A 52,744-nucleotide genomic window follows, 5' to 3' on the forward strand; every position below is an offset into this window, starting at 1 on the left:
CGCGATGACGGCTTCGAGCAGGTGCGCATCGCGCGGCAGCTCCACCCGGATCGCGCCGGGGTCGCCGGCGACGACACCCACCTCGAGCCCCGCACGCAGGGCCGCCTCGAACTCGTCGAGACCCTCGAGTGCGGTGGGCTCGACTTCGGTGACCAGCTGCCACAGCGTCACGGCGGTGAAGCCCCGCGGGTATTGCACCGTCCGCAGCGAGGCACGGTCGACCGTGCTCAGCACCGAGCCCAGCTCGTCGACGGTCTTGACCGTGTCGGTGACCGCCAGGACGGGCACCACCACCTCACCGCCGCCGGCAAGCGCGGTGAGCACCGCGTCCGCGACCACGCCCGAGGACAGCGGATACCGGTGATCGCAGATCAACACCGACGCCGACGCGTGCGGCGCGACGTCGAGATACTCCAGACCGGCCCGGATCACGTGACGGCGCGACCCCGGCCCGCGGGTGACGGCGACCCCCGTCGCCAGGTCCGCCACTCGTAGGCACTCCTCGACGGCCGTCACCAGCGCGGGTGACGTCGCCACCACCACGTCTTCCTGGGCCACCGCGTGGTGCACCGACCGGACGACCCGCGCCAGTGGCGCCTCCCCCGCCACCGGCGTCGTGGCGGCGGCGACGTCCTCGGCCTGGACCAGCGGCACCAGTGCGTACTGCTTCGTCGTCGAGCTCATCGTCGAGACAGTAGCGACGATCAGCGGAAGCGACGCAGATACGCCGCCCAGTCCCAGGTGGCGAGGAAGTCCTCCGCCGCCGCGTAACCCTTGAGGTACTGGGCCTCCACCTCGTTGTCGGTGATGTCGAAGTCGAGGAAGCCGACGTCGGTCGAATCGACGCGAATGGCGCGCGCGTTGACCCACGGTTGGTTCAGGTAGGCCTGGTCGCGGCCGACGAGCATGGTGGTGATGACCTCCTCCAGCAGGTGCGGCGCGTTCAGCACCCGCAGCGCGGCCAGCGCCGGGATGGCCTTGTCGTTGCCCATGGGCAGGTTGGGCAGGAGCGTGACGCCGAAGCTCGGCCATCGCGGCGCCAAGCCGTCGGTGCGGTCCAGCGAGTCGAGCGGGAAGTTCGACAGCAGGCCGCCGTCCACCAGTGTCGAGGTCAGTCCCGACGCGGCGGTCAACTCCACGGCGCGGAAGAAGAACGGGATGGACATCGACGCCCGGACGGCGTCGGCCACCGACTGCTCGTCGGGATCGAGGCCGTAGACCCTGCGGTAGTCCCACGGCAGACGCACCAACTGCCCGGTGGTGACGTCGGCGACGGTCACCACGAGGCGGTACCGCTGTTCCGGGGGCAACTCGGCGTCGTCGACGGCCAGATCGCCGAAGGTTCGCACGCCAAGGTCGGCCAGGTGGGCGCGAATCCAGTCGTGGATGTAGTCGCCCCGGTAGATTCCCGACCCGCGCAGCAAGGCCAGGGACGGCCCGAGAAGGGGCACCCGTTCCACCGGACCCGGGTCGAGGAACTTCGAGTAGTCGATCTGTAGCGCAAGCTCTTTGACTTGGGTTCCGGTCATCGCCCCGGTGTGGGTGGCGGCGGCCACCACGGCCCCGACGATGGATCCCGCCGACGTGCCGGAGATGCGCTGCGGGCGGTATCCGGCGTCGAGGAGTCCGACGACGGCGCCCACCAGCCCGACGCCCTTGACGCCGCCACCGGAGAGCACCAGGTCGGCGCGCTTGGCTTCAGTCATGCCGCCGACGGTACGGGCACCGCCTGACAGCGCACCCGGCTACGGCCGGAAGCGGCCGGCGAATCCCCGCAGCGGCAGGTCGGCGCTGGTGAGCAATCCCGGTGGGGCGGCGACCACCGACGCGATGGCGTTGAGCGCGGGCAGCCCGGTGACGGTCATGCCGATCGAGGCGAAGCTGTCGGGGTCCGACAGGTCCACGCCGGGCTTCGGGAAGATCATGTGCTTGTTGTAGATGCAGGGGTCACCCTTGATCTGAGTGATGTAGCAGCCCTTGATGTCCCAACTGGGATCGGTGTGCGGTGTCATCTGCCACTCCAGGTGGGTCTCGACCCTGGGGACGCCGTCGACCATGCCCTGGTACTTGAGGTAGTTGCCGCCGAGCGATCCCTTGGGCAGGGTGTACCAGCCGAGGTCGACGTCCTTGGTGCACGCACCCAGTTCGTAGCTGAAGGTCACCTCGTCGAGTTCCAGGCCGAAGCAGTCGGCCATCATCAGCACGCTGTCGGCGAAGACGCGGGTGTACTTCTCGAGTTTCGCCGGGATCGACGGATCGTCCACCGGCAGGCCGTAGCCGACCTCGATCCAGGTGTCCTTGGAGTGGTGGCACGACACGTCCACGGACTCGATCGTGGTGACGTTCTCGATGTCGGCGACGTCGGCCGAACAGGCAACGCCCAGAATCTGATTCACGCCGGGATTCATGCCGGTGCCGTAGAACGTCGAACCACCGCGTTCGCACGCCTCGGCCAGCAGTTGCGACACCAGCCGGCCGGACGGGTGGGGATGGTTGTGGTCGCGGTGCCAGCCGGTGATCCAGTCGGCGGTGGTGACGACGTCGATGCCGGCCTCGAGGACCGCGAGGTAGAGCTCCTCGTCGGGGAACACCCCGTGGAAGGTCAGCACGTCGGGCTTGGCGGCGATGATGTCGTCGACGCTGCCGGTGGCGGTGACCCCGACGGGCCCGATGCCAACGAGCTCGCCGACGTCACGACCGATCTTGTCGGGCGAATAGCAATGCACGCCAACGAGCTTCAGGTCGTCGCGGGTCTGGATGCGTTTGATCATCTCGCTGCCCACGTTGCCGGTGGCCACCTGGAAGACGGTAATGGGAGTGGTCATGACGTGTGCCTTTCGTCTGCGGCCGCCAATGCTGCGTTCAACTCGGCGGCGCTGCCGCCCCTGCCGTCGGGGTAGAACTGCTTGGCCCACGTGCGGATCGCCGTGAACCCCTGCTGTTCGGAGTTCGCCAGCGCCGGCGGGTCCGAATACCGCTGATGAGCCCAGATGTGGACGTCCTGGCTGAACTGGCGGATCACCTCGTCGCCGAACTCCTGGGCCTTCACGCGGGCCCGGTCAGGATCGCGAACGACCTTGGTGGGCCGGCCGATGTAGACCATGAACCGCACGTCGGAGGTGAACTCGTCGACCGGCGTGATCGCCGAGATGGTGCGGTTGTCGATCATCCCCCAGCTCTTGGTGACCGCGATTCCGAGCCCGCCGTTGACGGCCTCGACACCACTGTCGACGTCTTCGATCCGTTGTCCGTCGTCCCCTTCGAAGGTGATCGTGAAGTCGACGTAGGACACCGCGTCGGCGAAGTCGTGCCGGGTGAACACCGGGACGATCGGCGTGCCGTGGACGTACTTGAAGTGCGCGAAGTCGACGCCGTTCTCCAGCACGTACTGCGGATGCAGCTCCAGGCCCGGCCGGAACAGCCGTTGCTGGGGGTAGTAGTGGTCCTGCGTGGCGCCACCGCCGAAGCTGGCGAACACGTCGGGCGCCTCGAAGAACGGGGCACGACCCTCGACGTCGTGCCAGACGTAGACGGATTGGTTGCGTTCGGTGACCGGATAGGAGGTGATCCGGCGGCCGCGATTGGGTCGATCCTCATAGGGGATGCAGACGTTGCGTCCCTCCTGGCTCCATTGCCAGCCGTGGAACGGGCACTGCAGCACCTCGCCGACGACGGTGCCGCCGAAACCGAGATGGGCGCCCAGGTGTTCGCAGTAGGCGTTCATCACGGTGAGCCGGCCGGACTCGGCCCGCCAGGCGACCAATTCCTGGTCGAAGTACTTCATGGTCCGCACCTCGCCGACGGCGATCTCGTCGGACCAGGCCACCTGGAACCAGCCGGTTGGCTTCATCGACAGCGGCGGCTTCGCCATGGCGCCTCCTTCGACGCAGAATGATAGATGGCTCTATCAAAGATTAATAGAGGGTTCTATGATTTCCGGGTGACCGACGCGGGCAGTCTGGGGCGGCGCACCAACCGCCGCGGCCTCGCCACCCGCGAGAACATCCTCGAGGCCGCGCTGACGTCGCTGGCCTCCGGCCAACCCGGGTCGGTGTCGGCCAACCGCATCGCCAAGGACGTCGGCGCCACCTGGGGCACCGTGAAGTACCAGTTCGGTGACGTCGACGGCTTTTGGGCCGCGGTCCTGCACCGCACCGCCGAACGACGGGCCGGCCTGCTCGGCGGGCCGGTGGAGCCCGACACGTCGCTGCGCGTCCGTGTCGGCCACATCGTCGACGTGCTGTATCGCGGTCTGTCGTCCACGGATTCGCGTGCCATCGAGAACCTGCGGGCCGCGCTCCCCCGGGAGCCCGCCGAACTCGAGCGGCTCTACCCGCTCACCGCCGCGGAACTCGCCTCGTGGGAGAAGAGCTGGCTCGAGACGTGTCAGCGCGCGTTCGCCGATCTCGAACTCGCACCCGACCGCGTGCGCGGCGTGGCCACCCTGATCCCGGGCGCGATGCGCGGGCTGGCGTCGGAACGCCGCCTGGGGTCCTACGCCGATCTCGACGTGGCCCGCGAGACCCTGACCTCGGCCCTGGTCGCCTATCTGTCCCAACCCGAGGACGGCTAACGGCGCTCGCCCGGCCAGCGGGGACCTCCGCGCGAGACCGCCACCGCCAGCACGGTGACGCCCACCGCGGCCGCGAACAGCCCCAGCACGAGGTGCCGCGGCGAGCCGCCGGCCGCGAACGCCCACAGCTGCAACCCGCCGGCACACAGCGCCAACAGACCGAAGGCCAGGGCGGCGGCGCGGCGTCCGGTCATGGCTCCAGTGTGCCGCCCGGCGCTATGCTCGCCCCTGGTTCGACCACCCCAATCCAAGATGGGCGAGGTGACCCCGTGTGGGACTTCGAGACTGACCCGCAATACCAGGAATCGCTCGACTGGGCAGACGCGTTCGTCCGCGACGAGGTCGAACCCTTGGACCTGATCTGGCCGCATCTGCAGTACACCCCACTCGACGAGACGCGCCGCAAGGTCGTCGACCCGCTCAAGGAGCAGGTGCGTCGACGAGGCCTGTGGGCCACCCACCTCGGACCTGAGTACGGCGGCCAAGGCCACGGTCAGCTCAAGCTCGCCCTGCTCAACGAGATCCTCGGCCGGTCGCAATGGGCGCCGGTCATCTTCGGTTGCCAAGCGCCCGACACCGGCAACGCCGAGATCATCGCGCAGTTCGGCACACCCGAGCAGAAGGAGCGCTACCTGCGGCCACTGCTGGACGGCGAACTGTTCTCGAGCTACTCGATGACCGAACCGCAGGGCGGCGCCGACCCGACCCGATTCACCACCCGCGCCGTGCGCGACGGCGACGACTGGGTCATCAACGGCTGGAAGTACTTCTCCTCCAACGCAAGTACCGCTGCCTTCCTGATCGTGATGGTCGTGACCAACCCCGACGTCAGCCCGTACGAAGGCATGTCGATGTTCCTGCTGCCGACCGACACCCCCGGCGTGAAGATCGTGCGCAACGCCGGCCTGCACGGCGAACCCGAGGGTGAGGGCTCACACGCCCTGATTCACTACGACGACGTGCGGGTGCCGGGTTCGGCGCTCCTCGGCGGCGAGGGACAGGCCTTCGCCATCGCGCAAACCCGCCTGGGCGGGGGCCGAATCCACCACGCCATGCGCACGATTGGCCTGGCGCAACGGGCTCTCGACATGATGTGCGAGCGCGCCCTGAGCCGTGAGACGGCGGGCAGCCTGCTGGCCGACAAGCAGGCCGTCCAGGGCTACGTCGCCGACTCCTATGCCCAGCTGCTGCAATTCCGACTGATGGTCCTCTACACCGCGTGGCGGATCGACAGGTTCGACGACTACAAGGTGGTGCGCAAGGACATCGCCGCAGTCAAGGTGGTGATGCCGACGGTGCTGCACGACATCGCTTGGCGCGCAATGCAAGTCCACGGTGCCCTCGGTGTCACCAACGAGATGCCGTTCCTCGCCATGGTGACCGCCGCGGGCGTGATGGGGCTGGCCGACGGCCCCACCGAGGTGCACCGCACCACCGTCGCCAAGCAGGTGCTGCGCGACTACCGCGCCAGCGACGACGTCTGGCCGACGCAGTGGATCCCGCGCAGGCGCGACGCCGCGCGCGCCAAGTACGCCGAGTTCATCGAACTGGAGGTCGGCAACGGGTGACGCTCAGCCGATGAGTTCGACGAGGGTGGCGTTGGCCGTACCGCCGCCCTCGCACATGGTCTGCAACCCGTAGCGAATTCCGTTGTCGCGCATGTGGTGGATCATCCGCGTCATCAGCACCGCCCCCGAGGCGCCGAGCGGGTGACCCAGGGCGATCGCGCCCCCGAGCGGGTTGAGGCGGGCCTCGTCGGCCCCGGTCTCGGCCAGCCACGCCAGAGGCACCGGCGCGAACGCCTCGTTGACCTCGAACACGCCGACCTCGTCGACGCCGACGCCCGCCTTGTGCAGCACCTTCGCCGTCGCCGGGATCGGACCGGTCAGCATCAGCACCGGGTCGGCCCCCGTCACCGCGCCCGCCCGGTAGCGCACCAGCGGGGTGAGGCCCAGGGCGACGGCGTTCTCCGCGGTGGTCACCAGCAAGGCGGCTGCGCCGTCGGAGATCTGCGAGGAGTTGCCCGCGTGGATGACGCCGTCGTCTTGAAAGGCGGGTGTCAGCCCGGCCAGCGTCTCCACCGTGGTGCCGCGGCGGATGCCCTCGTCGGCGGTGATGACGTCGCCGTCGACGAACACCGGCACGATCTGATCGGTGAACGCGCCCGCGTCCTGCGCGGCGGCGGCGCGTTCGTGCGACCGTGCGGAGTACTCGTCCAGACGGGCGCGGGACAGGTCCCACTTGGCCGCGATCAGCTCTGCCGAGATGCCCTGGTTGAAGGCGAAGTCGTCATAGCGGGCAAGCACTTTCGGCCCATAGGGCTGGCCGGTGGCCCGTGCCGATCCCAACGGTACGCGGCTCATCACCTCCACGCCGCCTGCGACGACGACGTCCTGCTGACCCGACATCACCGCGTGCACCGCGAAGTCGAGGGCCTGCTGGCTGGATCCGCAGGCCCGGTTCACCGTGGTGCCCGGGATGTGTTCCGGCCAGCCCGCGGCCAGCACCGACCAGCGGCCGATGTTGCTCGACTGGTCGCCGACCTGGGAGACGCAGCCCCAGATCACGTCGTCGACCACCGACGGGTCGACGCCGGTGCGTTCGGCGAGTTCGGTGAGCACAACGGCCGACAGGTCGGCGGCGTGCTGGGCGGACAGGCCGCCGTTGCGCTTGCCCACCGGCGTGCGGACGGCTCCGACGACGACGGTCTCACGCACGGTCTCACGCATCGATCTGCTCGGTTCCCTCGTAGCGCACCTGGTCCTTGACCGAGGGCACCACCGGCGGCGCCGCCCGCCAGTTGGGAACGCCGTCGGACTCGTTGGCCACGGGGAAGCCGCCGCCGTGCAGCTGGGTCCAGTGACTGTGGTTGAGCTGGTGCATCGTGAAGCACGCGTTCAGCGAGTTGTAGAAGCCCTGGTTGTCCTGGGTCTGGTTGACCGACTCCTTGACCAGCAGCGCCGCCATCGTCGGCACCTTCGCGATGCGCCTGGCGAAGTCCAGCGTGCGGTCGGCGAGCTGGTCCTGGGGGAAGACCTTGGACACCATGCCGAGCGCGTAGGCCTCGTCGACCGAGAGGGTGTCCCCGGTCAGCATCAGCTCCTTGGTCTTGCGGGCCCCGAATTCCCAAGGGTGGGCGAAGTATTCGACACCGCACATGCCCAGCCGGGTGCCGACGACGTCGGCGAATCTGGTGTTCTCGGCGGCGACGATGAGGTCGCAGGACCACATCAGCATCAGCGCCGCGGCGTAGACGTCACCGTGCACCTGCGCCACGGTGATCTTGCGAAGGTTCCGCCACCGCAGGGTGTTCTGGAAGAAGTGGTGCCACTCCTGCAGCATCAGCTTCTCCGCGCCCTGGCGGGTGGCGCCGCCGGAGCCGAAGCTGGGGTGCTGCTCTGGTCCCGGCGCGTACTCGGCGAGCGCCTGCTTGGAGCCGAGGTCGTGACCGGAGGAGAACATGGGTCCGTGACCGCCGAGGATCACCACGCGGACGTCGTCGTCGGCCTCGGCCGCCAGGAACGCCTCGTTCAGTTCGACGAGCAGGCCGCGCTGCTGGGCGTTGCGCTGGTCGGGTCGGTTCAGCATGATCCGGGCGATGGTGCCCTCGTCGAAGGTCTCGTACGTCACGAAGCGGTAGTCGGCCATGCCTCGCGACTCTATTCGCCCCGCGATCGTCCCTCCCCCCGCATCGCGGTAGGGCATCCTAGGCGCGTGAGCGTCGACGCCCTGCTGGAAACCATCCCGCCGATCGCGGTGTACCTCGTCGTCGGATTCGTGATCGGCCTGGAGAGTCTCGGCATCCCGCTGCCCGGCGAGATCGCCCTCGTCAGCGCGGCGTTGCTGGCCTCGCGGCACACCCTGGACGTCAACCCCGTCGGCGTCGCGGCGGCCGCCACCATCGGTGCCATCGTCGGCGACACCATCGGCTATTCGATCGGGCACCGCTACGGCATGGGCCTGTTCGAGCGGCTGGGCCGTCGGTTTCCCAAGCACTTCGGCCCCGGCCACGTCGCCTTGGCCAAGCAACTCTTCACCCGGTGGGGCGTCTGGGCGGTGTTCTTCGGTCGCTTCATCGCGCTACTGCGCATCTTCGCCGGACCGCTGGCCGGGGCGCTGAAGATGCCGTACCGAAAGTTCCTGGCGGCCAACGCCACCGGGGCGGTGGTCTGGGCGGGCGGCACGACGGCGGTCGTCTACTACCTCGGCTTGGCCGCCGAGAAGTGGCTGGCCCGGTTCTCCTGGGTCGCGCTATTGCTCGCCGTGGTGATCGGCGTGGTCTTCACCCTCGTGATGAAGGAGCGCACCGGCAAGGCCATCGCCGCGCTGGAGGACGAGCACGACTGGGACACGCTGCGCCGAACGTGAGCCACGACTACAGGTCGAGCACCAGCTCACCGTCGGGCGTCGAACAGCAGATCAGCACGTTGCCCTCGGCGGGCGGTTCGAGTGGTTCGGGGTCGTAGCGCACCGAACCCGACATCACGGCCGTCTCGCAGTTGTGGCAGACGCCCGTCCGGCACGACCACCGGGTCGGCACGTCGCACGCCTCGGCGAAGTCCAGCAGGCTTGGGTAGTCGGGCCCCCAGGGCACGGTGAGACCGCTGCGCGCGAAGCCGACGTCGGGTCCCGGGCCCGGTTCGCCCGCCGGCGGATGCGGCGGCACCGACGGGCCAGAGGCGATGCCCGGCGTGAGAGCCGCCGTGGCACCGAAGGTTTCGCTGTGGATGCGGCTCGGCGCCAGTCCGTAGGCGGCCAGCGCGGCCGTCAGCGTGGTCATGAAGTCGACCGGACCGCACAGGTAGGCCTCGGCGCCCCTGGGCGGTCCGAGGGTCTCGACCGCCTCGGCCGAGATCCGGCCGGCGCCGGTGTAGTCGACGCCGATCCGGTCGGCGTCGGTCGGCCGGCTGTAGAACACGTGTGACCGGCCACCGGGCAGCGTGCCGATCAGCTCGCGGCATTCCGCGGCGAACGCGTCGGCCGCGCCGTCCCGCGCGCCGTGCAACCACCACACCTCGCGGGTCGAGCGTGCCGCGACGAGCGCGTGCAGCATCGAGAGCACCGGGGTGATGCCGACGCCCGCGGAGACCAGAAGTACCGGCGGCCCGTCGGGATCCTCGGCCGGGGGCAGTGCGAACGTGCCGCGCGGGGCGGCGACGTCGACGAGGTCGCCCACCCGCACCCCGGTGTGCAGGAACCCGCTGCCGCGGCCCTGCGGTTCCCGCTTGACCCCGATCCGGTAGCTCCCCGCACCGGGCGGGTTGGACAGCGAGTAGTTGCGCAGGACCGCCCCGCCCGTGGGATCGGGGTACAGACGCACGGTGATCGACTGCCCGGGCGCCCACGCCGGCAACCGGCCGCCGTCGGGGTCGGCGAGTGTCAGGGAGCGGACGTCGGTGCTCTCCTCGCGCATCGCCGTCACGCGCAGCGGCCGAAAGCCCGTCCACGCCGGCGGCGGGGCACTGGCCACCGCGCTCAGCCCGGTGTTGCCCGCCGCCCCGTCGGTCTGTGCGGCCAGGCTCTGCAGCGAGGTCTTCCACCCCGGGCTCAGCGCGGGCACCCGCAGCGCGCGGTCGAGGCCGTCCCGGGGATGTCCGGGCAGGTACAGCAGGGCGTCGATCTCGGCGACGGTCACCTCCTGCGGACCCGAGGCGATCTTCTCGACCTCCTGGCCGGCGCACACCTCGCCCTCGGTAAGCACGCGCAGGTAGAAACCGGGCCGACGGTGCGACACCAACAGCGCGGCCATGCTCGGCACGCCCACCCGCATGCCGACGCGGTAGCAGGTGACTCGCGGCTGGGTGACCTCGAACTCCGCGTCGCCAATGCGGTAGCGGTCGCCGATGCAGACTTCGTCGTCGGGCAGACCGTCGACGGTGAAGTTCTCGCCGAAGTGGCCGGGCCTCAGGTCGTCGCGACCGAATTCGGCGTTCCAGTGCCGGTAGGAGTCCAGCTGATACACCAGCACGGCCCGGTTCTCGCCGCCGTGTCCGCCGAGGTCGCCCTGGCCGTCACCGTCGACGTTGAGCCGCCGCACCATTCGGGGTCCGTCGACGGGGGCCTTCCAGGCGCCGGTGTGGACCACCCGGCCGTGCCAGTCGACGTCGGCGGGAAGACCGACGTTCAGCGAGATCAGCTCGGCCATCGCCGTCACCCTTCCGTCGCCTTCGTCAGGAAGATAGCCCGGCCCGGCCCGGCGTACTGTCGAATACGTGGCCCTGCCTGGATTGACGACGGTGCGCGACGGTCTCGGTCAGCGTTTGTTCGGCATGGTCGCGGGCCCCGAGGGTCCGCAAAACCGGGCGCGCATCCACGACACCCCCGGCCCGCGGTGGTTCGGCGACGACCGTCCCATCAGACGGGTGCACGGTGACGCGTCGATGTTCGTCGGCGGTCTGCGCGCCCTGCTGCTGCAGTCGCTGCACCCCCTGGCGATGGCGGGTGTCGCCGAACACTCCGACTATCGCGGCGATCCATGGGGCCGGCTGCAGCGCACCAGTACCTTCCTGGCGGTCACGACGTTCGGCCCGGCCGACGACGCCCAGCGCGCGGTCGACAAGGTCCGCGGGATCCACCGTCGCGTGCACGGCGTCGCCGCAGACGGGCGCCCCTACGAGGCGTCGGATCCCCACCTGCTGGAGTGGGTGCACGTCGCCGAGGTCGACAGCTTCCTTCGCGCGCACCAGCTCTACGGTGCCGAGCCATTGGACCAGGACGGCCGCGACGGCTACGTCGCCGACACCGCCAGGGTCGCCTCCGCGCTCGGCGTCATCGACCCACCACGCACCGAAGAACAACTGCGACAACGCATCTCGGACTATCGTCCGGAGCTCGCGGGGACGGCCGCCGCCCGCGAGGCCGCCAAGTTCCTGCTGTTGACGCCCCCGCTGCCGCTGCTGGCCAAACCGCCGTACGCGGTGCTCGCCGCCACCTCGGTGGCGATGCTGCCGGCGTGGGCCCGACTCCCTCTGCGACTGCCGTACCTGCCGCCGCTGGAGGCCACGGCCGTCCGGGTGGCGGGCCGCACCCTGGTGGGCGGGATCCGCTGGGCGCTCGCCCGCGGGTGACCGCTCACACGGGAATCGACGTGCCCGTCTCGCCCTCGGCGAAGGCCGTCAGCCGGGCGGCCACCTCGTAGTCGCACGCCTGCGCCGAGCGGCCGCTGAGCGTCGGGGCGCCCTTGAGCCCCAGCCGGCTGTCGATGCCGACGTAGCTGCCGGGCGGGATGGGTTCGCTGATGCAGTACAGCGTCGGCGCCGCGCCCGCGTCGGTGTCGTTGGCCAGCACGGAGGCCGCCGTCTTGGCCACCGAGTGGAACACGGCCATCACCCCGGTGTCGGAGAGGTTCGTCAGATTCGACGCGACCCAGCCAGGATGGGTCAGCTGGCTGGTCACCGGCGAGCCCGCCTGCCGGAGTCGCCGGTCGAGTTCGAGGCCCCAGAGCATCACCGCCAACTTCGACCGGGCGTAGGCCGGGAAGGCCGACCACTTCCGGGTGCGCAGGTGCGGATCGTCGAGAGCGATCTTGCCGGTCTTGTGCGCGTCGGAGGCGACGTTGACGATCAGGGAACGCACCCGCGGAAGCAGCAGATTCGTCAGCGCGAACGGCCCGAGGAAGTTGGTACCCAGGGTCATCTCGAAACCGTCGACGGTGTCGGAGCGGCTCTGGGCGACCACGCCCGCGTTGTTGACCAGCACGTCGACCTCACCGTCGAGCCGGTCGGGAAAGGCCCGCACCGACGACAGATCCGCGAGGTCGAGCTCGACCACGGCCGTGTCACCGCCCATCTCGGCGGCCCGCTGGGCGCCCAACTCGACGTTGCGAACCGCCAGGATGACGTGGGCGCCGGCCCGGGTCAGCGCACCGGCCGTCGCGAGGCCGACGCCGTTGGTGGCCCCGGTGACGATGATGCGCTTGCCGGTCAGATTGCCGAGTCGGTTCGCCGACCAATGAGATGTCACGGTCGTCAGGTTAACCAGCTGCGCTGAACCGGTGACCAATTCGGCTCGACGACCGTAATGTCGGCCGTGATGGACAGCGCCCGGCACGTCGAGAACCTGGTCTACGCCTACGCGGAACTCTTCGACGCCGGCGATCTGGACGCCGTGGCCGGCCTGTTCGCCCACGGGCGCATCTGCGGCGTCGACGGCGGCGGGCCGGAGACGGTCTTCACCGGCAGCGCAGGCGTACGACGCATGTACGAGATGGCGGTCCGCTTCCACGCCGACGGCACGCCGCTGACCAAGCACCTCACCACCAACGTGCGGGTCGAGGTCGACGACGACGCCGGGACCGCGCGCTCGAGCGCCTACTACTGCGTGACGCAGGCGACCCCCGAGCTGCCGCTGCAGGTGATCGTGACGGGCCGCTACCGCGACACGTTCCATCTGGTCGACGGCACCTGGTGGTTCGACACGCGCACCATGTTCGTCGACCAGATCGGCGACGTCAGCCGGCATCTGAAGTTCTGATGGACACCATGGCCGACAGGGCCGCCCTCGTCACCGGCGCCGCCCGTGGGATGGGCCGCGCCCACGCCGTCACCCTGGCCAGCCGCGGGGCCGACGTGATCGCCCTCGACCTCTGCGCCGAGGTCGAGGTCACCGACTACCCCGGCTCCACGCCGGAGGACCTGGCGGAGACGGCACGGCTGGTGCGGTCCCACGGGCGACGAATCCTGGCCCGGCAGGCCGACGTTCGCGATCCGGAGGCGGTCGCCGCCGTGGTCGCCGACGGTCTCGACGAGTTCGGCCGCCTCGACGTCGTCGTCGCCAACGCGGGCATCATCCGGGTCAGCGACACCGATCGGCGCGCCCGCACGTTCCGCGACGTCGTCGAGGTCAACCTGATCGGGGCGTGGAACACCGTGGACGCCGCCATTCCGGCGATGGTCGCCGGCGGGCGCGGCGGCTCCGTCGTGCTGGTCAGCTCGACCCAGGGCGTCAGGGCCGCCGGCACCGGACGGGCCGGCATCCAGGGGTACGCCGCCTCCAAGCGGGCGCTGGTGGCGCTGATGCAGGTGTGGGCCGACCAACTTGCCGAGCACTCGATCCGGGTGAACGCGATCCACCCCGGCGGCGTCGCGACCGACATGATCCTCAACGAGACCACCGCGAAGCTGGCCGCCGAGGGCGACCCCTGGCTGCTCGCCCAGCGCAACGCGCTGCCCATCGCACTGCTTCGACCCGAACAGATCGCAGCCGCGGTGGCGTGGCTGGTGTCCGACGAAGCGTCGTTCATCACCGGCACCTCGTGGCCGTTAGACGCCGGATTCACCCTTCGCAGTTGAGGATTGGCCATGACCGATGAACCTGAGCACTGGGACGAGACCGTCGACGTGGTGGTCGTCGGCTCGGGCGGCGGTATCACCGGCGCCTACACCGCCGCCCGCGAGGGCCTCTCCGTCGTGCTGGTCGAGGCCGCCGACAAGTTCGGGGGCACGACGGCGTTCTCCGGGGGCGGCGGAATGTGGTTTCCGTGCAACCCCGTGCTGCGCCGGGCCGGGGTCGACGACACGATCGCCGACGCCCTGACCTACTTCCACGCGGTGGTCGGCGATCGCACGCCGCAGGACCTGCAGAAGACCTACGTCGAGGGTGGCAGCCGCCTGATCGACTACCTCGAGCAGGACGAGTCGTTCGCGTTCAAGGTGCTGCCGTGGCCCGACTACTTCGGGTCGGCGCCGAGCGCGCGCCTGGACGGCATGCGCCACATCGTCTCGCGGGCAGTGCATTCCGAGGTCCTCGGACCGTACGCCGACCGGATCCGCGGACCGCTGGACAACGAGCGACTCGGCGTGCCCGCACCCGAAGTGCTCACCGGCGGCCGCGCTCTCGTCGGACGCCTCCTGGCCGGACTGTTGCGCCACCCGCACGCCTCGGTCCACCTCGAGTCACCGCTGAGCGACCTCGTCGTCTCCGACGGTGCCGTCACGGGGGTCGTCGTCCAGCGAGCCGGCGGCGCGGCACGGATTCGGGCACGCCGAGGCGTGCTGCTGTCCGCCGGCGGATTCGAGCACGACGACGAGATGCGCGAAACCCACGGCGTGCCGGGACGTTCGGCCGATTCGATGGGCGCGGCGGAGAACACCGGCGCCGCCCACCGGGCGGCCATCCGGATAGGGGCGGCCACCGATTTGATGGACCAGGCCTGGTGGTCCCCGGGTCTCGTGCACCCCGACGGGCGGTCGACGTTCTCGCTCGGCGCCACGGGTGGCATCTTCGTCGACTCCCGGGGCCGGCGCTTCGTCAACGAGTCCGCCCCGTACGACCGGCTGGGCCGCGACGTGGTGGCGCACCACGCCGACGGTGCCGTCGGACTGCCGTTCTGGATGGTCTACGACGACGCCACCGGTGAGGTTCCGCCGCTGCTGTCGGCGAGCGTGTCGCTCGTCGAACCCGAGCGCTATCGCGAGGCGGGGTGGTGGCACACCGCCGACACCCTCGACGGTCTCGCGGCGGCCATCGGCGTGCCGCCGGCGGAGCTCGCCGAAACGGTCTCGCGCTTCAACGAATTGGCCGCCGAGGGCGTCGACCGCGACTTCGGCCGGGGCGACGAGGCGTATGACCGCGCGTTCACCGGTGGTGCGTCACCCCTGGTGCCGCTGACCCGGCCGCCGTACCACGCGGCCGCCTTCGGCCTGTCCGACCTCGGCACCAAGGGCGGTCTGCGCACCGACTGCGACGCACGGGTCCTGGACGTGACGGGCCGGCCGATCCCCGGGCTCTACGCCGCAGGCAACACGATGGCCGCAGTCAGCGGAACCGTCTATCCGGGCGGCGGCAACCCGATCGGCGCGTCGATGTTGTTCAGCCATCTCGCGGCGCTGCACATGGCCGATCGCGCGACTGCCTGACACGGGCGTCGGCGACGGGCATCATTGGCGCCCATGCCGACGTCACTGCAGCGTTACGCCGACCGTCGGGTCCTGATCACCGGGGGCGGCTCGGGCATCGGACAGGCCACCGTGTTGCGCATCCTCGACGAGGGCGGAACCGTGGTCGCCGCCGACGTCAGCGCCGCCGGCCTGCAGGACACCGTGGCCAAGGCCGACATCCCCCTCGACCGGCTGTCGACCGTGCTGATGGACGTCGGCGACGAGGCGTCGGTCCGGGCCGGGGTGGCCGGGGCCGTCGCGACGCTCGGCGGTCTGGACACGTTGGTCAACGCCGCGGGCATCCTGCGCTCGGCGCACTTCGCCGACATGACCCTCGCCGACTTCGAGAAGGTGGTGCGGGTCAACCTGTTCGGCACGTTCCTCGTCACGCGCGAGGCAATACCCGCGCTACGAGGCGGCACCGCGGCCGCCGTCGTCAACTTCAGCTCGACGTCGGCGAACTTCGCACACCCCTACATGGCGGCATACGCCGCATCCAAGGGCGGCGTGCAAGCCATGACGCATGCGCTTGCGCTGGAGTACAGCAAGGAACGCATCCGCTTCAACTGCGTGCAGCCCGGCTCGGTCTCCTCGGGCATGACGGACGGCGTCGGCGAGTCGAAGCAGAGCGTGGGCCCGGGTCTGCCGGACGACATGGACTTCGGGCTGATGGGCAAGATCATGTCCGTGCTGCCGCTCGACGGAGGCGCGATGTTCGCCAGGCCGGACGCGGTGGCCAGCGTCGTGGCGATGCTCGGCTCCCCCGATGCGTACTGGGTGACCGGCACCGAGGTGCGGGTCGACGGCGGCACCCACATGTAGCGCGGGCCCGCGAATCCAGGGAACCGGATGCTGGCTGGGATAGGTTGGCCGCGGGCCGCCGATCAGGCGGCACGACGTTCGATTGGAAGACACTCTTCAGGCATGCGAGTTGACGGGCGGGACGTCGCCGTTTCCGGCGAGTTGCTGCAGCCTCTCGTTCGTCGCACCAACGACATCTTCCGGCTGGCGCTGGCGGCGCTGTTCCTAGTCGTGGTCATCACCGGTTCGCTCATCACCCGCCGGGATTGGGTGGCGCTGGAACGGTCCATCTCGGGGATCGTCGCGCTGCTGACCCCGACGCAGTCGAATCTGGTCTACCTGGCCTACGGCGTCGCCATCCTCGCGTTGCCGTTCGCGATCCTGATCGGGCTCGTCACCGCCCGGCGATGGCGGTTGCTCGGTGCCTACGCCACGGCCGCGGCGATCGCCGTGGTCGCGCTGTCGGTCAACTCCAGCGGCTTTGCGGCACCACGCTGGCACTTCGACCTCGACGACCGGCTACAGACCCTGCTGTCACAGTTCCTCGACGACCCCCGCTGGATCGCCATGCTCGCCGCGATGCTGACGGTGTCGGGCCCGTGGCTGGAGGCCCGGTGGCGCCGCTGGTGGTGGACGCTGCTGCTCGCCTTCGTGCCCATTCACCTCGTCGTCAGCGCCGTGGTGCCCGCCCGGTCGCTGCTGGGGCTGGCGGTGGGGTGGTTCGTCGGTGCGTTGACGGTGCTCGTCGTCGGAACTCCCGCGCTCGAGGTGCCGCTGGACGGCGCAGTGCGCGCACTGGTCCGCCGGGGGTTCCCCGTGACCGGGCTGACGGTGATCAGGCCCGCCGGTCCCGGACCGCTGGTGCTCTGGGCGGCGACCGAGGACCCCGAGGACGAGCCGGGTTCGCGCGCGCTCGTCGAGATGTACGGGCCCAACCAACGCAGCGGCGGCATCATGAGCCAGATCTGGCGCCGAGCGAGGTTGCGCAACAGCGAGACCGCTCCCCTGCACGCCTCGATGCGACGCGCCGTCGAGCACCGCGGTCTGATGGCCATCGCGATCGGCGACCTCGGCGTCGCCAACAGCACGACGGTCGCGCTGTCGGCTCTCGACCGCGGCTGGACGCTCTACGCGCACACTCCAACCCGGGGCGTGGCACTCGACGAGACCTCCGCCGAGGAGTCCCTCGTCGCACCGGTCTGGAGGTCGTTGGCCAAGCTGCACGCCCACCAAATCTCCCATGGCGATCTGCGGGGCAAAGAGATCACCGTCGACGTCGCCGACGGTGAGCCCATGGCGCTCTTCGGCGGCTTCGGCAGCGCCGAGTACGGCGCGACCGACGTGCTGCTGCAGGCCGACATCGCCGCCCTGCTGATGACGACGACGGCGATCTTCGGCGCGAAGGCGGCGGTCCGCGCCGCCATCGACGAGTTCGACCGGGACACCGTGCTCAACGCATCCCGCCGGCTCACCAAAGCCGCTCTGCCCAAGCATATTCGGGCGTCGGTGCTCGACCCGGACACCGCCATGTCGGAAGCCCGGGACGAGGTGATGCACCAGACCGGCGCCGACCAGATCAAGGCCGAGACCATCACCCGCTTCACCAGGATTCAAGTGATTCAGCTGGTGCTGCTGGTTGCGCTGGTCTACGTCGCCTATCCCTTCATCAGCACGGTCCCCGCGTTCTTCTCCGAGCTGAGGACCGCGAACTGGTGGTGGGCTCTGCTCGGTCTCGCGGTGTCGGCGTTGACCTACGTGGGTGCGGCCGCGGCCCTGTGGGCGTGCGCCTCGGGCGCGGTCAGCTTCGTCAACCTCACGATCATGCAGGTGGCCAACACCTTTGCCGCCACCACGACCCCCGCGGGTGTCGGCGGTCTCGCGTTGAGCACCAGGTTCCTCCAGAAGGGCGGGCTCGGCGCGCTGCGCGCCACCGCCGCGGTGGCGCTTCAGCAGTCGGTGCAGGTGATCACCCACGTCGGGCTGCTCATCTTCTTCAGCGTCATCGCCGGCACGTCGGCCAACCTGTCCCACTTCGTCCCCAAGACCACGGTGCTGTATCTGCTCGGCGGCGTGGCCCTCGGCATCGTCGGAGTGTTCACCTTCGTGCCCAAGCTGCGGCGGTGGTTGGGCACCGAACTGCGGCCCCGGATCAAGGAACTCGGCGGTGAACTCGCCGAACTGGCCCGCGAACCGAAGCGCCTGGCGATCATCGTGGCCGGTTGCGCGGCGACGACTCTCGGTGCGGCACTCGCACTGTGGGCCAGCGTCGGGGCATTCGGCGGCGGCACCACCTTCGTCACCGTCACCGTCGTCACGATGATCGGCGGCACGCTGGCCTCGGCCGCACCCACCCCGGGCGGTGTCGGCGCCGTCGAGGCCGCGCTGATCGGTGGGCTCACCGCGTTCGGGGTGCCCGCCGCGGTCGCCGTTCCCTCGGTCCTGCTCTACCGGGTGCTCACGTGCTGGCTGCCCGTGTTCGTCGGCTGGCCGGTGATGCGGTGGCTGACCCGCCGCGACATGATCTAACGGCCCGGTTCGACGAGGAGTCGCTCTCCGGTGGTGGAGGTAGTTGATTCGGGTTTGGCCGACGTCGAGTTGCGGGGGTGGGATCCACTGCACCACCCCATCCGAACCTCTGGGTCCACCCAGGTCGGCAGCCGGTCCAGGAACCCCGTGATGACGGTGGACGTGTTCGGGTCCCACCGCTCCGCGGGCTTGCGCGTCGGCGGTAGGTGCCAACGTCGGTTCCAGGGGTGCTCCGGTGAAAGTGGTGCGGGGTCCGAGGTCCTCGGCCTCGGCGAGCCGGCGCCGGACTTCGCGACCGGAGATCCGCAACCGTTGGGTGAGCACCGACCCCAACGACTTCGCGCCCAGTTCCACCGGGGAGGCTTCGCGTTGCAGCCGGGCGATCACCCGGTGCCCCACCGCGGGCAGCTGCCAAGCCGCGGTCTCGAGTTCACCGAGCAGCTGCACCAACTCGTGGTGGGTGAACTGGTCGCACTCCAGGGCGGCGAGGTCGGCGACGGCGGCCACCAGCGAGGCGACCGCCGCGATGACCCGAGCCGAACTCATACTCGAACACTAGTACGGCCCACGGACAAGAATTCCGACCTGAAACCAATGTGACACATGCTATTTCGACGACACAGCCCCGTGGATGGTTTCAGCGCGCCAACGCGAATTCTGGTAACGGGGCGGGCCCGTCGTCGATGGTGTTTGATGACGGGGTGGCAGACATCCGCCGCAGTCGCACGATGACGGCCCCGCCGCAGTCGATCTGGGACGTCCTCGCCGACTTCGGCTCCCTCAGTGCGTGGGTGGACGACGTCGACCACTCCTGCATCCTCGGCCACGGGCCGCACGGCATGGGCGTCGGCACCACGCGCCGGGTCCAGGTCGGCCGCAACGTACTGGTGGAGCGCATCACCGAGTTCACCCCGACCGCGGCGCTCGGCTACGACGTCGAGGGCCTGCCTCGCCGCCTGCGCCACGTCGCCAACCACTGGACGTTGCGGCCCATCGGTGACGCGACGGAGGTAACCCTGACCAGCACCGTCGAGATCGGGGCCGGCCCGGTCGCAGGCGCCGCCGAGTGGGCGGTGTGCCGCGGCATGGCGAAACTGTCCGAGTCGATGCTCACCGGCTTGGCCCGACGAACGGAGAAGTCCCATGTCTGAGCGACCCGACGTCGTGATCCTGATGACCGACGAGGAACGTGCCATCCCACCGTACGAAGCGCCCGAACTGCTGGCCTGGCGTCGCCGTGCCCTCGCGGGACGGCGGTGGTTCGACGAGCACGGAGTCAGTTTCGAGCGGCACTACACCGGGTCACTGGCGTGCGTGCCGAGCCGCCCGACGATCTTCACGGGTCAGTTTCCGGACCTGCACGGGGTGACCCAAACAGACGGCATCGGAAAGCGTTTCGACGACTCGCGGCTGAGGTGGCTGCGACCCGGCGAGGTGCCGACGCTCGGCAATTGGTTCCGCGCCGCGGGATACGACACCCACTACGACGGCAAGTGGCACATCTCGCACGCCGATATCGAGGACATCGCCACCGGCGAACCACTGGCCACCAACGACGACGAGGGCACCGTCGACGAGGCCGCCGTGCAGCGCTACCTCGACGCCGACCCGTTGGGCCCGTTCGGATTCTCCGGCTGGGTTGGCCCCGAGCCGCACGGTGCGGCGTTGTCCAACAGCGGTTTTCGTCGCGACCCGCTGTTCGCCGACCGGATCGTCGCCTGGCTGACCGATCGCTACGAGCGCCGCCGCGCCGGCGACGAGGCCGCGCTACGCCCGTTCCTCCTGGTGGCCAGCTTCGTCAACCCGCACGACATCGTGTTGTTCCCAGCCTGGCAACGCCGGAGCCCGTTGTCGCCGTCGCCGTCGCTGGACCCACCGCACGTGCCGGCCGCACCGACGGCCGAGGAGGACCTGCGCACCAAACCCGCCGCGCAGATTGCGTTTCGCGAGGCGTACTACTCCGGGTACGGGCCCGCCCCGGCGATCGGCCGCGGTTACGAGCGCAATGCCCAGCAGTACCGCGACCTCTACTACCGTCTGCACGCCCAGGTCGACGAACCGCTCGACCGGGTGCGCCGCGCGGTCACCGAGGGCGGCTCGGACAACGCGGTGCTGGTCCGCACGTCGGATCACGGCGATCTGCTCGGCGCGCACGGTGGCCTGCACCAGAAGTGGTTCAACCTCTATGACGAGGCCACCCGGGTGCCGTTCGTCGTCGCCCGAATCGGCGAGAAGGCAACCGAACCGCGGATCGTCTCGGCGCCGACGTCGCACGTCGACCTGGTACCCACCCTGCTCGGTGCGGCGGGGGTCGACGTCGACGTGCTCGCCGACGCACTCTCGGAATCCTTCTCCGAGGTCCATCCCCTGCCAGGCCGCGACCTGATGCCGGTGGTCGACGGGGCACCCGCCGAAGAGGGCAGGGCGGTGTACCTGATGACACGCGACAACGTGCTCGAGGGTGACACCGGCGCCTCGGCAGCCGCCCGCGGAATGGGGATGACCGTCAATCCGCCTGCACCACTGCGCATCCGGGTGCCGGCCCACGTTGCGTCGAACTTCGAGGGTCTGGTGGTTCGGGTCGACGACGCGGACGCCGCCGGCGGTGCCGGGCACCTGTGGAAGCTGGTGCGAACCTTCGACGATCCGGCGACGTGGACCGAACCAGGCGTGCGCCACCTCGCCGCCAACGGATTCGGCGGCGAGGCCTACCGGACCGATCCGCTCGACGACCAGTGGGAGCTCTACGACCTGAGTGACGATCCGGTCGAGGCCGACAACCGTTGGGACGACCCGGGTCTGTACGACGTGCGCGCATACCTGCGCACGCAACTCAAGCAGGCGCGGGCGACCTCGGTGCCCGAGCGCAACCGGCCCTGGCCCTACGCCGAGCGCCGTCCACCGACGGGTACGTCGAACGGACTCGTCCGGCGGGCGCTGGGCAAGTTGAAGCCCTAGCCGTCATCACTGCGGCCAGGCCGAGTTCTGGATGATCTCGACGAAGTCGGCGCGCGCGAAGCCGGGTACGAAGTGTTGGAGGACGTCGGCGTTGACCGTGCCGAACGTGGTGTCCGGGCGGTAGGAGAAGCCGTCGGTGAAGGCCTGCAGGATCTCGTTCTTGAAGTTGGGGCGGGGATGGGCGGCGGTGACGGCGTCGAGGTCGGCTGCGTCGATGGCGTCCAATCGCAGCCCTAGGACGTCGGTCTCCACGCCCGCGGTGGTCGCCGCGATCACCGGGTTCATCCCGTAGGGCACCTCGGGGGTGGTGTGCAGCGCGATCGCGGTCCAGACGACGTCGGTCTCCGCGCGCGAGAACCCCTGCTCGACGAGGAAGTTCCTGGCCGCGTCGGCACTGTCCATCTCGAAACGCTGAGCGGTCCCCCGATACGGTGCCACCAGGCCGGTGTCGTGGAACAGCGCTGCGACGTAGAGCAGTTCCGCGTCGGGGTCGATGCCGAACTTCCGTGACTGCAGGCTGCCGAAGAGGAACACCCGGCGCGAGTGGTGGTAGATCAACTCGGTGGTGGTGTCGCGGATCAGTTCGGTCGCGGCCGTGGCCAGCGCGCCTTCCGGAATGTCGACCCCGGCGATGTTCTCGGTCATGATTCGTGCCTTTCCCTGCATGAGGTCCCGCTGGGCGGGCTACCTCGACTCTGCTCTCGGGCGAGTACACGGAGCAGGGCATCGACGGCCATGAAAACCTCAGATGTGGACATCGCACCCCATGACGTCGTCGTCGTTCTGTACGACGGTGTTCAGATGCTCGACGTCGCCGGCCCCGTCGACGCGTTCGCCTCGGCCAACGCCCTCGGCGGGGCGTACCGCATCACCCACGCGTCGCTCACCGGGGCCGACGTCGTCGCCAGCTCGGGTGCCCGCCATGGCGCCGACGCCGCCGTCGGCGACCTGCCCGCGCGCATCGGCACGCTGCTGGTGCCGGGCTCTCCCCGGTGGCAAGCCAGCATCACCGACACCGCCCTGGTCGACGCCATTGGCGACCTCTCCCGGCGCAGCGGACGGACCGTGTCCATCTGCGCAGGGGCCTTTCCGCTGGCGGCGACGGGTCTGCTCGACGGGCGTCGGGCGGCAACCCACTGGAAACTCGCCCGGGAACTGGCGGCGCGCTTTCCAAGGGTCGCCGTCGACGCGGCTGCGCTGTTCGTCACCGACGGCACGTTCGTCACCTCGGCCGGGGTGACCGCGGGCATCGACCTCGCGCTGTCGCTGATCGAACATGACCACGGGCCGGCCGTGGCCCGCGACGTCGCCCGGGACCTGGTGGTCTTCATGGCACGACCCGGTGACCAGTCGCAGTTCAGTGTCCGACTCGAGGCGCTGCCCACCACCCACTCCGTGGTGCGGGTCGTGATGGATGCCGTCGCCGCGGAGCCCGCGCGGGCGCACACGCTGGCCAGCCTCGCGACCGTCGCCGGTGTCAGCGCGCGCCATCTGTCGCGGTTGTTCCTTGCCGAGACCGGCCACACGCCACAGCATTTCGTCGACCGCACCCGGCTGGAGGCCGCCTGCGCGATGCTCACCGGTGGTCCCGCGACGCTGGACCAGATCGCCGAACGGACTGGGCTGGGATCGAGTGAGTCGCTGCGACGCCTGTTCCACCGCGAACTGGGGATCACCCCGAGCGCCTACCGACACCGGTTCGCGACGTCTCGACCGGTATGAGTGCGGGCGGGGGGACTCGAACCCCCACGCTCTTCCGAGCAATGGCACCTAAAGCCATCATGTCTGCCAATTCCATCACGCCCGCAGTGGGTGAAATCGTACCGTCGCGCGCTGCCCAATCATCAGCCGCCACCACCCGCCTCAACGGGTTCATCGGACCCAGGTCGGTCGCGGTACCGTGGACGAATGTCCACTACACGGCGTAGGAGGCCGGCGCTGATCGCGCTGGTCTTCGTCGCCGCGGCCGGCTGCATGGTGCTGGCCTGGTGGCAGTGGACGCGCTATGAATCCGCATCCGGCTCGTTCCAGAATCTCGGCTACGCCCTGCAGTGGCCGATGTTCGGTGGCTTCTGCTTCTACGCCTACTACAAGTTCGTGCGCTACGAAGAGGCGCCGCCACCGCCGGCGGACCACGACAAGCCGACCGAGATACCCGAGGGACTGCTGCCCGAACGCCCGACGGCGGCCGCGCCTCACGACGAGGATTCGACGCTCTCGGAGTACAACGCCTATCTGGCCGAGCTCGCCCGGGCCGACGGCCGACCCGACACCGACGACAGGACATCCCGATGAGCACCCCCGAACCCGAAGCACCCAGCGAAGCCGCACCCGTGTCGCGGACGCCCGTCGAGACCATTCGCAAGGCGCTGACCGCCTACCGCATCCTGGCGTGGACGACGGGTCTGTGGCTGATCGCACTCTGCTACGAGGTGGTGCTCAAGTACGTCGTGCAGGTCGAGAATCCGCCGAGCTGGATCGGCGTCGTGCACGGCTGGGTCTACTTCGCGTACCTGCTGTCGGCGGCCAACCTCGCCACCAAGGTGCGCTGGCCCATCGGCAAGACGGTCGGCGTGCTGCTCGCCGGCACGATCCCGCTGCTCGGCGTCATCGTGGAGCACTTCCAGACCAAGCGGATCAAGGCGACCTACGACCTCTGACGCGCGACCTCGACCGGCTCCTCGATGACGTCGGCCGAGGCGACGGGAATCAGCAGCGCGAGACCCGCCGCCAGCGCGGCGACCACGGCCGCCACCGCCATTGCGGTCTGGAAACCCACCATCGACGGCACCGCCCGGCCGGCGAACGACACCGTCATCCCCGCCAGGATCGCGCCGATCACCGCGCTGGAGATCGACGTGCCCAACGACCGCGCCAAGGCGTTGATGCCGTTGGCGGCCGCGGTCTCCGAGATCGGCACGGCCGCGTTGACCAGCGCGGGCATCGAGGCGTACGCGAAGCCGACGCCGCCGGAGACCGCCACGTTGAGCAGCATGAGCTGCCACGGCGCGGCGAGGAACGCGATGCCGGCCGCATAGGACGCGGCGATGATCAGCGCGCCGGTGACGAACGTGAACCGCGGGCCTCGGGCCTCGGCGATCCGGGCCGCCAGCGGTGAGGTCACCATCATCGCCAGGCCGCCGGGCGCCAACCACAGCCCCGTCTCCAGCATCGACTGCCCCAGGCCGTATCCCGTCTCCCGCGGCATCTCCATGATCTGCGGCGCCACCAACGAGAAACCGAACATGCCGAACGCCACCGCGACCGACGCCACGTTGGTGGCCAGCACCGGTCGCCGGACGGTGGTGCGCAGGTCCACCGTCGGCGAGGGCACCCGCAGCTCCCACCACCCGAAGACCAGGAAGATCAGCACCGAGGCCCCGACGGCCGACAGCGTCGACGCGCTCAGCCAGCCCCAGCTCTGTCCCTTGGAGATGCCGAGCAGCAGCGCGACCAGTCCACCCGCCAGCAGCAGCGCCCCAAGCGGATCCAGCCGACCCTCGGTGCGCGGCGGCACGTGCGGCACCAGGAAGACGAACATCGGCAGGGCCGCCACCCCGAGACCGGTGGCGAACCAGAACAGCATGTGCCAGTCGTAGTGCTGGGCGATCACCGCGGACAGGGGTAACCCGAGGGCTCCACCGACGCCAAGGGAGGCACTCATGAGACCCATTGCCGCACCGACCTTCTCGGCCGGTACGCAGGCCCGCAGGACGCTGATGCCCAGCGGGATGATCGGGAAGCCGAATCCCTGAAGGCCCCGGCCGAGCACCAGCGGCATCAGCGAATTGGTCGAGGCGGCGAGCACCGACCCGCAGATCAACAGCAGCGCGCACGTGACGAGCATCGGCTTCGCGCCGTAGATGTCTCCGAGCCGGCCGAAGACCGGCGTGGCCACCGCAGCGGTCAACAACGTCGCCGTGATCGCCCACGAGGTGTCGGACGCGCTGGCGTTCAACAGCTTTGGCAGCTCCGGGAGCAAGGGGATGATCAGGGTCTGCATCAGCGAGACGCCGATGCCGGCCGCGGCCAGCACGGCGACGAGGATGCCGGGGTGCGCCGTGGACGACGGCACACTCTCTGACCCCGGCACGCGTCGACCCACGGTCGGTCAGACCATTGCACGCAGCGCGGGCAGCAGCAGGCCCAGTGCGCGCCCGCGGTGAGACGCCGCGTCCTTCTCGGCCGGGGTCAATTCGCCCGCCGAGCGGTCCGACCCGGTCGGCACGAAGATCGGGTCGTACCCGAAGCCGCCGTCGCCACGCGGAGCACGGGCGACGTGCCCGGCCCACTCCCCGCGCACGACGGTCTCCCCCGCCGAGGACACCAGCGCGCATGCCGAGACGAACGCCGCGCCGCGCCGGTCGTCGGGGACGTCGCGCAGCTGGCCGAGCAGCAGTTCGAGATTCGCCACGTCGTCGCCGTGAGCGCCCGCCCACCGCGCCGACAGCACGCCGGGCATGCCGTTGAGCGCGTCGACCGCCAGCCCGGAGTCGTCGGCGACCGCCGCGATCCCGCTTGCCGCGTAAGCGTCGCGCGCCTTGGCCAACGCGTTCTCCTCGAACGTGGCGCCGGTCTCGGGTGCCTCCTCGAACGGGGCGACGTCGTCGAGCGAGCGCAGCCGCAGACCCGAGACGCCCGCGTCGTCGAGCACGCGGCGCAATTCGGCCAGCTTCTTCGGGTTGCGGCTGGCCACCAACAGATCGGTCACGGCCGGGTCAGCTCCCGAACGCCTTCTTCGGCGGCGTCGTCGGCTCCGGCAGGTCTCCGGGGTACGGGAGTTCGAGCGCTTCGCGCTGCACGACGAACAGCTGGTCGCAGGCGGCCAGCGCGGCGTCAAGCATCTTGTCCAGCGTCGTGCGGGGGAACGTCGCTCCCTCGCCGGTGCCCTGGATCTCCACCAGGGTTCCGGTGTCGGTGGCGACGACGTTCATGTCGACCTCGGCGCGGGAGTCCTCCTCGTACGGCAGATCGGTGCGCACCCGACCGTCGACGACGCCGACCGAGACCGCTGCGATGGCGCATGACAGCGGCCGCGGGTCCGACAACCGCCCGGCGGCCGACAAATAGGTCACGGCGTCCGAAAGCGCGACGTAGGCGCCGGTGATCGCCGCGGTCCGGGTGCCGCCGTCGGCTTGGAGCACGTCGCAGTCGATGGCGATCGTGTTCTCCCCCAGCGCGGCGAGGTCGATGCAGGCCCGCAGCGACCGACCGACGAGCCGGCTGATCTCCTGGGTGCGGCCGCCGACCTTGCCCCGGACGGATTCGCGGTCCGAGCGCGTGTGGGTGGCGGCGGGCAGCATCGCATACTCGGCGGTCAGCCAGCCCAGCCCCGAACCCTTGCGCCAGCGCGGCACGCCCTCGGTCACGCTGGCGGTGCACATCACGCGCGTCTGCCCGAACTCGACGAGGACGGATCCGGCCGGATGCTTGGTGAAGCCGCGGGTGATGGTTACCGGGCGCAGCTCGTCGTCGAGGCGGCCGTCTTCTCGTCTGGACACCCGCCAACCCTAACCGTTGCGCTGCGGTGGCTAGTGCGCCGTCACCTCGAAGGTCTCGTTGCACACGACGGCGTGCACCGGACCGTCGAACTCGGCCTTGGCCTCGCTGATGACGTCCTCGCGTGAGGTCCACGGCGGGATGTGGGTCAGCAGTAGCTCGCGCACACCGGCCTTGGCGGCGACGCGGCCGGCCTCGGTGCCGGACAGGTGTAGCGCCGGCGGCCGATCGGCGGCGTGCGTCCACGACGCCTCGCACAGGAACACGTCGGCGCCGGTCGCCAGTTCGATGAGCTGGTCGCAGTAGCCGGTGTCGCCGCTGTAGACCAGGGTCGCGCCCGAGGGATCGGTGAAGCGCATGCCGTAGGACTCCGTCGGATGGCAGACCTTGCGGGGCAGTACGTTCAGGGCGCCAATCTGGACGGCCTCGCCGTCGACCCACTGGTGCACGTCGAAGATGTCGGTGAAGTCGTCGATCTCGCCGCCCTCCGGCGAGGACGCCGCGCCGAGGCGCGACCAGGTGTCGGCCGGGCCGTACATCTGCGCTCGACCCTCGGGCGGCGTCGGGTGGTAGCGCCGCCAGACGAACAGGCCGGGCAGGTCCAGGCAGTGGTCGGCGTGCAGGTGCGACAGCAGGACGTCGACGGTGCCGGGGTCGGTGTAGCGCTGTAGCGCGCCGAGCACGCCGCCGCCGAAGTCGACGGCCAGCGGAGGGGTGTCGGGCGCGGTGACGAGGTACCCCGAAGCAGGCGAATCCGGCCCGGTGACGCTACCGGAACAGCCCAGTACGGTGACTCGCACGCCCATCAGCTTGCCATGCCCGATCTGCCCGTGACGAAGACATCACCGCAATTCGTTCTCGGATTCGCGAAGTCGTCGAATCGTGACCTCCGAACTGGCCCGACGGGTACCCGGACGGCGTGCGCGGCGCGCCGCGCTCGCCAGGCAGGTCCCGTTTCAGCAAAGCCCACGGCAGGCTCAGACCGCCGTGCGGGGCATCGACGGGCGCCGCGCTCTGGCGCGGCGCTCGGGGCCGGAGAGTACGTAGGCGGCGACGACCCCGGCGATGCCCCCGCACAGGTGGCCCTGCCAGGACACGCCGAACGTGCCGGGCAACGCGCCCCACAGCACGCCGCCGTAGACGAGGAACACCACGATCCCGACGACGATCTGCCAGGCGTGGCGGGTGAAGAACCCGAAGACGATGAGGAACGTCAGCCATCCGAAGATCAGCCCCGAGGCGCCGATGTGGTTGGTCTCGACGCCGGCGGGCGCGCCGATGTTGCCGATCAGCCACGTGCCCAGACCGCCGAGGATCCACACGATGGCGGTGGCGTAGACGAACCGGGCCATTCCGGCGAGGGAGACCAGGAAGCCGAGCACCAGCGCAGGCACGGTGTTGGCGGCGAGGTGCGCCCAGTTCGCGTGCAGCAGGGGAGCCCACAGGATTCCCCACAGTCCGTCCACCTCGAGCGGCCGGATGCCGTCCTGTTCGAGGCGGCTGCCGGACACCTGGTCGACGGCCTCCACCACGTATAGCAACGCGACGAAGGCCAGGACGGTGGTGCCGCCGACCATCCAGCCCGGCTTCTTCGGGTCGGCCGACAGGCCCGGTCCACTGGTCGCCATTGCCGCCCCTTCCGACGCGTCGTCCTGCCCCCTCGAGGCTACCGTCGTGCGCCGGGACCCACTACGCCGTGAACGCCCCGGGCACCAGGTCGCGGTAGCTCGGGACGCCGGCCACGGTGTCGGCGGCCACCACCGCGGCCAGCACCGCGGTGGCCAGGCAGTCGGCCGCCGCCGCCCCGACGAGGGTGGCCAGCTTGGTCTCCGGTGACATCGCCGCCGGGACGTCGGACGGGGGTGAGACCTCGACGGCGCCGGTGGACAGCGCGAAGACGGTGTCGCCGTCGAGCGGCGTGTGCGACGGCCTGGTGGTGCGGGCCAGGCCGTCTTGGGCGGCGACGGCCACGCGCTTGCAGGCCGCCTTGCTCAACGCGGCGTCGGTGGCGACGACGGCGATGGTGGTGTTCAGGGGCGACAGTTCGGCCTCCCGCTCGAGCAGCGCCGCGATCTGGTCCGACGGCGGCGGGGTCAGCCCCCACTGCGCGACGAGATCGGCCATCCACGGCAGTCCGGTCGTGGGGTCGACGACGTTGCCCGCGGAGTTCACCACCACGACGGCGCCGACGGTGACGCCGATGTCCTCCAGCGTCACCGACGCGGTGCCCAGACCACCCTTGAGGATGCCGGCCCGGGCGCCCACCCCGGCGCCGACGTTGCCCATCGGCACCTCGACACCGGCGGCGTCGGCCGCGGCGGTGCCGAACTCGGCGGTCGGGCGGTGCTGCCAACCGCCGACGGGAAGGTCGAAGATGACGGCGGCGGGCACGATCGGCACGAGGCCGCCGTCCATGGCCACGCCCCGGTCGTGGCGCTCCAGCCAGCCCATCACTCCGTCGGCGGCGGCGAGTCCGTAGGCGCTGCCACCGGTCAGCACGACGGCGTCGACGTAGCGCACGCTGTTGGCCGGGTCGAGGAGGTCGGTCTCCCTCGTGCCGGGAGCACCGCCGCGCACGTCGACCGCACCCGTGGTCCCCGGTGGCACCAGCACCACGGTCGTTCCGCACGCCCACCCGGTCCCGAGGGTCGCGTCGGGGTCCAGGCGCTGGTGGTTGCCGACGAGAATGCCCGCGACGTCGGTGATCGAGCCCGTCAAGAACGCTTGCCCATCAATCCCAGCACCAGGTACTCCTGCAGGACGGTCAACCACTGGTAGACGTCCAGGTGGCCCGCCATCGGATGCTCGGCAGGCAGGTGGTCGGGGCCGTCGGCGCCGATCTCGAGCATGGTGCCCAGCGCCAACCGGACGTCGTTGACGCAGGCGGCCCAGCAGTGCGCGTCGTCCTCGGTGATCTCGAATCGACCGCCGCCGGCGGGCAGCGTGTCCAGAAGCCGTTGGGCCGCATGACGTTTGGCCTCGATGATCTCGGGCTCGTGCAGACTGCGAAGTGCGCTGTTGAGACTCTCGGCGGTGCGCGAGCCCGCCGGATGGTCGTGCTGCGGCCGGAAGAAGTCCGGCAGCAACCGCAGCATGGTGTCGTCCTCGGGTGGGGTCGAGTGACCGGTTCGCATACCGGTGAGTTCTTCGAGTTCGTCGGTGGGCGAGGACGTTTCGCGATCGTCGAGCATTTCGGTCAGGGAGTTGACCAGGCTCTGCAGCAACGTCGCCTCGTGCGCCGCCAGGGCAGACTTAAACCGGGTGCCCTCCGCGGTGTCGACGCGCTTCCACTTCCGCACGGCGCCGGGCTCAGCGATCCTGCTGCATGGTGGCCCACAGCCCGGCCTCGTGCAGTTTGGTCACGTCGATCTCCATGGCTTCCCGACTCCCCGCCGACACCACGGCCTTGCCCTCTTCGTGCACCTGCATCATCAACCTGGTCGCGTGCGGTTCGCTGTAGCCGAAGAGCTTCTGGAACACGTAAGTCACGTACGACATGAGGTTGACCGGATCGTCCCAGACGAGGGTGACCCAGGGACTCTCGGTGGCTGCCCGTTCGTCCGTGGTGGTCTCCACGTCGCGTTCCACGCGAGTCCCTGGCTTGGTTCGCGCCGGGGTAACCATGCCGCCCAGAATAGACACCCGTCTCGGAGACGGTCCGAACGGCTACGGTTGGCCTACGGTTGACGCTGTGACTTCCCACGAGCGCGCTGCCGAGGAGTGCGCGGCGACGGCCTTGCTCACCGACAAGTACGAGCTGACGATGCTTGCCGCGGCGCTGCGTGACGGCACCGCGCATCGCCGGACCACGTTCGAGGTCTTCGCCCGGCGACTTCCCGACGGGCGTCGCTACGGTGTGGTCGCCGGCACCGGACGCTTCCTGGAAGCGCTGCCGCGCTTCAGGTTCGACGACACCGCACTGGCCCTGGTGGCCGACTTCCTCGACGAGACGACCCTGGCGTTCCTGGCCGACTACCGCTTCACCGGCGACGTCGACGGCTATCCCGAGGGCGAGCTGTACTTCCCGGGTTCGCCGGTGCTGTCACTACACGGCACCTTCGCCGAGTGCGTACTGCTGGAGACCCTGGCGCTGTCGATCTTCAACCACGACTGCGCGATCGCCTCGGCGGCGGCCAGGATGGTCACTGCCGCCGAGGGCCGGCCGCTCATCGAGATGGGTTCCCGGCGCACGCACGAGATGGCGGCCGTCGCCGCGGCGCGGGCGGCATACGTCGCGGGGTTCACCGGGTCCTCCAACCTCGAGGCGCAGCGCCGCTACGGCGTCCCGGCGCTCGGCACCAGCGCGCACGCGTTCACGCTGCTGCACACCTCTCCCGACGGACCCGACGAGCGGGCGGCCTTTCGCGCCCAGGTCGACGCGCTCGGCGTCGGCACCACGCTGCTCGTCGACACCTACGACATCACCGCGGGCGTCGCCAACGCCGTCGCGGCGACGGGCCCCGACCTGGGTGCGGTCCGCATCGACTCCGGTGACCTCGGCGTGCTGGCGCGACAGGTCCGCGCCCAACTCGACGAGCTCGGCGCGCCCAACACCCGCATCGTGGTGACCAGCGACCTCGACGAGTTCGCGATCGCCGCCCTGCGCGCCGAACCGGTCGACTCGTACGGGGTCGGCACCTCGCTGGTCACCGGGTCGGGCTCGCCCACCGCGGGCATGGTCTACAAGCTCGTCGAGGTCGACGGCGTCCCGGTCGCGAAGCGCAGCAGCCACAAGGAGTCCCACGGCGGCCGAAAGCAGGCCTACCGCCTGGCCAAGCCCACGGGAACCGTCGTCGAGGAGGTCGTGCAACTGGCCGACCGGCCCGCAGTCGAGGTCGATGGCCTGATCGCCACCGCGCTGGCCCAGCCGCTGGCGCGCGCCGGGGAGGTCCTCGCCGACCCCGACCTGCAGGCGGCGCGCGCCCGCGTGGCGGCGGGACTGGTCAGCCTGCCCTGGGACGGGCTGGGGCTCTCCAGCGGGGAGCCGGCCATCCCCACCCGCATGGTCGACGCCACGCGCCGGGCCTGAGGGGGAGTCACGGGCGACGTCAAGGAACTGCTGGACAAGGCCGTCACCGCACTCGGCGGCGCCGAACGCAGCGGTCAGATCGAGATGGCCGAGGCGGTCGACCACGCCTTCGAGAGCGGCGAGCACCTCGCGGTGCAGGCCGGCACCGGCACGGGCAAGTCGCTGGCGTATCTGGTGCCGGCCGTCAAGCGGGCGATGGAGCGCGCCGAACCGGTGGTGATCTCGACGGCCACCATCGCGCTGCAGCGACAGCTCTTCGACCGCGACCTGCCCAGGTTGGCCGACGCGCTGGCCGGCGAGGTCCCGCGCCGCCCGGAGTTCGCGTTGCTGAAGGGTCGCGGAAACTATCTGTGCCTGAACAAGATTCACAATGGCGCGGCCGAATCCGGTGACGATCTCCCCCAGGACGAACTGTTCGACGCCGTCGCGTCGACGGCGCTCGGACGCGACGTCAAGCGCCTGATCCAGTGGTCCTCGGACACCGAGTCCGGCGACCGCGACGAACTGGTGCCCGGCGTCGCCGACCGGTCCTGGCGCCAGGTCAGCGTGTCTGCTCGCGAGTGCGTCGGCGCGGCCCGCTGCACCTACGGCGCGGACTGCTTCGCCGAGAAGGCCCGGGGCCGCGCGGCCACGGCAGACATCGTCGTCACCAACCACGCTCTGCTCGCCATCGACGCGATCTCCGAGATCAACGTGTTGCCCGAGCACCAGCTGCTCGTCGTCGACGAGGCCCACGAACTCGTCGACCGCGTGACCAGCGTCGCCACCGGCGAGTTGTCGGCGACCATGCTGGGCGTCGCGCACCGGCGGTCCTCACGGCTGGTGGACCCCGAGACCGCCGAACGCTTCGAGGCGACGATCGCGACGTTCACCTCCGCGCTCTACGACTGGGAACCCGGCCGCAAGGACGTCCTCGACGAGGAGATGGCCACCTACCTGACCGCGCTGCGGGATGCCGCGGACCGGGTGCGGACGGCCATCGACACGGCACCGAGCGACCCCAAGGCCGCGGCGGCGCGCAACGAGGCCGTGACGGCACTCAACGACGTCAGCGACACCGCGTCGCGCATCCTGACCTCCTATGGACCGGCGATACCCGACCGGACCGACGTGGTGTGGCTGGATCACGAGGAGAACCGCACGGGTAAGCGCTCGATCCTGCGAGTGGCCCCGTTGTCGGTGGCGATGTTGTTGCGCAACAGGCTCTTCGAGCAGTCCACCGTGATCCTCACCTCGGCCACGCTGACCATCGGCGGCACGTTCGACTCGATGGCCCGGTCCTGGGGTCTGGCCGGCGACGAGGCGCCGAAGTGGAAGGGCGTGGACGTCGGATCGCCCTTCGCGCACGGCAGGTCGGGCATCCTCTACGTCGCCGCGCACCTCCCCCCGCCCGGCCGCGACGGCACCGGGTCGGCCGAGCAACTCGACGAGATCGAAGCACTCGTCACCGCGGCGGGAGGCCGCACGCTGGGCCTGTTCTCCTCGATGCGCGCCGCCAAGGCGACCGCGGAGGTGATGCGCGACCGCCTCGACACGCCCGTGCTCTGCCAGGGTGAGGACACCACCACGGCGTTGGTGCGCCGCTTCGCCGCCGACGACGCCACGACGTTGTTCGGCACGCTGTCGCTGTGGCAGGGCGTCGACGTCCCCGGGCCGTCACTGTCGCTGGTGCTGATCGACCGAATTCCGTTTCCCCGCCCCGACGATCCGCTCGTCACCGCCCGCCAGCGCGCGGTGGCCGCCCACGGCGGCAACGGATTCATGGCCGTCGCCGCCACCCACGCGGCGCTGCTGCTGGCCCAGGGCGCCGGACGACTGCTGCGCAGCGTCGACGACCGCGGCGTCGTGGCGGTGCTGGACTCGAGGATGGCGACGGCGCGCTACGCCGGGTTCCTTCGCGCCTCGTTACCGCCGTTCTGGGCGACCACCGACCCCAGCCAGGTGCGGCGGGCACTGGAACGCCTGCGCGACGGATAGGCCGAACCCGAAGTTGGGATCGGGGTCACCGGAAGATCTCTATCCTGGCCTGCACGTGGACCAGCGCGCCGATCCGGCGCCGGGCGGAGAAGAAGGGGCGAGGTCGATGACGCGACCGCACCTGGTGACCCTGATGACCGCAGCCGCCGCCATCTTGGTCCTCACGTCGTGCACGACGACGCTTCGGGGCACGCCGGTGTCGGTGTTCGCGAACCCGTTCAGCGTCGCGGGCATGCCTGCGGTCGACGGCCCGACGGGTTTGCGCGACGACGCCGAACCGCCCTCGCGCGAGGTCGAGAACACCGACGGCGGCCGGATCGACGAACTCGCCGGCAGCGCGGTCAGCGACATCGAGGAGTTCTGGACGGCGCACTACGGCGCGACGTTCGACGGCGAATTCACCCCCGTCGACGAACTCGTCTCCTGGGATTCCACCTCCTACGACGACGTCGACTTCTGTGGCGACAGCGTGGTGGGGCTCGTCAACGCCGGTTACTGCCTGGACCAGAACACCATCGGCTGGGACCGCGGCGAGCTGCTGCCGCAGCTGCGAGATGCCAACGGCGACATGGCGGTGACGATGGTGCTCGCCCACGAGTACGGGCACTCCGTCGCCCATCAGGCCGGCCTGTTGTCCGACGGGACGCCGACCATCGTCGGCGAGCAGCAGGCCGATTGCCTTGCCGGGGTGTACATGCGGTCGGTCGCCGAGGGGTCCTCGACGCGCTTCACCCTCAGCACCGGCGACGGGCTCAACAACCTCCTCGCGGCGACCATTGCGTTCCGCGACCCGCTGCTCACCGAGAGCGACGAGGAGGCCGGCGACGACGAACACGGCTCCGCGTTCGAACGCGTGTCGGCGTTTCAGTTCGGCTTCACCGACGGCGCGGACGCATGCAAGGCGATCGACCTTCAGGAGATCACCCAGCGGCGGGGCGACCTCCCCGTGTTGCTGCCCGACGACGAGACCGGCGAGCTGCCGGTCACGCGGGAGTCGGTGACCTCGATCGTCGACGCGATGAACGTCGCGTTCGACCCGACGGACCCGCCCAGGCTGTCCTTCGACGGGTCGGCGTGCCCCGACGCCCGCTCCGGTGGACCGGCCTCGTACTGCCCGGCGACCAACACCATCACCGTCGACCTGCCGGCGCTCGAGGAACTCGGCACCCAGAGCGCCGACGACAGCGGGACGCTCTCCGGCGACAACACCGCCTACTCGGTGGTGGTGTCGCGGTTCATGCAGGCGATTCAAAAGGAGCGCGGCGGCGTCGCCCTCGACGATGCCAAGGCGGCGCTGCGCACCGCGTGCCTCACCGGGGTGGCCACGGTGAAGATGACCGACAGCATCGCGACGCCCGCCGGCGACACGATCCAGCTCACGGCCGGCGACGTCGACGAGGCGGTCTCGGGGATCCTCGTCAACGGCCTGGCAGCCAGCGACGTCAACGGCGATTCGGTGCCGTCGGGCTTCTCCCGCATCGACGCGTTCCGGGTGGGCGTGCTCGGTGACCAGGACCGGTGCTTCAAGCGCTTCGACTGACCCGGTCTCTAGACCGTCGGCAGGCGCATCACGAAACCCGCCTCCAGCGCCACCCACAGCGCGCCGTCCGGTCCGATGGCCAGCCCGTGCGGCTCGCTGCCCGCGGGCAGATCGATCGTGTCGACCTCTCCATCGGCGGTGACGTGGGCGAGCTGGTCGGCACCCCACAGGCTGACCCAGACCCCGCCCGACGGATCGGCCACCACCGCGTGCGGCTTGCCAGGCAGGTCCAGCTCCTGCATCGCCTCGTCGAGCGGAATGCGACCCACCTTGTCGGCCAACACCGCGGTGAACCACACCGCGTCGTCGTGGGTCGGGGCGATGCCCACCGGGCCGGCATTGGGTGTCGGCACCGTACGCAACGTGACCTCGCCACGGTCGAGGCGGCCGATGGCATTGGCCCGGTTCAGCGTGAACCAGAGTGCGTTGTCTCCTCCGGTGACGATTCCCGAGGGCATGCCGCCGGGAACGGCCTCCTCGCTGATCGCGCCGTCGACGTCGATCCGGCCGACGACACCGGTGCCGGTGGCGGTGAACCACAGCGCGCCGTCGGGTCCGGTCGTGATCCCGAACGGCGCACTGCCGCTGCGCAATTCGTAGTCCACGAGGTGTCCGTCGGTGGAGATCCGACCAATCCGGTCGTCGCCCGCACGGGTGAACCACAGCGCGCCGTCGGGTCCGGCGGTGATGATCGAGGGCTTGCTGCCCTCGGCCACCGGGTAGACCTCGAGGTCTCCGCCCGCACCGATCCGGGCGATGGCACCGCGATGCACCAGCGTGACCCACATGGCGCCGTCGGAACCGGCGGCCAACGCATACGGCCCGCCGTCGACGGCGACTTCGAAGATGCGGCTCATGCGAGGGTGACGAGGCCCAGCTCGTCGTCGGCGGCCAGCAACCGGTGATGCGGCAGCACGCGCACGGTGTAACCGACGCGGCCGGCCAGCGGCAGCGCCACGGTGCTGGAGAACGCGTCGTCGCCGTCGGTGGGACCGGTGTGGGCCATCGGCACGACGACGGGGTCGACGAGTTCGTCGGCGGCGTCGACCCGGCCGACCGCCGCCTGCACCACCACCTCGTCGGGCCGCAGTCCGCCGAGGTGCACGGTGGCGGTCAAGGTGAGCTGCGAACCGAGCAGCGGCGTGTCGGGCAGCCCGTAGGCGTCCACGTCACCGATGCGCACCTCGGGCCAGCAGCTCCTGGCCCGTTCGCAGAACGCGGCGAGGTCGCGCGCCGCACCGAACGGCACGCCGTCGACGGGTTCGATGGTGCGGTGCAGCGATTCGGCGGCCGGCGCGTAGTACTTCTCGGTGTAGTCGCGCACCATGCGCGAGGCGAGCACCTTCGGGCCGAGCACCTGCAGCGTGTGTCGCACCATCTCCATCCACCGCCGGGGTACGCCATGCTCGTCGCGCTCGTAGAACTTGGTGGTCACCGACTTCTCCAGCAGTTCGTAGAGCGACGCGGCCTCCAGGTCGTCCCGCCGCGACTCGTCGGCCAGGCCGTTGGCGGTCGCGATCTCCCAACCGTTCTCGCCGTCGTACCACTCGTCCCACCAGCCGTCGCGAATCGAGAGGTTGAGCCCGCCGTTGAGGGCGCTCTTCATGCCGGACGTTCCGCACGCCTCCAGCGGTCGCAAGGGATTGTTGAGCCACACGTCGCATCCCCAGTAGAGGAAGCGGGCCATCGACATGTCGTAATCGGGCAGGAAGGCGATCCGGTGGCGTACCTCGGGCCGATCGGCGAACCGGACGATCTCCTGGATCAGGGCCTTGCCGCCGTCGTCGGCGGGGTGGGACTTCCCGGCGACGATCAGTTGGACCGGTCGCTCGTCGTCGAGCAGCAGCCGCTCCAGCCGTTCGGGGTCGCGCAGCATCAACGTCAGCCGCTTGTAGGTCGGAACCCGTCGGGCGAAGCCGACGGTCAACACGCCGGGGTCGAACGCGCTTGCGATCCAACCCAATTCGGCCTCGGACACGCCGCGTTCCAGCCACGACCGGCGCAACCGACGGCGGACGTCGTCGATCAGCAGACCGCGCAGCTGTGAGCGGATCCACCACAGGTGACCCGTGTCGACCTGCTGCAGCCGTTGCCAGGTGTCGGCTTCCTCCAGCGAGCTCAGGTCCTCGCTGCCGATCAGCTCGCGGGCCAACTCGACCCATTGCGGTGCCGCCCAGGTCGGGGCGTGCACGCCGTTGGTGATCGAGCCGATCGGCACCTCGTCCTGGTCGAAGCCCGGCCACAGTTCGTTGAACATGCCGCGGCTGACGTCGCCGTGCAGCAGGGACACCCCGTTGGCGCGCTGAGCCAGGCGCAGCCCCATGTGGGCCATGTTGAACTTCGACGGGTCGTCCTCGGCGCCGAACGCGACGATGCGTTCCAGCGGCACGCCGGGCGTCAGTTCCGCGCAGCCCTCCGACGCGCCGAAGTAGCGCCGCACCATCTCCACGGGGAAGCGGTCGATGCCGGCGGGGACCGGGGTGTGGGTGGTGAACACCGTACTGGAGCGCACCACGGCCAGCGCCGTGTCGAAGTCGAGCTCGCCGTCGGTGACCAGCTCCCGGATCCGCTCGACGCCCAGGAATCCGGCGTGGCCCTCGTTCATGTGGAAGACCTGCGGTTCCGGCAGTCCCTCAACGGCGGTGAACGCGCGGATCGCCCGCACCCCGCCGATGCCCGCCAGCAGTTCTTGCCTGATGCGGTGTTCTTGGTCACCGCCGTAGAGTCGATCGGTGACCGAACGCAGCTCGTGCTCGTTCTCGGGAACGTCGGAATCCAACAGCAGCAGGGGAATTCGGCCCACCTGCGCAACCCAGACCCGGGCGTTGAGCTCGGCGCCCCCGGGCAGGGCCAGGCTCACCAGGACCGGTCGACCGGCTGCGTCGGTGAGCAGGCGCAACGGCAGACCCTGTGGGTCCAGCGACGGATAGTCCTCGCGCTGCCACCCGTCGGCGGTCAGGGACTGGCGGAAGTACCCCGACCGGTAGTACAACCCCACCGCGATCAGCGGCAGCCCCAGGTCGGAGGCCGACTTGAGGTGGTCACCGGCCAGGATGCCCAGTCCGCCGGAGTAGTTCGGCAACACCTCTGCGACGCCGAATTCCATGGAGAAGTAGGCGATGCCGGTCGGCAGCGCCACCCCGGCCGCGGTGCGCTCCTGGTACCACATCGGACGGGTCGAATAGGTGTCCAGTTCGGCGGCCAAGTGGTCGAGCCGGGACAGGAAGCCCTCGTCGTCGGCGAGTTCGTCGAGCCGCCCCGGGCTGACGCCACCGAGCACCGCCACCGGGTCCTGACCGAACTGCTCCCACAGCGTGGAATCGATTGTGGCGAACAGTTCTTGCGTCGGCCTGTCCCACGACCAGCGCAGGTTGACCGACAAGCGCTCGAGCGCCGTGAGACGTTCCGGGAGATGGGCGCGAACGGTGAATCTACGGAGTGCCTTCACGCGGATTCACCCTACCCACTGCGTCCGGTATTCAAGGTCACGTCGATCGGCGCATCCGGCCCACGGGGTTCAGTCGGACACTACGGTGGGTATAGAGCGCGACAAGGTAATCGAGCACATGACAGCCTGCGGTTCGACCGCGGGCGTGAGGAGCAGTGGTGGCCGGTCGAATCGAGATCGACGACGTCGCACCGGTAGTTTCCAACGGCCGATATCCGGCCAAGGCCGTGGTCGGCGAGGTGATGCCGGTCAAGGCGGTGGTGTGGCGCGAGGGCCACGACGCGGTGTCGGCGACACTCGTGGTGCGTTACCACGGCACGGCCTACCCGCCGCTCGCCGCCGCCCCCCAGGGTCTGGCGACCCCGCACGTGGAGGCCGTGCCGATCGAGGAGGTCGTCGGCGTCTCTCAGCGCATCAAGCCGCAGCGACTTCCGATGGAACCCGGCGGTGAACCCGACACCTATCACGGCCAGTTCATCCCCGACGCAATCGGACTGTGGACCTACCGGGTGGACGGCTGGGGTGACCCGATCGCCACTTGGCGCAAGAACGTCACGGCGAAGCTGAACGCCGGCCAGGGCGAAGCGGAGTTGGACAACGACCTGCTCATCGGGGCGCAGTTGTTCGAACGCGCCTCGACCGGTGTCCCCCGTCAGGACCGTTACCCCCTGATGGAGGCCGCGCAGAGCCTGCGCACCCCCGGCGACCCCTTCACCAGGGCAGGTGCGGCGCTGGCGCCTGCGGTCACGGCCCTGTTGCACGAGTATCCGCTGCGCGAGCTCGTCACCCGTGGCGAGCAGTACGGCATCTGGGTGGACCGCCCCCTGGCTCGCTTCAGCGCCTGGTACGAGATCTTCCCCCGGTCGACGGGTGGCTGGGACGGCGACGGCAGGCCCGTGCACGGCACGTTCGCGACCGCGAGCAAGACGCTGCCCCGGATCGCCCGGATGGGCTTCGACATCGTCTACCTTCCGCCGATCCACCCGATCGGCAAGGTGCATCGCAAGGGCCGCAACAACAGCGTGACCGCGGCTCCGGACGACGTCGGTTCGCCGTGGGCCATCGGCAGCGACGAGGGCGGGCACGACGCGGTGCATCCCGACCTCGGCACCATCGACGACTTCGACGACTTCGTGGCCGAGGCGCGCAACCAGGGTCTGGAGGTGGCGCTGGACTTGGCGCTGCAGTGTGCGCCGGACCATCCGTGGGCCAAGGACCATCCCGAGTGGTTCACGGTGCTGCCCGACGGCACGATCGCCTACGCCGAGAACCCGCCCAAGAAGTACCAGGACATCTATCCGATCAACTTCGACAACGACCCCGCTGGCATCTACGCCGAGGTGCTGCGCGTGGTGCGGTTCTGGATCTCCCACGGCGTCAAGGTGTTTCGGGTCGACAACCCGCACACCAAGCCGCCGAACTTCTGGGCTTGGCTGATCGGCGAGGTGAAGAACGACGACCCGGACGTGCTGTTCCTGGCCGAGGCCTTCACCCGGCCCGCGCGGCTGTTCGGGCTGGCCAAGCTCGGCTACACGCAGTCCTACACGTACTTCACCTGGCGCACGGCCAAGTGGGAGTTGACCGAGTTCGGCGAACAGATCGCCGAACATGCCGACTACGCCCGTCAGAGCCTGTGGGTGAACACTCCGGACATCCTGCACGAGATCCTGCAGTACGGCGGGCCGGGCATGTTCGCCATCCGGGCGGTGATGGCCGCGACGATGAGCCCGACGTGGGGCGTCTACTCCGGCTACGAGTTGTTCGAGGGCCGGGCCGTCCGCGAGGGCAGCGAGGAATACCTCGATTCGGAGAAGTACGAGTTGCGCCCACGGGACTTCGACGGCGCTCTGGCAGCGGGCAATTCGCTGGAGCCCTTCCTCACCAGGCTCAACGAAGTCCGAAAGCTGCACCCCGCGCTCGCCGAACTGCGCACCATCACGTTCCACGAGATCGACAACGACGCGCTGCTGGCCTACAGCAAGTTCGACCCCGTCAGCGGCGACTGCGTCCTGGTCGTGGTGACACTCAACGCGTTCGGTCCCGAGGAGGCCACCCTGCGGCTGGACATGGCCGCGCTGGGTATGTCGGTCCACGACCGCTTCTGGGTGCGCGATGAGATCACCGGTGACGAATACCAGTGGGGCCAAGCCAATTACGTCCGCATCGAACCGGGACGGGCCGTCGCACACATCCTGAACATGCCGTACATACCGACCGACAAGCGGCTCGAGCTGCTGCGGAGGGATTGATTCACATGACCAGCACCAACGACGTCACCACCAAGAACGTGCGACCGGATCCGACGGAGCTGTCGCGTCTGCTGTGGGGCACCCACCACGACCCGCACTCGATCCTGGGCGCCCACGAATACGATGACCACACCGTCATCCGGGTCTTGCGGCCCAACGCGCTCGAGGTCGTCGCGCTCATCGGCAAGGAGCGCCACCCCTTCACCCACGTCGAGGACGCCCTCTTCGCGGTGGTGCTCCCGTTCACCGGGCTGATCGACTACCGCCTCGAGGTCAGTTACCCCAACGGCGACGGCGACCCGCACGTCCACACCACGGCCGACCCCTATCGCTTCCTGCCGACCCTCGGCGAGATCGACATGCACCTGTTCTCCGAGGGGCGTCACGAACGGTTGTGGGAGGCCCTCGGCGCCCACCCGCGGACCTACAGCACCGCCGACGGGCCCGTCACCGGCGTGTCCTTCGCCGTGTGGGCTCCAAACGCCAAGGGCGTCAGCCTGATCGGCGACTTCAACCACTGGGGCGGCAATGACGCCCCGATGCGGACGCTGGGATCGTCCGGGGTGTGGGAACTGTTCTGGCCGGACTTCCCCGCCGACGGGCTGTACAAGTTCCGCGTCCACGGCGCCGACGGCGTGACCACCGAACGCGCCGACCCGATGGCCTTCGCCACCGAGGTGCCGCCCAAGCGTGCCTCGCGGGTGACCAAGAGCGAGTACACGTGGGCCGACGACGCGTGGATGGCCGATCGCGCCATCAAGAATCCCGTCTTCGAACCGATGAGCACCCTCGAGGTGCACCTGATGTCGTGGCGGCCGGGCCTGACCTACCGGGAACTCGCCGACCAGCTCACCGAGTACGTCGTCGAGCAGGGCTTCACCCACGTGGAGTTGTTGCCGGTCGCGGAGCATCCGTTCGGCGGTTCGTGGGGCTATCAGGTCACGTCCTACTACGCGCCGACGTCGCGGCTGGGATCTCCCGACGACTTCCGCTTCCTGGTCGACCGGCTGCACCAGGCCGGCATCGGCGTGATCGTCGACTGGGTGCCCGCCCACTTCCCAAAGGACGCCTGGGCATTGGGCCGCTTCGACGGAACGGCGCTCTACGAGCACTCCGACCCCCGCCGCGGCGAGCAGCTCGACTGGGGCACCTACGTCTTCGACTTCGGCCGGGCCGAGGTGCGCAACTTCCTGGTGGCCAACGCGCTCTACTGGTTGCAGGAGTACCACATCGACGGGCTGCGGGTGGACGCCGTGGCGTCGATGCTCTACCTCGACTACTCGCGGCCCGAGGGCGGCTGGACGCCGAACGTCTACGGCGGCCGGGAGAATCTCGAGGCCGTGCAGTTCCTGCAGGAGATGAACGCAACGGTGCACAAGGCCACCCCCGGCATCGTGACGATCGCCGAGGAGTCCACGTCGTGGCCGGGTGTCACGCGCCCGACCAACCTTGGCGGACTTGGCTTCTCGATGAAGTGGAACATGGGCTGGATGAACGACACGCTGGCCTTCATGCAGCGCGATCCGATCTACCGCAGCTTTCACCACCACGAGCTGACGTTCTCTCTGCTGTATGCGTTCAGCGAGAACTTCGTGCTTCCGATCAGCCATGACGAGGTCGTGCACGGCAAGGGCACGCTGTGGGGCCGCATGCCGGGCAACGACCACATGAAGGCCGCCGGCGTGCGCAGCCTGTTGGCCTACCAGTGGGCCCACCCCGGCAAGCAGTTGCTGTTCATGGGCCAGGAATTCGGGCAGCGTGCCGAATGGTCCGAGGAGCGTGGCGTCGACTGGTTCCAGCTCGGCGAGCAGGGCTTCTCCGGTGGCATCAAGCAGTTCGTGGCCGATGCCAACGAGATCTACAAGACCCGCCGCGCACTGTTCTCCCGGGACTCCAGCCCCGAGGGCTACTCGTGGATCGACGCCAACGACTCGGCCAACAACGTGCTGAGTTTCCTACGCTTCGGCGACGACGGCTCGATGCTGGCGTGCGTGTTCAACTTCTCGGGCTCTGAACACAGCTCGTATCGGCTCGGCTTGCCGCACACCGGAACGTGGCGCGAGGTGCTCAACACCGACGCGACGATCTACTACGGCGCCGGAGCCGGCAACATGGGCTCGGTCGAGGCGACCGCGGATCCGTGGCACGGTCGACCGGCCTCGGCGGAGATGGTGATTCCGCCGTTGTCGGCTCTCTGGTTCGAGCCGGTCTAGGCCTCGGATCCCGCCGGCCCACCCCACTCCCCACCCGCATCGAGTGTGCTGCGAGATCGCGATTCACGCCGCAATCGCGATCTCTCAGCACACTCCACGGCGGTAGGAACTCAGAACAGTGCGTTGGCGAGGTTGCGTCGGCCCGCGATGACCCTGGGGTCGTCCTGCGGAAACAGTTCGAAGAGTTCCACCAGCCGGGAGCGAACCGAGGTGCGCTCGTCGCCGGCGGTGCGCCGTACCAGTGCGATGAGCCGTTCGAAGGCCTCGACGACCTGATCCTGGCTCACCTCGACGTCGGCAGCCGCGAAGGCCGCCTCGACGTCGGTCGGGGCCGCGTCGGCCGCGGCGACGGCGTCGGCCGGCTGGGCCGTCGCCCGCTTCAGGAAGGCGATCTGTCGCAACGCGTCCTTGGCCTCGGCGTGGGTGGGTTGCGCGTCGAGGATGGCTTGGTAGGCGGCGAGCGCGTCGTCGAACTCGGCGGAGTCCCACAGCGAGCGGGCCCGCTCCAACTCGGGGTCGACCTCGTCGGCCTCACCCGCTTCCCCACCGTCGAGTTTGCCGGCGGTTGCGCTGAGCAGGGAGTCGATCCAGCGGCGTAGCTGCTCGGGGGGCTGCACGCCCTCGAAGCTCGAGATCGGCTGCCCACCGGCGACGGCGACCACCGTCGGGACGGCCTGCACGCCGAACACCTGAGCCACCCGAGGCGTGGTGTCGACGTTGACCGTGGCCAGGGCCCACGAGCCGCCGTCGGACTTGGCCAGGGCCGCCAGCACCTCACCGAGCTGCACACTGGCGTCGCTGCGCGGCGTCCAGAGCAGGACGACGACGGGAATCTGATTGGACCGGGCCAGCACCTCGGTCTCGAGGTTGGCCTCGGTGACGTCGACGCCACCGGGCGCGGCTCCGGCGGGAGCCTCGCGCGATGGCGCGGGCTGCTTGAGCGCGGAGAGATCGAACGCACCCGCGAGGGCGGGGCCGACGGAGGGTCGTGGACGAGTCACGTCGACAAGTTTGTCACGTCGTTTCGACCGCCGGCGGAGCGGTGGCGGCGGCGCCGGCCCCATGTCCCAGGTCGCGTCGCTTCTGTCCGCCGCGCGGGACCGTGCGGCCGGTGCGCTCGGCCCACATGAGGAAGATCACACTGCCCAGCGGCACGATGCTGCCCAGCAACGCCAGCAACCAGGTGCCTGCCGACCACGCGAACGCCCGTCCCACCAGAAACGCGGCGATCACGAAGGCGATGAACACCAGGCCGTGGGCCATGCCGAAGATCTTCACGCCGATCTCGGTACGCGGCGACCCGATGTACTTGAAGTACATGCCGGCCAGCAGGCCCACCCAGGTCACGGCCTCGGTGAACGCGATGATCCGGAACCAGCCGGCTACGCGGTGCCGGTCGACGGTGCTACTCATGATCGCCATTGTGCCCGAGCGCCGCGCTGGCTACTACGCCACGTCGTTGTCCGCTGAGCTCGTTCTCAGGGTCGGCGCAGGATCAGGGCGTCGCCCTGCCCGCCGGCGCCGCACAGCGCGGCCACCGCGTAGCCAGAGCCCTTGCGCGCCAACTCCAGGGCCGCGTGCAGGGTGATCCGCGCCCCGGACATGCCGATCGGGTGCCCGATGGCGATGGCTCCGCCGTCGACGTTGACCTTGTCGGCGTCCAAACCCAGCTCCTGGGTCGAGGCCAGGGCGACCGCGGCGAACGCCTCGTTGATCTCGACCACGTCGAGCTGGTCGACCGAGATGCCCTCCTTGGCGATCGCCTTCTTGATGGCGTTGGCCGGTTGGCTCTGCAACGTCGAATCGGGACCGGCGACCACGCCGTGTGCCCCGATCTCGCACAGCCAGGTCAAGCCCAGTTCCTGCGCCTTGGCCTTGTTCATCACCACGACCGCACAGGCACCGTCGGAGATCTGCGACGCCGAACCGGCGGTGATGGTGCCGTCCTTGCGGAAGGCGGGCTTGAGCCCGGCCAGCGATTCGGCGGTGGTGTTCGCCCGAATGCCCTCGTCCTCGGTGAACTCGATCGGGTCGCCCTTGCGCTGCGGAATCTTCACCGGCACGACCTCGTCGGCGTACACCCCGTCCTTCCACGCGGCGGCAGCCCGCTGGTGCGACCGGGCGGCCACCTCGTCCTGCTGCGCGCGGGTGAACTGGTCGGTGTCGTTGCGCTGCTCGGTCAGGGCGCCCATGGGCTGGTCGGTGAACACGTCGTGCAAGCCGTCGTAAGCCATGTGGTCGAGCACGGTGACGTCGCCGTACTTGTAACCGGCGCGGCTGTCCATCAACAGGTGCGGCGCCTTGGTCATGGACTCCTGGCCGCCGGCCACCACCACGTCGAACTCACCGGCGCGAATCAGCTGGTCGGCCAGCGCGATCGCGTCGATGCCCGAGAGGCACATCTTGTTGATCGTCAGCGCCGGCACGTCCCAGCCGATGCCACCGGCGACCGCGGCCTGCCGCGCGGGCATCTGCCCCGCGCCGGCGGTCAGCACCTGACCCATGATCACGTATTCGACGGCCGAGGCGTCCACGCCGGCCTTCTCCAGTGCCCCGGCGATCGCGATCCCGCCCAGGTCACTGCCCGAGAAGTCCTTCAGCGAACCCATCAGCTTGCCCACCGGGGTACGCGCTCCAGCAACGATCACCGACGTCGTCATGTCCAACCTCCACGAGCTTCGATTCAAGGACTGTGTGCCCTATCACACTTACGCAATCAATCCCTTGAAGGTTACCGTGGCTAAATGACAACGGAGCATGTCGGTGCACGTCCGGCCCTCGCCAGCGCACTGGTGACGGCCGTCGACCACGTCGGCATCGCCGTCCCCGACCTCGACGTGGCGATCAAGTGGTATCACGACCACCTCGGGATGATCGTCCTGCACGAAGAGGTCAACGACGACCAGGGCATCCGCGAGGCGATGCTGGCCGTCCGGGGCGCGCCGAGTGGCGGCACCCAGGTCCAGCTGATGTCGCCGCTGGACGAGACTTCGACCATCGCGAAGTTCATCGACAAGCGCGGGCCCGGCCTGCAGCAGTTCGCCTACCGCGTCAGCGATCTCGACGCGCTCTCCGAGCGGTTGCGCGCCGACGGCGTCCGGCTGATCTACGACGCGCCCCGCCGCGGCACCGCGAATTCGCGGATCAACTTCATCCACCCCAAGGACTCCGGTGGCGTCCTCGTCGAGCTCGTCGAACCTGCCGCCGACGCCCACTGACCGCTAGGACCACGTCCGCGTCGGTCCACGGGTCGCCCGGTTGGCCCAGCACGACGTGTGCCAGTGTCGCCGGTCGTCGACCGCGGACTCCCCCGCCGCGGCGGGCCACACCACCACGTGCGCCACGCCGGGCTTGATCTCGTGGTCGCAGCCCGGACACCGATAGGTCTTGGCGGCCCTCGACGCGGCAATCGCCTTGACCTCGTAGTCATAGCCGTCCGGACCGACCTCGACGCGGCGCATCGCGGCGAAGGGCACGGACGGCGACGGCCTGCGGGGTGGGTTGCGGCGCTTGGCCATCCCCACATCCTCTCGTGTCAGAACAGCCTGAACTCGTTGCTGTCGAGTCCGCGCATCTGGTCGTAATCCAAGGTCACACAACGTATTCCGCGGTCGACGGCGAGGGTGCGCGCCTGCGGCTTGATCTGCTGGGCGGCGAAGACGCCGCTGACGGGGGCCAACATCGTGTCCCGGTTGAGCAGGGTGAGGTACCGGGTGAGCTGTTCGACGCCGTCGATGTCGCCGCGGCGTTTGATCTCCACGGCGACCGACCGGCCCAGCTCGTCGCGGCACATCAGGTCGACCGGACCGATGGCCGTCATGTACTCCCGGCGCACCAGGGTGTACCCGACGCCCAGCAACTCGACGTGCTCGGCCAGCAGCTTCTGCAGATGCGCCTCCACGCCGTCCTTGACCAGACCCGGATCCACGCCCAATTCGTGGCTGGAGTCGTGCTCGACGTCCTCGACGGTGATGCGCAGTTGCTCGCCGGCCTTGTTCTCCACCACCCAGACGGGACTGTCGCCGCCGTTCTCCTCGACCAGCCAGCACGGCGGGCTCATCCAGTTCAGCGGCTTGTACGCACGGTCGTCGGCATGAACGCTGACCGACCCGTCGGACTTGAACAGCAGCAGCCGCCGTGCGGAGGGAAGGTGGGCGGTGAGACGGCCGACGTAGTCGACGGTGCACTGGGCGATGACGAGGCGCACCGAACCACCATAGATGCCCGCGCGCGGGGCTCTAGGCTGACGCCACGATGACGGAGACGAAGAACGCGGCGCAACGCCTGGGCCGGGTACTCGAGCGGGTGACCAACCAGAGCGGTCACGTCGCGGGGACCCCGGAGTACGGCTCGTGGATCCTGGGGCGGGTCTCGGAGAGTCAGTTCCGCCGCCGTATCCGCATCCAGGTCATCCTGACGACGTTCGTGATCGTCGCGAACATCATCGGCATCGGCGTTACGGCGCTCGTCGTCACCGTGGCCTTCCCAACGCCCAACGTCTTCGCCTCGGATGTCTGGTGGATCACGTTCATCGCGGTGCCGGTGTACCTCTTCGGTGCGCTGATCGTCGGGACGGTCTGGGCCACCTACCGGGTCATGAAGAACGTCCGCTGGGCCATCGAAGAGCGACCACCGACCAAGGCCGACCAGCGCAACACGTTCTTCGCACCGTGGCGTCTGACGCGCGTGCTGTTGATCCTCTGGGGCGTCGGCACCGTCATGCTCACCACCATGTACGGGGTGCACGACACCCAGTTCATCCCGAAGTGGTTCTTGGGCATCAGCTTTCCCGGCATCGTCGTCTCGGCCAGCTGTTATCTGTTCACCGAGTTCGCCCTACGTCCGGTGGCCGCGCAAGCGCTGGAGGTCGGCCCTCCGCCGCGTCGCTTCGCGCCAGGGGTGATGGGACGCATCATCGTCGTCTGGGCACTGGGCTCGGGGGTACCCGTGCTGGGCGTTCTGCTCGCAGCCATCTTCGCCCTGACGCTGAAGAATCAGACACCCACCCAGTTCGCCTGGGCCATCGTGGTTCTCGCGTTGTTCGCGCTGATCTTCGGCTTCATCCTGATGTGGATCCTGTCGTGGCTGACGGCGACACCGGTGCGCGTCGTTCGCGCCGCGCTCAACCGCGTCGAGAAGGGTGACCTGAAGACCAATCTGGTGGTCTTCGACGGCACCGAATTGGGCCAGCTGCAGCGGGGATTCAACTCGATGGTCGGCGGCCTGCGAGAACGCGAGCGGGTCCGCGCCCTCTTCGGCCAACACGTCGGCCGCGAGGTCGCCGAACTGGCCGAGAAGCAGCAGCCCGAACTCGGTGGCGAGGAGCGTCCCGCCGCCGTGATCTTCGTCGACGTCATCGGTTCCACGCAGCTGGTGACCAGCCGGCCCGCCGTCGAGGTGGTCGAGTTGCTCAACCGGTTCTTCGCCGTCGTCGTCGACGAGGTGGACCGGCACCACGGACTGGTCAACAAGTTCGAGGGTGACGCGGTGCTGGCCGTCTTCGGGGCGCCGGTGGCACTGGAGAACGCCGAGGAGGAGGCGCTGGCCGCCGCCCGCGCGATGGCCCGGCGGCTGCGCGAGGAGGTTCCGGAGTGTCAGGCGGGCATCGGGGTGGCGGCGGGCCAGGTGGTGGCGGGCAACGTAGGTGCCAAGGATCGGTTCGAGTACACCGTGATCGGCGAGCCGGTCAACGAGGCCGCCAGGCTGTGTGAACTGTCCAAGGACATCGACGGGCACCTCGTCGCGTCGTCGGACACCGTCGCCCGGGCCGGCGACGAGGAAGCCGCCCGGTGGACGTTGGGCGATTCGGTGACGCTGCGTGGCTACGACCAGCCGACGCGGCTGGCCGTACCGGCCTAGAAGCCGGGGACGGCTCGGGTACCGCGTCCTGCTCCGTCATCCACGGCTGACCGACCCCGACTGCCGAGCGATCCACGCGCGACCCGCCTTGGCGGCGCGCACCAGCGCCCCGTACTCGCCGAAATAGTCGGCGACCGCACCCACCGCCGGCACCATCCCGAGATACCGGAAGATGCGGCGCGGCCGAGAGCGCTTGCCGAGTTCGCCGCCGATGGCGCGCAGCTGCCCCGCCACCCGCCAGAGCGGCTTGAGGAGCGCCAGCGGCGTACCGTCCAACGGCGAGGAGTCGGGCTCGGGCACGGGTTCTGCGGCGACGCTGTCGTCGTAGGCGTCGGCGGGCAGCTCGCGTCCGCACATCACCGACGCCAGCAGCCGCACCTGCTGCCCGTAGTCGTCGACGCCGCATTCCCGCGCGACGGCGCACAGCACGATGGCCTGGCTGGCGAAGCCGAGCGCGTCCTGCAGCGGCAACCGGTCGGCCACGGCGCCGAAGACCCCGGGAAAGGCCACCAGGACGGTGTCGACGGCACCAACCCGGTGGACCCACCAGTCGATCCGGTCGTCGAGGTCCATCTCCGTCCAGGCCTGGGTGCCCGGAACGTCGGCGGTGTTGAGCACCCACGACAGCGCGTCGAGCGCGCGGTCGACCGAACCGGCGGAGTCTCCGACGCGGTGGCTTCGATCCTTCAAACCGAACGGGTCCGACCGCGACAACAGGTCGACGACGGGGTTGATGACACGGACCGCCCGGCTCAACGCGCACGCCACGTCGGCGTCGTCGATCGTGGCGGAGGGCAGCGGGATGAGAGCCATGGTTGATCTCTACCCGTTTCGACCCCGACTTACATGTCGGTTTTCCGCCAGTGCTGTCGGCACCAGCGTGTAAGTGTCTAGGTATGTACGACGACTTCGACCGCTGCTACCGGGCCGTTCAGTCCAAGGACGCACGGTTCGACGGGTGGTTCGTCACGGCCGTCCTCACGACGGGGATCTATTGCCGTCCCAGCTGTCCGGTGCGGCCTCCGCTGGCCCACAACGTCCGGTTCCATCCGACCGCAGCAGCGGCGCAACGGGCGGGTTTCCGCGCATGCAAGCGCTGCCGGCCCGACGCCTCGCCGGGCTCGCCGGAGTGGAACGTCCGTGGTGACGTGGTGGCGCGGGCAATGCGGTTGATCGCCGACGGCACGGTCGACCGCGACGGCGTCGCGGGGCTGGCAGCTCGACTGGGCTACACGACCCGTCAGGTCGAGCGGCTGATGCAGGCCGAGGTGGGCGCCAATCCCCTTGCCCTGGCACGCGCACAGCGCACCCAGACCGCGCGGATCCTGATCGAGACCACCGATCTGCCGTTCGGGGACGTCGCCTTCGCCGCCGGGTTCTCCAGCATTCGCCAGTTCAACGAGACGGTGGTGTCGGTGACGGCCCTGACCCCGACTGCCCTTCGTGAGCGCGCCAGCTCGACGTTCGGCCCCGGCCGGCCGACGGGCTCCGGCGTGCTGAGCCTGCGGCTGCCGGTGCGGACCCCCTTTGCCTACGAGGGGCTGTTCGGCCATCTCGCGGCCAGCGGCGCCCACGGCGTAGAGGAGGTCCGCGACGGTGCGTACCGTCGAACTCTGCGCCTCACCGCGGGCAACGGGATCGCGAGCCTGACGCCGCATCCCGATCACGTGCAGTGCGAGTTGGTCCTGGACGACTTCCGCGACCTGTCGAGCGCGATCGCCAGGTGCCGCAGACTCCTCGACCTGGATGCGGACCCGGAGGCGGTGGTGGACGCCCTCGGCGCCGATGCAGACCTGAGTGCACTGATCGCGAAGGCGCCGGGACAGCGCATACCCCGCACGGTCGACGAGACGGAGCTGGCGCTGCGCGTCGTCATAGGCCAACAGATCTCGGTCAAGGCGACGCGAACCCATGCCGGACGGCTCGCGCAGGCCTACGGCACACCGGTCGACGATCCGAAGGGCGGGCTGACCCACGTGTTTCCCAGCGTCGAGCAGCTCGCGAGCATCGACCCGGCGCACATCAAGTTTCCGAAGTCGCGACAGCGCACGTTCACGACGCTGGTCGGTGCGCTCGCCGACGGCTCCGTCACGTTGGATCCGGGGTGTGACTGGGACAGGGCGCGCCAACAGCTGCTGTCACTGCCCGGCATCGGCCCGTGGACCGCGGAGGTGATCGCCATGCGCGGCCTCGGCGATCCCGACGCGTTCCCCGTGACCGATCTTGGTGTCCTCGCCGCGGCGAAGACCCTCGGCCTGCCTGCCGATCCGAAGCCCTTGTTGGTACGCAGCGGTCGCTGGCGGCCATGGAGAGCCTATGCGACGCAACATCTTTGGACCGCGCTCGAGCACGACGTGAACTATTGGCCACCCAAGACGACAGCGAAGGAAAGATGATGGAGACCGTGTACTTCCGCACGATGGACAGCCCCGTGGGTCCGCTGACGCTCGCCGGCCGCGGTGGCCGACTCCAGCATTTGAGGATGGTCGACCAGACCCACGAACCCAGTCGCGACGGCTGGGAACCCGACGACTCGCTCTTCGGGGACGCCATCGATCAACTGGCGGCGTACTTCGCCGGCGACCTGCTCGAGTTCGATCTGGATCTCGACCTCGTCGGCACGGAGTTTCAACGCCGAGTGTGGGCCGCCCTCCTCGACATTCCCTATGGCGAAACACGGTCCTATGGCGAGATTGCGCGTCACATCGGATCACCCGGGGCATCGCGTGCGGTGGGATTGGCGAATGGCCACAATCCGATTGGCATCATCGTGCCGTGCCATCGCGTCATCGGCGCGAATGGCAGCTTGACCGGATATGGCGGCGGATTACCCAAGAAGAAGCAATTGCTCGAAATGGAGCGCAACCGACTGTCGCCAATTGCGACGCTATTCGATTGATCCGTAGTCATCGTCCTGAATCGACGATGGCATTGAAATGCCTAAGGCCCCCAACATAGTTGGGGGCCTTAGGTTAATGGGTGTTCGGCGGTGTCCTACTTTTCCACCCGATGGGGCAGTATCATTGGCGCTGGTAGGCTTAGCTTCCGGGTTCGGGATGGGACCGGGCGTTTCCCTACCGCTGTTGCCGCCGTAACTCTATTTGTGTGCCCCACTGGTGTTATTTGGTGGTGGGGTGTGGTCTGTCCGATTCGTGGACGGTGTGTGGTTGCGAGTGCACGCGGGGTGCAAATGTG

General features: G+C 69.4%; 50 protein-coding genes, 1 tRNA gene, 1 rRNA gene and 1 pseudogene (2 of these 53 cut by a window edge). 24 read left to right on the top strand and 29 right to left on the bottom strand.

The features are described 5' to 3' along the window. Positions 1 to 8 carry the 3' portion of a 2-C-methyl-D-erythritol 4-phosphate cytidylyltransferase gene (locus ABZ195_RS11785; protein ID WP_355217763.1) on the top strand. It extends 730 nt beyond the left edge of the window, so 8 of the gene's 738 nt are visible here — the last part of the coding sequence; its start codon lies beyond the left edge, outside the window; it ends in the stop codon at positions 6 to 8. Here the strand turns inward: ABZ195_RS11785 and ABZ195_RS11790 are convergent. The 4 genes in view from ABZ195_RS11790 to ABZ195_RS11805 are tightly spaced (at most 39 nt apart) and all read right to left on the bottom strand, a layout consistent with a single transcriptional unit that may run on beyond the window. Next, positions 1 to 684, bottom strand: partial view of a 2-C-methyl-D-erythritol 4-phosphate cytidylyltransferase gene (locus ABZ195_RS11790; RefSeq protein WP_355217764.1) — the 5' portion only. It extends 15 nt beyond the left edge of the window; 684 of the gene's 699 nt are visible here — the first part of the coding sequence; it begins with the start codon at positions 682 to 684; the stop codon falls past the left edge of the window. The genes ABZ195_RS11785 and ABZ195_RS11790 overlap by 23 nt on opposite strands. A gap of 20 nt (positions 685 to 704) precedes the next feature. Then, positions 705 to 1,706, bottom strand: a complete 1,002-nt coding sequence (locus tag ABZ195_RS11795) for a patatin-like phospholipase family protein (RefSeq protein WP_355217766.1) — start codon at positions 1,704 to 1,706, stop codon at positions 705 to 707. 39 nt (positions 1,707 to 1,745) lie between these two features. Then, positions 1,746 to 2,825: a dihydrodipicolinate reductase gene (locus tag ABZ195_RS11800; protein WP_355217768.1), complete on the bottom strand. Its 1,080-nt coding sequence runs from the start codon at positions 2,823 to 2,825 to the stop codon at positions 1,746 to 1,748. Beyond that, positions 2,822 to 3,871: a Rieske 2Fe-2S domain-containing protein gene (locus tag ABZ195_RS11805; protein WP_355217770.1), complete on the bottom strand. Its 1,050-nt coding sequence runs from the start codon at positions 3,869 to 3,871 to the stop codon at positions 2,822 to 2,824. Before ABZ195_RS11805 ends, ABZ195_RS11800 begins: the two co-directional genes overlap by 4 nt. Positions 3,872 to 3,940: 69 nt before the next feature. Here ABZ195_RS11805 and ABZ195_RS11810 point away from each other — a divergent pair, with 69 nt between their 5' ends. Continuing rightward, the gene (locus ABZ195_RS11810) at positions 3,941 to 4,573 is read left to right on the top strand and encodes a TetR/AcrR family transcriptional regulator (RefSeq protein WP_355217771.1); all 633 of its coding nucleotides are present in this window, start codon (positions 3,941 to 3,943) and stop codon (positions 4,571 to 4,573) included. On the opposite strand, the gene ABZ195_RS11815 is transcribed toward ABZ195_RS11810, so the two are convergent. Further along, the gene (locus ABZ195_RS11815; protein WP_355217773.1) at positions 4,570 to 4,767 is read right to left on the bottom strand and encodes a hypothetical protein; all 198 of its coding nucleotides are present in this window, start codon (positions 4,765 to 4,767) and stop codon (positions 4,570 to 4,572) included. The two genes, ABZ195_RS11810 and ABZ195_RS11815, sit on opposite strands and share 4 nt — an antisense overlap. Before the next feature lie 75 nt (positions 4,768 to 4,842). Between ABZ195_RS11815 and ABZ195_RS11820 the strand changes: the two genes are divergently transcribed. After that, positions 4,843 to 6,141, top strand: coding sequence for an acyl-CoA dehydrogenase family protein (locus ABZ195_RS11820; protein WP_355217775.1), 1,299 nt, complete (start codon positions 4,843 to 4,845; stop codon positions 6,139 to 6,141). Positions 6,142 to 6,144: 3 nt separating this feature from the next. Here ABZ195_RS11820 and ABZ195_RS11825 read toward each other — a convergent pair whose 3' ends face one another. Together ABZ195_RS11825 and ABZ195_RS11830 are read right to left on the bottom strand one after the other, a co-directional pair. After that, entirely contained in the window at positions 6,145 to 7,290 is a 1,146-nt protein-coding gene (locus tag ABZ195_RS11825; RefSeq protein ID WP_355217891.1) for a thiolase family protein, read from the bottom strand. Positions 7,291 to 7,294: 4 nt separating this feature from the next. After that, positions 7,295 to 8,221 carry an enoyl-CoA hydratase gene (locus tag ABZ195_RS11830; RefSeq protein ID WP_355217776.1) on the bottom strand — a complete coding sequence of 309 codons (927 nt, stop codon included), beginning with the start codon at positions 8,219 to 8,221 and terminating at the stop codon, positions 7,295 to 7,297. 66 nt (positions 8,222 to 8,287) lie between these two features. On the opposite strand from ABZ195_RS11830, the gene ABZ195_RS11835 reads away from it, so the two are divergent. After that, entirely contained in the window at positions 8,288 to 8,941 is a 654-nt protein-coding gene (locus ABZ195_RS11835) for a DedA family protein (RefSeq protein WP_355217778.1), read from the top strand. A gap of 7 nt (positions 8,942 to 8,948) precedes the next feature. Here the strand turns inward: ABZ195_RS11835 and ABZ195_RS11840 are convergent, their stop codons facing one another. Continuing rightward, complete coding sequence (locus ABZ195_RS11840) at positions 8,949 to 10,718, bottom strand: MOSC and FAD-binding oxidoreductase domain-containing protein (RefSeq protein WP_355217779.1); 1,770 nt, start codon at positions 10,716 to 10,718, stop codon at positions 8,949 to 8,951. 124 nt (positions 10,719 to 10,842) lie between these two features. Between ABZ195_RS11840 and ABZ195_RS11845 the strand changes: the two genes are divergently transcribed. Beyond that, complete coding sequence (locus ABZ195_RS11845; RefSeq protein ID WP_355217893.1) at positions 10,843 to 11,640, top strand: oxygenase MpaB family protein; 798 nt, start codon at positions 10,843 to 10,845, stop codon at positions 11,638 to 11,640. A 4-nt stretch (positions 11,641 to 11,644) separates the two neighbouring features. On the opposite strand, the gene ABZ195_RS11850 is transcribed toward ABZ195_RS11845, so the two are convergent. Next, positions 11,645 to 12,535, bottom strand: coding sequence for an SDR family NAD(P)-dependent oxidoreductase (locus ABZ195_RS11850; RefSeq protein WP_355217781.1), 891 nt, complete (start codon positions 12,533 to 12,535; stop codon positions 11,645 to 11,647). Positions 12,536 to 12,601: 66 nt separating this feature from the next. Here ABZ195_RS11850 and ABZ195_RS11855 point away from each other — a divergent pair, with 66 nt between their 5' ends. The 5 genes from ABZ195_RS11855 to ABZ195_RS11875 all read left to right on the top strand — a co-directional run bounded on the left by ABZ195_RS11855 (position 12,602) and on the right by ABZ195_RS11875 (position 18,777). Further along, positions 12,602 to 13,045, top strand: coding sequence for a nuclear transport factor 2 family protein (locus ABZ195_RS11855; RefSeq protein ID WP_355217782.1), 444 nt, complete (start codon positions 12,602 to 12,604; stop codon positions 13,043 to 13,045). After that, positions 13,045 to 13,863, top strand: a complete 819-nt coding sequence (locus ABZ195_RS11860; protein WP_355217783.1) for a mycofactocin-coupled SDR family oxidoreductase — start codon at positions 13,045 to 13,047, stop codon at positions 13,861 to 13,863. Before ABZ195_RS11855 ends, ABZ195_RS11860 begins: the two co-directional genes overlap by 1 nt. 9 nt (positions 13,864 to 13,872) lie before the next feature. Then, a complete protein-coding gene (locus tag ABZ195_RS11865) occupies positions 13,873 to 15,429 on the top strand; it encodes an FAD-binding protein (protein WP_355217785.1) in 1,557 nt (518 codons plus the stop codon). Between the two features lie 33 nt (positions 15,430 to 15,462). Then, a complete protein-coding gene (locus ABZ195_RS11870) occupies positions 15,463 to 16,272 on the top strand; it encodes an SDR family NAD(P)-dependent oxidoreductase (RefSeq protein WP_355217786.1) in 810 nt (269 codons plus the stop codon). A 102-nt stretch (positions 16,273 to 16,374) separates the two neighbouring features. Then, a complete protein-coding gene (locus tag ABZ195_RS11875; protein ID WP_355217788.1) occupies positions 16,375 to 18,777 on the top strand; it encodes a lysylphosphatidylglycerol synthase transmembrane domain-containing protein in 2,403 nt (800 codons plus the stop codon). A gap of 168 nt (positions 18,778 to 18,945) precedes the next feature. Here the strand turns inward: ABZ195_RS11875 and ABZ195_RS11880 are convergent. Next, a pseudogene (locus ABZ195_RS11880) lies at positions 18,946 to 19,323 on the bottom strand (DUF222 domain-containing protein); the annotation flags it as partial. A 137-nt stretch (positions 19,324 to 19,460) separates the two neighbouring features. Here ABZ195_RS11880 and ABZ195_RS11885 point away from each other — a divergent pair. Continuing rightward, positions 19,461 to 19,928 carry an SRPBCC family protein gene (locus tag ABZ195_RS11885; protein WP_355217790.1) on the top strand — a complete coding sequence of 156 codons (468 nt, stop codon included), beginning with the start codon at positions 19,461 to 19,463 and terminating at the stop codon, positions 19,926 to 19,928. Next, positions 19,921 to 21,735 (top strand): sulfatase-like hydrolase/transferase, encoded by a 1,815-nt coding sequence (locus ABZ195_RS11890; RefSeq protein ID WP_355217791.1) that lies wholly within the window; start codon positions 19,921 to 19,923, stop codon positions 21,733 to 21,735. Before ABZ195_RS11885 ends, ABZ195_RS11890 begins: the two co-directional genes overlap by 8 nt. A gap of 6 nt (positions 21,736 to 21,741) precedes the next feature. Here ABZ195_RS11890 and ABZ195_RS11895 read toward each other — a convergent pair whose 3' ends face one another. After that, complete coding sequence (locus tag ABZ195_RS11895; protein WP_355217792.1) at positions 21,742 to 22,380, bottom strand: HD domain-containing protein; 639 nt, start codon at positions 22,378 to 22,380, stop codon at positions 21,742 to 21,744. A 90-nt stretch (positions 22,381 to 22,470) separates the two neighbouring features. Between ABZ195_RS11895 and ABZ195_RS11900 the strand changes: the two genes are divergently transcribed. Then, positions 22,471 to 23,457: a DJ-1/PfpI family protein gene (locus ABZ195_RS11900; protein ID WP_355217794.1), complete on the top strand. Its 987-nt coding sequence runs from the start codon at positions 22,471 to 22,473 to the stop codon at positions 23,455 to 23,457. Position 23,458: 1 nt separating this feature from the next. On the opposite strand, the gene ABZ195_RS11905 is transcribed toward ABZ195_RS11900, so the two are convergent. Further along, positions 23,459 to 23,542: transfer RNA gene (locus ABZ195_RS11905), tRNA-Leu, on the bottom strand. A gap of 101 nt (positions 23,543 to 23,643) precedes the next feature. Between ABZ195_RS11905 and ABZ195_RS11910 the strand changes: the two genes are divergently transcribed. Continuing rightward, positions 23,644 to 24,030, top strand: coding sequence for a hypothetical protein (locus tag ABZ195_RS11910; RefSeq protein WP_355217796.1), 387 nt, complete (start codon positions 23,644 to 23,646; stop codon positions 24,028 to 24,030). Further along, on the top strand, positions 24,027 to 24,395 hold the full coding sequence (locus ABZ195_RS11915; protein WP_355217798.1) for a DUF3817 domain-containing protein: 369 nt from the start codon (positions 24,027 to 24,029) through the stop codon (positions 24,393 to 24,395). Before ABZ195_RS11910 ends, ABZ195_RS11915 begins: the two co-directional genes overlap by 4 nt. Here ABZ195_RS11915 and ABZ195_RS11920 read toward each other — a convergent pair. The 8 genes from ABZ195_RS11920 to clpS all read right to left on the bottom strand — a co-directional run bounded on the left by ABZ195_RS11920 (position 24,383) and on the right by clpS (position 30,858). Further along, positions 24,383 to 25,738, bottom strand: a complete 1,356-nt coding sequence (locus tag ABZ195_RS11920; RefSeq protein ID WP_355217895.1) for an MFS transporter — start codon at positions 25,736 to 25,738, stop codon at positions 24,383 to 24,385. The two genes, ABZ195_RS11915 and ABZ195_RS11920, sit on opposite strands and share 13 nt — an antisense overlap. Positions 25,739 to 25,846: 108 nt before the next feature. After that, positions 25,847 to 26,446, bottom strand: coding sequence for an RdgB/HAM1 family non-canonical purine NTP pyrophosphatase (gene rdgB / locus ABZ195_RS11925; protein ID WP_355217800.1), 600 nt, complete (start codon positions 26,444 to 26,446; stop codon positions 25,847 to 25,849). A 7-nt stretch (positions 26,447 to 26,453) separates the two neighbouring features. Further along, complete coding sequence (rph, locus tag ABZ195_RS11930) at positions 26,454 to 27,236, bottom strand: ribonuclease PH (RefSeq protein ID WP_355217801.1); 783 nt, start codon at positions 27,234 to 27,236, stop codon at positions 26,454 to 26,456. Positions 27,237 to 27,266: 30 nt separating this feature from the next. After that, complete coding sequence (locus tag ABZ195_RS11935) at positions 27,267 to 28,040, bottom strand: cyclic nucleotide-degrading phosphodiesterase (RefSeq protein WP_355217803.1); 774 nt, start codon at positions 28,038 to 28,040, stop codon at positions 27,267 to 27,269. Between the two features lie 171 nt (positions 28,041 to 28,211). Continuing rightward, on the bottom strand, positions 28,212 to 28,862 hold the full coding sequence (locus tag ABZ195_RS11940) for a rhomboid family intramembrane serine protease (protein WP_355217805.1): 651 nt from the start codon (positions 28,860 to 28,862) through the stop codon (positions 28,212 to 28,214). A gap of 61 nt (positions 28,863 to 28,923) precedes the next feature. After that, positions 28,924 to 29,952 (bottom strand): P1 family peptidase, encoded by a 1,029-nt coding sequence (locus ABZ195_RS11945; RefSeq protein ID WP_355217807.1) that lies wholly within the window; start codon positions 29,950 to 29,952, stop codon positions 28,924 to 28,926. Continuing rightward, positions 29,949 to 30,533: a DUF2017 domain-containing protein gene (locus ABZ195_RS11950; protein ID WP_355217809.1), complete on the bottom strand. Its 585-nt coding sequence runs from the start codon at positions 30,531 to 30,533 to the stop codon at positions 29,949 to 29,951. Before ABZ195_RS11950 ends, ABZ195_RS11945 begins: the two co-directional genes overlap by 4 nt. 10 nt (positions 30,534 to 30,543) lie before the next feature. Further along, positions 30,544 to 30,858, bottom strand: a complete 315-nt coding sequence (clpS, locus tag ABZ195_RS11955) for an ATP-dependent Clp protease adapter ClpS (protein WP_355217811.1) — start codon at positions 30,856 to 30,858, stop codon at positions 30,544 to 30,546. Between the two features lie 67 nt (positions 30,859 to 30,925). Between clpS and ABZ195_RS11960 the strand changes: the two genes are divergently transcribed. The 3 genes from ABZ195_RS11960 (at position 30,926) to ABZ195_RS11970 (ending at position 35,780) form a co-directional block, all read left to right on the top strand. Next, a complete protein-coding gene (locus ABZ195_RS11960) occupies positions 30,926 to 32,263 on the top strand; it encodes a nicotinate phosphoribosyltransferase (RefSeq protein ID WP_355217813.1) in 1,338 nt (445 codons plus the stop codon). An 84-nt stretch (positions 32,264 to 32,347) separates the two neighbouring features. Continuing rightward, the gene (locus ABZ195_RS11965; protein WP_355217815.1) at positions 32,348 to 34,240 is read left to right on the top strand and encodes an ATP-dependent DNA helicase; all 1,893 of its coding nucleotides are present in this window, start codon (positions 32,348 to 32,350) and stop codon (positions 34,238 to 34,240) included. Between the two features lie 106 nt (positions 34,241 to 34,346). After that, positions 34,347 to 35,780: a neutral zinc metallopeptidase gene (locus ABZ195_RS11970; RefSeq protein WP_355217817.1), complete on the top strand. Its 1,434-nt coding sequence runs from the start codon at positions 34,347 to 34,349 to the stop codon at positions 35,778 to 35,780. An 8-nt stretch (positions 35,781 to 35,788) separates the two neighbouring features. Here the strand turns inward: ABZ195_RS11970 and ABZ195_RS11975 are convergent, their stop codons facing one another. After that, positions 35,789 to 36,637: a virginiamycin B lyase gene (locus ABZ195_RS11975; RefSeq protein ID WP_355217819.1), complete on the bottom strand. Its 849-nt coding sequence runs from the start codon at positions 36,635 to 36,637 to the stop codon at positions 35,789 to 35,791. Further along, complete coding sequence (gene glgP, locus ABZ195_RS11980; RefSeq protein ID WP_355217821.1) at positions 36,634 to 39,228, bottom strand: alpha-glucan family phosphorylase; 2,595 nt, start codon at positions 39,226 to 39,228, stop codon at positions 36,634 to 36,636. The genes ABZ195_RS11975 and glgP overlap by 4 nt, the downstream gene beginning before the upstream one ends. A gap of 158 nt (positions 39,229 to 39,386) precedes the next feature. Between glgP and ABZ195_RS11985 the strand changes: the two genes are divergently transcribed. Both ABZ195_RS11985 and glgB read left to right on the top strand, forming a co-directional pair. Next, positions 39,387 to 41,477, top strand: coding sequence for an alpha-1,4-glucan--maltose-1-phosphate maltosyltransferase (locus ABZ195_RS11985; protein WP_355217822.1), 2,091 nt, complete (start codon positions 39,387 to 39,389; stop codon positions 41,475 to 41,477). 5 nt (positions 41,478 to 41,482) lie between these two features. Next, a complete protein-coding gene (gene glgB / locus ABZ195_RS11990) occupies positions 41,483 to 43,690 on the top strand; it encodes a 1,4-alpha-glucan branching protein GlgB (RefSeq protein WP_355217824.1) in 2,208 nt (735 codons plus the stop codon). 110 nt (positions 43,691 to 43,800) lie between these two features. Here the strand turns inward: glgB and ABZ195_RS11995 are convergent, their stop codons facing one another. Genes ABZ195_RS11995 through ABZ195_RS12005 form a run of 3 tightly spaced genes read right to left on the bottom strand, consistent with a single transcriptional unit; the run spans position 43,801 to position 46,350 of the window. Then, positions 43,801 to 44,691, bottom strand: a complete 891-nt coding sequence (locus ABZ195_RS11995) for a tetratricopeptide repeat protein (protein WP_355217826.1) — start codon at positions 44,689 to 44,691, stop codon at positions 43,801 to 43,803. A 13-nt stretch (positions 44,692 to 44,704) separates the two neighbouring features. Further along, entirely contained in the window at positions 44,705 to 45,112 is a 408-nt protein-coding gene (locus ABZ195_RS12000; RefSeq protein WP_355217828.1) for a DUF3817 domain-containing protein, read from the bottom strand. A 56-nt stretch (positions 45,113 to 45,168) separates the two neighbouring features. After that, positions 45,169 to 46,350, bottom strand: coding sequence for an acetyl-CoA C-acetyltransferase (locus tag ABZ195_RS12005; RefSeq protein WP_355217830.1), 1,182 nt, complete (start codon positions 46,348 to 46,350; stop codon positions 45,169 to 45,171). Positions 46,351 to 46,434: 84 nt separating this feature from the next. Between ABZ195_RS12005 and mce the strand changes: the two genes are divergently transcribed. Then, positions 46,435 to 46,908 (top strand): methylmalonyl-CoA epimerase, encoded by a 474-nt coding sequence (mce, locus tag ABZ195_RS12010; RefSeq protein WP_355217832.1) that lies wholly within the window; start codon positions 46,435 to 46,437, stop codon positions 46,906 to 46,908. Between the two features lie 3 nt (positions 46,909 to 46,911). Here mce and ABZ195_RS12015 read toward each other — a convergent pair whose 3' ends face one another. Both ABZ195_RS12015 and nucS read right to left on the bottom strand, forming a co-directional pair. Beyond that, positions 46,912 to 47,208: a hypothetical protein gene (locus ABZ195_RS12015; RefSeq protein ID WP_355217834.1), complete on the bottom strand. Its 297-nt coding sequence runs from the start codon at positions 47,206 to 47,208 to the stop codon at positions 46,912 to 46,914. A 17-nt stretch (positions 47,209 to 47,225) separates the two neighbouring features. Continuing rightward, positions 47,226 to 47,897 carry an endonuclease NucS gene (gene nucS / locus ABZ195_RS12020; protein ID WP_355217836.1) on the bottom strand — a complete coding sequence of 224 codons (672 nt, stop codon included), beginning with the start codon at positions 47,895 to 47,897 and terminating at the stop codon, positions 47,226 to 47,228. Positions 47,898 to 47,944: 47 nt separating this feature from the next. On the opposite strand from nucS, the gene ABZ195_RS12025 reads away from it, so the two are divergent. Continuing rightward, on the top strand, positions 47,945 to 49,549 hold the full coding sequence (locus ABZ195_RS12025; protein ID WP_355217838.1) for an adenylate/guanylate cyclase domain-containing protein: 1,605 nt from the start codon (positions 47,945 to 47,947) through the stop codon (positions 49,547 to 49,549). Positions 49,550 to 49,585: 36 nt separating this feature from the next. Here ABZ195_RS12025 and ABZ195_RS12030 read toward each other — a convergent pair whose 3' ends face one another. Beyond that, positions 49,586 to 50,362: a hypothetical protein gene (locus tag ABZ195_RS12030; protein ID WP_355217840.1), complete on the bottom strand. Its 777-nt coding sequence runs from the start codon at positions 50,360 to 50,362 to the stop codon at positions 49,586 to 49,588. Positions 50,363 to 50,445: 83 nt separating this feature from the next. On the opposite strand from ABZ195_RS12030, the gene ABZ195_RS12035 reads away from it, so the two are divergent. Both ABZ195_RS12035 and ABZ195_RS12040 read left to right on the top strand, forming a co-directional pair. Further along, entirely contained in the window at positions 50,446 to 51,945 is a 1,500-nt protein-coding gene (locus ABZ195_RS12035; RefSeq protein WP_355217842.1) for a DNA-3-methyladenine glycosylase 2 family protein, read from the top strand. After that, positions 51,945 to 52,448 carry a methylated-DNA--[protein]-cysteine S-methyltransferase gene (locus ABZ195_RS12040; RefSeq protein ID WP_355217896.1) on the top strand — a complete coding sequence of 168 codons (504 nt, stop codon included), beginning with the start codon at positions 51,945 to 51,947 and terminating at the stop codon, positions 52,446 to 52,448. Before ABZ195_RS12035 ends, ABZ195_RS12040 begins: the two co-directional genes overlap by 1 nt. Before the next feature lie 82 nt (positions 52,449 to 52,530). On the opposite strand, the gene rrf is transcribed toward ABZ195_RS12040, so the two are convergent. Continuing rightward, positions 52,531 to 52,643, bottom strand: a 5S ribosomal RNA gene (gene rrf / locus ABZ195_RS12045). Positions 52,644 to 52,744 lie beyond the last annotated feature (101 nt).

This window comes from Mycobacterium sp. NPDC006124 (assembly GCF_040614235.1).
Lineage (GTDB): Bacteria > Actinomycetota > Actinomycetes > Mycobacteriales > Mycobacteriaceae > Mycobacterium.

Bases quoted from the DNA above. Each gene is read 5' to 3' on its own strand.
- ABZ195_RS11830 (WP_355217776.1), bottom strand. From the start codon at position 8,221: ATGGCCGACTACCGCTTCGTGACGTACGAGACCTTCGACGAGGGCACC.
- ABZ195_RS11935 (WP_355217803.1), bottom strand. From the start codon at position 28,040: ATGGGCGTGCGAGTCACCGTACTGGGCTGTTCCGGTAGCGTCACCGGG.
- ABZ195_RS11815 (WP_355217773.1), bottom strand. From the start codon at position 4,767: ATGACCGGACGCCGCGCCGCCGCCCTGGCCTTCGGTCTGTTGGCGCTG.
- ABZ195_RS11975 (WP_355217819.1), bottom strand. From the start codon at position 36,637: ATGAGCCGCATCTTCGAAGTCGCCGTCGACGGCGGGCCGTATGCGTTG.
- ABZ195_RS11885 (WP_355217790.1), top strand. From the start codon at position 19,461: ATGGTGTTTGATGACGGGGTGGCAGACATCCGCCGCAGTCGCACGATG.
- glgB (WP_355217824.1), top strand. From the start codon at position 41,483: ATGACCAGCACCAACGACGTCACCACCAAGAACGTGCGACCGGATCCG.
- ABZ195_RS12025 (WP_355217838.1), top strand. From the start codon at position 47,945: ATGACGGAGACGAAGAACGCGGCGCAACGCCTGGGCCGGGTACTCGAG.
- ABZ195_RS11845 (WP_355217893.1), top strand. From the start codon at position 10,843: ATGGTCGCGGGCCCCGAGGGTCCGCAAAACCGGGCGCGCATCCACGAC.
- ABZ195_RS12005 (WP_355217830.1), bottom strand. From the start codon at position 46,350: ATGACGACGTCGGTGATCGTTGCTGGAGCGCGTACCCCGGTGGGCAAG.
- ABZ195_RS11870 (WP_355217786.1), top strand. From the start codon at position 15,463: ATGCCGACGTCACTGCAGCGTTACGCCGACCGTCGGGTCCTGATCACC.
- ABZ195_RS11860 (WP_355217783.1), top strand. From the start codon at position 13,045: ATGGACACCATGGCCGACAGGGCCGCCCTCGTCACCGGCGCCGCCCGT.
- ABZ195_RS11840 (WP_355217779.1), bottom strand. From the start codon at position 10,718: ATGGCCGAGCTGATCTCGCTGAACGTCGGTCTTCCCGCCGACGTCGAC.
- ABZ195_RS11875 (WP_355217788.1), top strand. From the start codon at position 16,375: ATGCGAGTTGACGGGCGGGACGTCGCCGTTTCCGGCGAGTTGCTGCAG.
- ABZ195_RS11895 (WP_355217792.1), bottom strand. From the start codon at position 22,380: ATGACCGAGAACATCGCCGGGGTCGACATTCCGGAAGGCGCGCTGGCC.
- ABZ195_RS11890 (WP_355217791.1), top strand. From the start codon at position 19,921: ATGTCTGAGCGACCCGACGTCGTGATCCTGATGACCGACGAGGAACGT.
- ABZ195_RS11920 (WP_355217895.1), bottom strand. From the start codon at position 25,738: ATGCAGACCCTGATCATCCCCTTGCTCCCGGAGCTGCCAAAGCTGTTG.
- ABZ195_RS11915 (WP_355217798.1), top strand. From the start codon at position 24,027: ATGAGCACCCCCGAACCCGAAGCACCCAGCGAAGCCGCACCCGTGTCG.
- ABZ195_RS11865 (WP_355217785.1), top strand. From the start codon at position 13,873: ATGACCGATGAACCTGAGCACTGGGACGAGACCGTCGACGTGGTGGTC.
- ABZ195_RS11910 (WP_355217796.1), top strand. From the start codon at position 23,644: ATGTCCACTACACGGCGTAGGAGGCCGGCGCTGATCGCGCTGGTCTTC.
- ABZ195_RS12035 (WP_355217842.1), top strand. From the start codon at position 50,446: ATGTACGACGACTTCGACCGCTGCTACCGGGCCGTTCAGTCCAAGGAC.
- clpS (WP_355217811.1), bottom strand. From the start codon at position 30,858: ATGGTTACCCCGGCGCGAACCAAGCCAGGGACTCGCGTGGAACGCGAC.
- ABZ195_RS12030 (WP_355217840.1), bottom strand. From the start codon at position 50,362: ATGGCTCTCATCCCGCTGCCCTCCGCCACGATCGACGACGCCGACGTG.
- ABZ195_RS11795 (WP_355217766.1), bottom strand. From the start codon at position 1,706: ATGACTGAAGCCAAGCGCGCCGACCTGGTGCTCTCCGGTGGCGGCGTC.
- ABZ195_RS12015 (WP_355217834.1), bottom strand. From the start codon at position 47,208: ATGGCCAAGCGCCGCAACCCACCCCGCAGGCCGTCGCCGTCCGTGCCC.
- ABZ195_RS11805 (WP_355217770.1), bottom strand. From the start codon at position 3,871: ATGGCGAAGCCGCCGCTGTCGATGAAGCCAACCGGCTGGTTCCAGGTG.
- ABZ195_RS11940 (WP_355217805.1), bottom strand. From the start codon at position 28,862: ATGGCGACCAGTGGACCGGGCCTGTCGGCCGACCCGAAGAAGCCGGGC.
- ABZ195_RS11900 (WP_355217794.1), top strand. From the start codon at position 22,471: ATGAAAACCTCAGATGTGGACATCGCACCCCATGACGTCGTCGTCGTT.
- ABZ195_RS11965 (WP_355217815.1), top strand. From the start codon at position 32,348: ATGGCCGAGGCGGTCGACCACGCCTTCGAGAGCGGCGAGCACCTCGCG.
- ABZ195_RS11800 (WP_355217768.1), bottom strand. From the start codon at position 2,825: ATGACCACTCCCATTACCGTCTTCCAGGTGGCCACCGGCAACGTGGGC.
- ABZ195_RS12040 (WP_355217896.1), top strand. From the start codon at position 51,945: ATGGAGACCGTGTACTTCCGCACGATGGACAGCCCCGTGGGTCCGCTG.
- ABZ195_RS12000 (WP_355217828.1), bottom strand. From the start codon at position 45,112: ATGGCGATCATGAGTAGCACCGTCGACCGGCACCGCGTAGCCGGCTGG.
- ABZ195_RS11970 (WP_355217817.1), top strand. From the start codon at position 34,347: ATGACGCGACCGCACCTGGTGACCCTGATGACCGCAGCCGCCGCCATC.
- mce (WP_355217832.1), top strand. From the start codon at position 46,435: ATGACAACGGAGCATGTCGGTGCACGTCCGGCCCTCGCCAGCGCACTG.